The sequence below is a fragment of the Myxococcales bacterium genome (assembly GCA_016703425.1).
In the GTDB taxonomy this organism is placed as follows: domain Bacteria; phylum Myxococcota_A; class Polyangia; order Polyangiales; family Polyangiaceae; genus JADJCA01.
Genome location: JADJCA010000009.1, coordinates 1 through 56,719, shown reverse-complemented (window position 1 = coordinate 56,719; position 56,719 = coordinate 1). Strand labels below are relative to the sequence as shown.

Annotated in this window: 49 protein-coding genes and 1 pseudogene (1 of these 50 cut by a window edge); 22 read left to right on the top strand and 28 right to left on the bottom strand. The window is 68.3% G+C overall.

Features of this window, described 5'->3' with window-relative positions:
* Nucleotides 1-651, top strand: partial view of a glycoside hydrolase family 16 protein gene (locus tag IPG50_17920; GenBank protein MBK6694060.1) — the final stretch only. It extends 957 nt beyond the left edge of the window; the window shows 651 of its 1,608 coding nt (coding positions 958-1,608); its start codon lies off the left edge, out of view; its stop codon occupies nt 649-651.
* 123 nt (nt 652-774) lie between these two features.
* Here the strand turns inward: IPG50_17920 and IPG50_17915 are convergent.
* Nucleotides 775-1,317, bottom strand: a pseudogene (locus tag IPG50_17915) (DUF4291 domain-containing protein).
* Between the two features lie 71 nt (nt 1,318-1,388).
* On the opposite strand from IPG50_17915, the gene IPG50_17910 reads away from it, so the two are divergent.
* A complete protein-coding gene (locus IPG50_17910) occupies nt 1,389-1,943 on the top strand; it encodes an NADAR family protein (protein ID MBK6694059.1) in 555 nt (184 codons plus the stop codon).
* A 12-nt stretch (nt 1,944-1,955) separates the two neighbouring features.
* On the opposite strand, the gene IPG50_17905 is transcribed toward IPG50_17910, so the two are convergent.
* The 3 genes from IPG50_17905 to IPG50_17895 are packed head-to-tail and all read right to left on the bottom strand — an operon-like array spanning nt 1,956 to nt 4,883.
* Nucleotides 1,956-2,666: a hypothetical protein gene (locus tag IPG50_17905; protein MBK6694058.1), complete on the bottom strand. Its 711-nt coding sequence runs from the start codon at nt 2,664-2,666 to the stop codon at nt 1,956-1,958.
* Nucleotides 2,656-3,432, bottom strand: coding sequence for a hypothetical protein (locus IPG50_17900; GenBank protein MBK6694057.1), 777 nt, complete (start codon nt 3,430-3,432; stop codon nt 2,656-2,658). Before IPG50_17900 ends, IPG50_17905 begins: the two co-directional genes overlap by 11 nt.
* Complete coding sequence (locus IPG50_17895; protein ID MBK6694056.1) at nt 3,429-4,883, bottom strand: hypothetical protein; 1,455 nt, start codon at nt 4,881-4,883, stop codon at nt 3,429-3,431. The genes IPG50_17900 and IPG50_17895 overlap by 4 nt, the downstream gene beginning before the upstream one ends.
* A 97-nt stretch (nt 4,884-4,980) precedes the next feature.
* Between IPG50_17895 and IPG50_17890 the strand changes: the two genes are divergently transcribed.
* Together IPG50_17890 and IPG50_17885 are read left to right on the top strand one after the other, a co-directional pair.
* Nucleotides 4,981-5,343, top strand: coding sequence for a hypothetical protein (locus tag IPG50_17890; GenBank protein ID MBK6694055.1), 363 nt, complete (start codon nt 4,981-4,983; stop codon nt 5,341-5,343).
* Nucleotides 5,340-5,924 (top strand): hypothetical protein, encoded by a 585-nt coding sequence (locus IPG50_17885; GenBank protein MBK6694054.1) that lies wholly within the window; start codon nt 5,340-5,342, stop codon nt 5,922-5,924. The genes IPG50_17890 and IPG50_17885 overlap by 4 nt, the downstream gene beginning before the upstream one ends.
* 89 nt (nt 5,925-6,013) lie before the next feature.
* Here IPG50_17885 and IPG50_17880 read toward each other — a convergent pair whose 3' ends face one another.
* Nucleotides 6,014-7,633, bottom strand: a complete 1,620-nt coding sequence (locus IPG50_17880) for a thiol-activated cytolysin family protein (GenBank protein ID MBK6694053.1) — start codon at nt 7,631-7,633, stop codon at nt 6,014-6,016.
* Nucleotides 7,634-7,953: 320 nt separating this feature from the next.
* On the opposite strand from IPG50_17880, the gene IPG50_17875 reads away from it, so the two are divergent.
* A complete protein-coding gene (locus IPG50_17875; GenBank protein MBK6694052.1) occupies nt 7,954-8,886 on the top strand; it encodes a hypothetical protein in 933 nt (310 codons plus the stop codon).
* On the opposite strand, the gene IPG50_17870 is transcribed toward IPG50_17875, so the two are convergent.
* Genes IPG50_17870 through IPG50_17860 form a run of 3 tightly spaced genes read right to left on the bottom strand, consistent with a single transcriptional unit; the run spans nt 8,793 to nt 11,844 of the window.
* Nucleotides 8,793-10,142: a DUF1552 domain-containing protein gene (locus IPG50_17870; GenBank protein MBK6694051.1), complete on the bottom strand. Its 1,350-nt coding sequence runs from the start codon at nt 10,140-10,142 to the stop codon at nt 8,793-8,795. The genes IPG50_17875 and IPG50_17870 overlap by 94 nt on opposite strands.
* Nucleotides 10,143-10,171: 29 nt before the next feature.
* Nucleotides 10,172-10,411, bottom strand: a complete 240-nt coding sequence (locus tag IPG50_17865) for a DUF1585 domain-containing protein (GenBank protein MBK6694050.1) — start codon at nt 10,409-10,411, stop codon at nt 10,172-10,174.
* The gene (locus tag IPG50_17860) at nt 10,351-11,844 is read right to left on the bottom strand and encodes a DUF1592 domain-containing protein (GenBank protein ID MBK6694049.1); all 1,494 of its coding nucleotides are present in this window, start codon (nt 11,842-11,844) and stop codon (nt 10,351-10,353) included. The genes IPG50_17865 and IPG50_17860 overlap by 61 nt, the downstream gene beginning before the upstream one ends.
* A gap of 400 nt (nt 11,845-12,244) precedes the next feature.
* Between IPG50_17860 and IPG50_17855 the strand changes: the two genes are divergently transcribed.
* A complete protein-coding gene (locus IPG50_17855; protein MBK6694048.1) occupies nt 12,245-12,712 on the top strand; it encodes a hypothetical protein in 468 nt (155 codons plus the stop codon).
* 226 nt (nt 12,713-12,938) lie between these two features.
* Here IPG50_17855 and IPG50_17850 read toward each other — a convergent pair whose 3' ends face one another.
* Complete coding sequence (locus IPG50_17850) at nt 12,939-13,706, bottom strand: hypothetical protein (GenBank protein MBK6694047.1); 768 nt, start codon at nt 13,704-13,706, stop codon at nt 12,939-12,941.
* Nucleotides 13,707-13,894: 188 nt separating this feature from the next.
* On the bottom strand, nt 13,895-14,575 hold the full coding sequence (locus tag IPG50_17845; protein ID MBK6694046.1) for a DUF2461 domain-containing protein: 681 nt from the start codon (nt 14,573-14,575) through the stop codon (nt 13,895-13,897).
* A gap of 151 nt (nt 14,576-14,726) precedes the next feature.
* On the opposite strand from IPG50_17845, the gene IPG50_17840 reads away from it, so the two are divergent.
* The gene (locus IPG50_17840) at nt 14,727-15,311 is read left to right on the top strand and encodes a hypothetical protein (GenBank protein ID MBK6694045.1); all 585 of its coding nucleotides are present in this window, start codon (nt 14,727-14,729) and stop codon (nt 15,309-15,311) included.
* 184 nt (nt 15,312-15,495) lie between these two features.
* Nucleotides 15,496-15,789 (top strand): hypothetical protein, encoded by a 294-nt coding sequence (locus tag IPG50_17835; GenBank protein ID MBK6694044.1) that lies wholly within the window; start codon nt 15,496-15,498, stop codon nt 15,787-15,789.
* Between the two features lie 24 nt (nt 15,790-15,813).
* Here the strand turns inward: IPG50_17835 and IPG50_17830 are convergent, their stop codons facing one another.
* Nucleotides 15,814-16,314 (bottom strand): hypothetical protein, encoded by a 501-nt coding sequence (locus IPG50_17830; protein MBK6694043.1) that lies wholly within the window; start codon nt 16,312-16,314, stop codon nt 15,814-15,816.
* Nucleotides 16,315-16,397: 83 nt separating this feature from the next.
* Nucleotides 16,398-17,912, bottom strand: coding sequence for a DUF2330 domain-containing protein (locus IPG50_17825; GenBank protein ID MBK6694042.1), 1,515 nt, complete (start codon nt 17,910-17,912; stop codon nt 16,398-16,400).
* Between the two features lie 234 nt (nt 17,913-18,146).
* Between IPG50_17825 and IPG50_17820 the strand changes: the two genes are divergently transcribed.
* A complete protein-coding gene (locus IPG50_17820; GenBank protein ID MBK6694041.1) occupies nt 18,147-19,094 on the top strand; it encodes a trypsin-like serine protease in 948 nt (315 codons plus the stop codon).
* Nucleotides 19,095-19,130: 36 nt separating this feature from the next.
* On the opposite strand, the gene IPG50_17815 is transcribed toward IPG50_17820, so the two are convergent.
* The 3 genes from IPG50_17815 to IPG50_17805 form a co-directional block, all read right to left on the bottom strand.
* Nucleotides 19,131-20,159 carry a hypothetical protein gene (locus tag IPG50_17815; protein ID MBK6694040.1) on the bottom strand — a complete coding sequence of 343 codons (1,029 nt, stop codon included), beginning with the start codon at nt 20,157-20,159 and terminating at the stop codon, nt 19,131-19,133.
* A gap of 288 nt (nt 20,160-20,447) precedes the next feature.
* Nucleotides 20,448-21,071, bottom strand: a complete 624-nt coding sequence (locus tag IPG50_17810; protein ID MBK6694039.1) for a TetR/AcrR family transcriptional regulator — start codon at nt 21,069-21,071, stop codon at nt 20,448-20,450.
* A gap of 36 nt (nt 21,072-21,107) precedes the next feature.
* Nucleotides 21,108-21,713, bottom strand: a complete 606-nt coding sequence (locus tag IPG50_17805; protein MBK6694038.1) for a hypothetical protein — start codon at nt 21,711-21,713, stop codon at nt 21,108-21,110.
* A gap of 155 nt (nt 21,714-21,868) precedes the next feature.
* Here IPG50_17805 and IPG50_17800 point away from each other — a divergent pair, with 155 nt between their 5' ends.
* A complete protein-coding gene (locus IPG50_17800) occupies nt 21,869-24,484 on the top strand; it encodes an acyl--CoA ligase (GenBank protein MBK6694037.1) in 2,616 nt (871 codons plus the stop codon).
* A gap of 958 nt (nt 24,485-25,442) precedes the next feature.
* Here IPG50_17800 and IPG50_17795 read toward each other — a convergent pair.
* Nucleotides 25,443-26,621 carry a hypothetical protein gene (locus IPG50_17795; protein ID MBK6694036.1) on the bottom strand — a complete coding sequence of 393 codons (1,179 nt, stop codon included), beginning with the start codon at nt 26,619-26,621 and terminating at the stop codon, nt 25,443-25,445.
* Between the two features lie 72 nt (nt 26,622-26,693).
* Between IPG50_17795 and IPG50_17790 the strand changes: the two genes are divergently transcribed.
* The 7 genes from IPG50_17790 to IPG50_17760 all read left to right on the top strand — a co-directional run bounded on the left by IPG50_17790 (nt 26,694) and on the right by IPG50_17760 (nt 32,373).
* Complete coding sequence (locus IPG50_17790) at nt 26,694-27,686, top strand: hypothetical protein (GenBank protein ID MBK6694035.1); 993 nt, start codon at nt 26,694-26,696, stop codon at nt 27,684-27,686.
* Between the two features lie 107 nt (nt 27,687-27,793).
* Nucleotides 27,794-28,153 carry a hypothetical protein gene (locus tag IPG50_17785; protein ID MBK6694034.1) on the top strand — a complete coding sequence of 120 codons (360 nt, stop codon included), beginning with the start codon at nt 27,794-27,796 and terminating at the stop codon, nt 28,151-28,153.
* The gene (locus tag IPG50_17780) at nt 28,137-28,958 is read left to right on the top strand and encodes a GNAT family N-acetyltransferase (protein MBK6694033.1); all 822 of its coding nucleotides are present in this window, start codon (nt 28,137-28,139) and stop codon (nt 28,956-28,958) included. Before IPG50_17785 ends, IPG50_17780 begins: the two co-directional genes overlap by 17 nt.
* Before the next feature lie 197 nt (nt 28,959-29,155).
* The gene (locus IPG50_17775) at nt 29,156-30,559 is read left to right on the top strand and encodes a proteinase inhibitor (GenBank protein MBK6694032.1); all 1,404 of its coding nucleotides are present in this window, start codon (nt 29,156-29,158) and stop codon (nt 30,557-30,559) included.
* A gap of 74 nt (nt 30,560-30,633) precedes the next feature.
* Nucleotides 30,634-31,473 (top strand): sterol desaturase family protein, encoded by an 840-nt coding sequence (locus IPG50_17770; protein MBK6694031.1) that lies wholly within the window; start codon nt 30,634-30,636, stop codon nt 31,471-31,473.
* A gap of 57 nt (nt 31,474-31,530) precedes the next feature.
* The gene (locus IPG50_17765) at nt 31,531-32,094 is read left to right on the top strand and encodes an SRPBCC family protein (GenBank protein MBK6694030.1); all 564 of its coding nucleotides are present in this window, start codon (nt 31,531-31,533) and stop codon (nt 32,092-32,094) included.
* Between the two features lie 96 nt (nt 32,095-32,190).
* The gene (locus IPG50_17760) at nt 32,191-32,373 is read left to right on the top strand and encodes a hypothetical protein (protein MBK6694029.1); all 183 of its coding nucleotides are present in this window, start codon (nt 32,191-32,193) and stop codon (nt 32,371-32,373) included.
* A gap of 48 nt (nt 32,374-32,421) precedes the next feature.
* Here IPG50_17760 and IPG50_17755 read toward each other — a convergent pair whose 3' ends face one another.
* Entirely contained in the window at nt 32,422-33,423 is a 1,002-nt protein-coding gene (locus IPG50_17755) for a LysR family transcriptional regulator (GenBank protein ID MBK6694028.1), read from the bottom strand.
* Between the two features lie 78 nt (nt 33,424-33,501).
* Here IPG50_17755 and IPG50_17750 point away from each other — a divergent pair, with 78 nt between their 5' ends.
* Nucleotides 33,502-34,059, top strand: coding sequence for a hypothetical protein (locus IPG50_17750; GenBank protein MBK6694027.1), 558 nt, complete (start codon nt 33,502-33,504; stop codon nt 34,057-34,059).
* A gap of 21 nt (nt 34,060-34,080) precedes the next feature.
* On the opposite strand, the gene IPG50_17745 is transcribed toward IPG50_17750, so the two are convergent.
* Entirely contained in the window at nt 34,081-34,833 is a 753-nt protein-coding gene (locus tag IPG50_17745; protein MBK6694026.1) for a 2OG-Fe(II) oxygenase, read from the bottom strand.
* Between the two features lie 76 nt (nt 34,834-34,909).
* On the bottom strand, nt 34,910-37,627 hold the full coding sequence (locus IPG50_17740; GenBank protein ID MBK6694025.1) for an Hsp70 family protein: 2,718 nt from the start codon (nt 37,625-37,627) through the stop codon (nt 34,910-34,912).
* Between the two features lie 102 nt (nt 37,628-37,729).
* Here IPG50_17740 and IPG50_17735 point away from each other — a divergent pair, with 102 nt between their 5' ends.
* Nucleotides 37,730-38,668: a hypothetical protein gene (locus IPG50_17735; protein MBK6694024.1), complete on the top strand. Its 939-nt coding sequence runs from the start codon at nt 37,730-37,732 to the stop codon at nt 38,666-38,668.
* 357 nt (nt 38,669-39,025) lie between these two features.
* Nucleotides 39,026-40,096: a response regulator gene (locus tag IPG50_17730; GenBank protein MBK6694023.1), complete on the top strand. Its 1,071-nt coding sequence runs from the start codon at nt 39,026-39,028 to the stop codon at nt 40,094-40,096.
* 48 nt (nt 40,097-40,144) lie between these two features.
* Here the strand turns inward: IPG50_17730 and IPG50_17725 are convergent, their stop codons facing one another.
* From IPG50_17725 to IPG50_17710, 4 genes are all read right to left on the bottom strand, one after another.
* Nucleotides 40,145-41,326, bottom strand: coding sequence for a hypothetical protein (locus IPG50_17725; GenBank protein ID MBK6694022.1), 1,182 nt, complete (start codon nt 41,324-41,326; stop codon nt 40,145-40,147).
* A 94-nt stretch (nt 41,327-41,420) separates the two neighbouring features.
* Entirely contained in the window at nt 41,421-42,410 is a 990-nt protein-coding gene (locus IPG50_17720) for a hypothetical protein (GenBank protein MBK6694021.1), read from the bottom strand.
* A gap of 115 nt (nt 42,411-42,525) precedes the next feature.
* Nucleotides 42,526-44,994 (bottom strand): protein kinase, encoded by a 2,469-nt coding sequence (locus IPG50_17715; protein MBK6694020.1) that lies wholly within the window; start codon nt 44,992-44,994, stop codon nt 42,526-42,528.
* 35 nt (nt 44,995-45,029) lie between these two features.
* The gene (locus IPG50_17710; GenBank protein MBK6694019.1) at nt 45,030-46,367 is read right to left on the bottom strand and encodes a sigma 54-dependent Fis family transcriptional regulator; all 1,338 of its coding nucleotides are present in this window, start codon (nt 46,365-46,367) and stop codon (nt 45,030-45,032) included.
* A 389-nt stretch (nt 46,368-46,756) separates the two neighbouring features.
* On the opposite strand from IPG50_17710, the gene IPG50_17705 reads away from it, so the two are divergent.
* Complete coding sequence (locus IPG50_17705) at nt 46,757-47,338, top strand: prolipoprotein diacylglyceryl transferase (protein MBK6694018.1); 582 nt, start codon at nt 46,757-46,759, stop codon at nt 47,336-47,338.
* A gap of 51 nt (nt 47,339-47,389) precedes the next feature.
* Here IPG50_17705 and IPG50_17700 read toward each other — a convergent pair whose 3' ends face one another.
* Together IPG50_17700 and IPG50_17695 are read right to left on the bottom strand one after the other, a co-directional pair.
* Complete coding sequence (locus IPG50_17700; protein ID MBK6694017.1) at nt 47,390-48,169, bottom strand: CPBP family intramembrane metalloprotease; 780 nt, start codon at nt 48,167-48,169, stop codon at nt 47,390-47,392.
* 82 nt (nt 48,170-48,251) lie between these two features.
* On the bottom strand, nt 48,252-49,103 hold the full coding sequence (locus IPG50_17695; protein ID MBK6694016.1) for a hypothetical protein: 852 nt from the start codon (nt 49,101-49,103) through the stop codon (nt 48,252-48,254).
* A gap of 365 nt (nt 49,104-49,468) precedes the next feature.
* Between IPG50_17695 and IPG50_17690 the strand changes: the two genes are divergently transcribed.
* Nucleotides 49,469-49,981 carry a hypothetical protein gene (locus tag IPG50_17690; GenBank protein ID MBK6694015.1) on the top strand — a complete coding sequence of 171 codons (513 nt, stop codon included), beginning with the start codon at nt 49,469-49,471 and terminating at the stop codon, nt 49,979-49,981.
* Between the two features lie 871 nt (nt 49,982-50,852).
* On the opposite strand, the gene IPG50_17685 is transcribed toward IPG50_17690, so the two are convergent.
* From IPG50_17685 to IPG50_17675, 3 genes are all read right to left on the bottom strand, one after another.
* Nucleotides 50,853-52,094 carry a hypothetical protein gene (locus IPG50_17685; GenBank protein MBK6694014.1) on the bottom strand — a complete coding sequence of 414 codons (1,242 nt, stop codon included), beginning with the start codon at nt 52,092-52,094 and terminating at the stop codon, nt 50,853-50,855.
* Nucleotides 52,095-52,226: 132 nt separating this feature from the next.
* Nucleotides 52,227-52,868: a Uma2 family endonuclease gene (locus IPG50_17680; GenBank protein MBK6694013.1), complete on the bottom strand. Its 642-nt coding sequence runs from the start codon at nt 52,866-52,868 to the stop codon at nt 52,227-52,229.
* A gap of 255 nt (nt 52,869-53,123) precedes the next feature.
* Nucleotides 53,124-56,297, bottom strand: coding sequence for a hypothetical protein (locus IPG50_17675; GenBank protein MBK6694012.1), 3,174 nt, complete (start codon nt 56,295-56,297; stop codon nt 53,124-53,126).
* Nucleotides 56,298-56,719 lie beyond the last annotated feature (422 nt).

Genomic DNA, 56,719 nt, shown 5'->3' with positions numbered 1-56,719 from the left:
GGCGCGTCGTGGTTTTCGATCCCGGCCGGCCCGTTGTCACAAGTCTCGGGCGGCAATTTGACCCTCGCGGCCCGCGCCTGCGCGAATCCGAAGGGCTTCCCCATGTGCGGTGCCGAGGTCTCCACGCGCGGCAAATACCAATCGTTCGTTCATGGGCACGTGGAGGCGCGCGTGAAGGTCGACGACAACGCTCACGGCTTCCCCGGCGTGTGGCTCCTCGGCAACGGCACGGGCGACTTGGCCTGGCCCAAGACGGGCGAGATCGACATCTTCGAGTTCGTGAACAACGGCCGCGACGAAGGGATTCCGTTCTTCACAGTCCACTGGTCTTGCCCGCAAGACCCGTGGGGGCACTGCCAGAAGTCCTACGAGTGGCCCGCGCGCCTCACGAACTTCGCCGCCGGCTTCCACGTCTGGAGCTTCACGCGCACCGCCGATTGGCTCGAATCCAAGATCGACGGCGTCGTCTCGTCGCGCATCACCCGCGCCGACCTCGCCGCCATCGGCGGAAACTACGACGTGATCTTCAACGAGCCGATGCACCTGCGCGTGGACCTCGCGAGCGGCGGCCCGTGGGCTGGCGACGCGAACCGCGCACCGGCGCCGGGCGATCTCGTCGTCGACTACATCCGCGTGTGGAGCGCGCCCTGAGCGGGCGCGGCGAAGCCCTTGTGCGGGACCTTCCGCTAGCCGCTGGCGCCGAGGTGGGCGACCAGCGGAGCGGGCAGGGGATAGACGCTCGCGCGGCAACTCGAGCGCGTCGAGGGGAGCGCCGCGCTGGCTCGCCACGAAGTCGGAGACATCGGTGATCGAGACGATGAACTCGTCGGTCATGCGTGTGAGGGCCGCGTCGCGGATGCCGAGCTGAATGGCGCGGCGTTCGAGCGGCGCGCCGCCGGGGCTGTGATCGGGATCCCACTGGAGGCGCACGGAGGACCGGCGCACGGCGGCTTGCCAGTCGGCTTCCGTGGCGTAGGCGTCGGGCGCGTACGACGAAGCAATGGCCTCGGCGAGGAGCCACTCGAAGCCGGCGCGCGTCAGCCGGATGGCGAGCGTCACCTCCTGGTCGGGCTTCTGACCCCAACCGGAGCGATACATCATCCAGAGGAAGTTCGGCTTGATCCACGTCATGCGCGCAAACGAGAAGGCGCCACCGAAGCGGCCATTCTGGGCGGCAAAGTGACCGATCTCGGGCCGGTACGCTTGGTAGACGACGATCGTGTCGTCGTCGAACTGCGCGAGGATGTGGCGGCCGCTTCTTGGCCAGACGAGCGCTTGGGTCTCGTAGCGCTCGAAGAGGAGTGTGTTCTTGTTCATCGGGTCGATAGACGCTGCGCTAAAGCTTTTATTCTAGTTGCATATAAGCTTGCATGCGCTACGCATATTTGATGGAGCTTCCGAAAGACATCGAAGCGCTGCGGGCCCGGGTGCGGCAAGGGGAGTCGTTCAAATATTTCCCCTTCTACGGCCACACGCGAAGCGTAGGCCGAGTCACGGCCAGTTGCTTGAGCCAGTGGTACGAAGCGGAGTTCCGCGTCGGGGAAGATCGCTACGCCACGGCGGAGCACTACATGATGGCGGAGAAGGCGCGCCTCTTCGGCGACGAGCGCGCCCTTGGTGAGATCCTCGCGGCCGCGACGCCAGCCGAAGCGAAGCGGCTTGGGCGCACGGTGCGAGGTTTCGACGCCAGCCGCTGGGCCGAGCGTCGATCTGCCGTCGTCATCTTGGGCAACGTCCAGAAGTTCTCCCAGCACGCCGAGCTTCGCGCCTTCCTGCTCGGCTGTGGCTCCGTGGTCTTCGTCGAAGCGAGCCCCCGCGATCGCATTTGGGGCATCGGCCTCGGGCGAGCGAATCCCGCCGCGGCTGATCCCTTCTCGTGGCGCGGCTTGAACCTCTTGGGGTTCGCCCTCTCTGCCGTAGCCGAGCAGCTCGCCTCGCCGTAGCGCTGCGGCGTGCTACCGAATCTCCAGATCGCATTTTGCGCCTTGCGCGATCCGCACTTGCCGGAGCACCTGTCCGCTGGTCGGATCGACGAAGCGCAAGACGCCATTGTCGAGCAGATTGAGCGGCACCGGCACGCCGACGGAGCCCACGTTCACGAGCGGCGTGAAGCTGCAGGGCGGCGTCGGCGGCGACCACTGATCGCGAAAGACCTCGACGCCGCCCGGTCTACGGTTCACGACGCGCACGTTGACGAGGAGACCGCCGAAGGTGGCGCACGACGTGCCCGCGTCGGCGGAGGCGGTGAGGTCGGTGGCGGTGGCGCAGTCCTCCGCAAAGGTCGGGGCCGCGTCGACCGTTCCGTCGGGGGCCGACGCGTCGGGCGGCGGAGGACCTTTCACGCCCCGCGTGGCCACGGCTTCGAAGCGTTGACCTCCACCTCCGTACGCCACGGCGCGCGGCACCTCGGCGCTCTTCGCCACGAAGACGTAGAGGTCGTTGCGGTCGTCGCGGGGGTTGACCACGTCGGCGAGCTTCTCGCTGCCTTGGTAGAGCTCGACGAGCCCGATGTGCGAGGTGGAGAACGTCAATTGCATCGGCGCGCCGGCTACCGGCGGCAGCGGGGCCACCGTGAAGGCGAAGTGCGCGTCGGTGCCAGTCTCAGGCGTGCACGCAGCAAAGGTGATGACGGCCACGGCGAGCGCGGAAGCGAGTCTACTTCGCAAGAGGCACCTCCCCGTCGGGTGCGGGGCGGACTCGCCCCGGATCGGCGCCGAGCGGCTCGAAGGCGGTGCGCATCCGCGCGTCGATGCAACAGCGGAAGCCGAGGAGCGGATGCTTGAAGGCCGGCTCCGGCGCCGGCTGGGCGACCAGGTAACCGCCGATGGCACGGCCGCCCGCGATGGCGCCGAGGACGAAGGCCTGCGTCTCGTCGACGTAGCGGTCGTCCTTGAGCGGCGCGCTGGCGAAGTAGGCGACAGAGCGCGTCGACTCGGGGAAGGGTGGTTTTCCCGTGTTGCCGGCGATGACCATGTCGTAGGGATTGACCGCCGTGAGGCGATTCGCGACCACCGTCTCGCCGTTGTTCTTCGGTACGGCGTCGATGGCGGTCTCGTCGAAGAGAATTCGATTTTGCGATTCGCCGCCCGTCGGAGCAATGAGCTTGAGCACGTCGTAGTTGCAGACGAACTTTCCCGCGCGCCCGCAGGCTTCGTTGGCCTCCTTGAACGTGACGTTCGTCCAGGGGTACACGCCGGGGCGACTCACGGCGTAGGACTCGTCGACGCCGGCCGACGTGTCCGTGGCATCGACGCGCGCCGCCGCGTGGATGTCGACGCACCAACGGATCTCTTCGTCGACGCGACCGCGAAGCGCCACCATGGCCATTCCCGTCGATGCGTCGCCGCAGTCGGAGGGCGGATCCTCTGAGCACGCGGCGAGCGTCGCTGCGAACAAGAAGCTCATCGAAACGGCGGACGTGAAGGCCCTCATTGGAACCTCAAGCGATAGTCGAGGGAGATGCCTCGGTTGTCGACGCCCGTGCCGAAGTTGTTCTCGTAGCGAAGGAGCTGACCGCCGAGTAGGAGCCCGCCCCAGCGTGAGAAGTCGATGGGGAGCTCGAGCTCGGCCTTGAGCCGTTGCCATGTGTAGCTGTCGCCGGCGCGCAAGTCGTCGAAGCCCACGAGCGCGACGAAGGCCGAGTCGCGCGGGTTCAAGGTCGGGAACGTGATGCTCGGGTAAGTGCCGCGCTCGAACTTGAAATGGAAGCCGCCAAGAGACAGCGGGAACCTGAAGTCCACCTCGGCGGCGATCTCGTAGCCACCGGCGCTGACGAGCGCGATGGACTGGTTGAGCGGATTGGCGAGCATGTAGCGGACGTCGGTGTCGGAGCCGACGTCGCGCGAGACGATCCAATCGTGGAAGAAGCTCGGGCCCGCGCGCACGAAGGCGTTGTGTTGGGTCCAATAGCTGTCTTTGCGGCCGCCGCTCAGGAGGCGAATCAGGTCGAGCCCGACCTGCGCGTCGACCTTGAAGAACTGGTTCGAGACCGAGAGAAAGTCCGTTCGCGTGATCGACGTCTGCTGCAACGTGACGTGCCCGTAGGCCATGAGCCCGACGCGAGGGTGGATGTACGTGTAGCCAACGTCGTAGCCGAGGTTGTTGCCGACGATGCTGCCCTGAGGCTTTCGGTGCAACGTGCCGGTGAGCGCAGATTTTTTCTCGTAGTCGAGGGCGTAGGCTGACAGATCCAGGTGATGCACGCTCGGGCCCGTCATTTCCGGCGCCGGCTTTCCGAGGAACGGAGCGAGCGCCAGGCCGACGGCAGAGCCCGGCACGATGAGGTAGCTGCACAGCGGCCCGAAGTAGAGCGCGTGCGGCCCATTGAGGTTGCCGTGGTTCATGCTGAAACACATCGGCAGTCCAAGCATCGCGGCGCCGACGGCGGCGGTGTTCGGAGGGCCGCGCTTCAGGCCCGCGGCTTCCACGAGCGACTGCGCGTCCTTCACGGAGCCGATGAGCTTCTGGCCATCTTTGGGGGCCAGGAGGCCTCGCAACGTGTCGGAGGCGCGCCGGCCGCTGCCCGCGAGCTTCTCGATCTTCTCGGGCGTGAAATTCTCCGGCACCAGCGAGCCCGGACCCACCGCCGGTATGGGCTTGGGCTCGCGACCGTCGATGGTCTTGATCCGCGGCCAGTCGACGGCCTCGCGGACCCCGTCGGGGCGTTCGACGATGGCGTAGCGGCCCGGCACCTCAGAGACGACGCGGCCTGGGATCCGCGCGCCGTCGACGGTCTCGATGCCGCCGCCCGCGGGGGCCGGCGCGACGGGGCTACCGCCGACAGGAGGTGCCGCCGGCGCTTGCGCCGATGCGGCGGCGCCCCAGAGCAGGCACGCCATCATCGCCGCGAGACCTCGGCCCTTGAACCGAAAGGACGACCTCACCGGCGGTCCATGAGAGCCGGCGCCGACGGAGTCCTCAACTACCCAAACATGCGATCCGGCGTGCCGGCCAGGCCGGCGAAGATCGGCGAGGCGCAGCATGGTCCCCAAGCTTCCCATCCTCGGTCTGCTCATGGCTTCCCCGCTGCTCCTCGCGACAGCCGCTTGCGTTGGCCCCCCGGAGTCCGGCAAAGGTGGGCCCAGCAAGATGCCGGAGCGGACCACGCTCACATGTCCCGCGCTGAGCGGTGACCTTTCCGGCCTCCTCGGCGTCGATCCCGCGATCGCGGCGCGCGTGGCGCGGGTTGTGCGCCTCACCGACGAGATCAAGGCCACCGTCGACGCCCTCGATCGCGAGACGCGCGGCGCCTGCATGACGCTCGCTCGCGATCTCAGCCCCCAGCCGGTCAGCGCCGCGCGCATCCGTGTCAGGTCGCCGAGGAGCGGTTCGTCGCCTTCGTGAAATCGTTGCCACAGGGCGCGTCCTTCGAGCTCTCTGTTCGCGGCGTCCAGTGCGGCGCTCCGAAGGGTCTCCTCGAACAATGCGCCGGCGAGTGCCTCACGGGCACAAGCGGCGTCACGAGCGCTCTTGCCTGCGGCGCGACGTCGGGCGCGAGCTGCAGCGGCGCGCTGAGCTTTCCCAACGCGTCCGGCGCATGCGCCACGCAGTGTGCCACGCGAGCCTTGCGGCTCTCCACCTGCGCCGCCGACGTCGACATCGCACTCTCGCCGGGCGCCGAGCACCTGGCGCCGGTCGTCGCCGCGCTCCGCCGCGACTTGCCCAAGATCGTCGGTCTCGGCGTCGACCTTGCGCCGCGCGCCGCCGGGCTCGCCAAGGACACGCTGACGCTCGTCGACGAGCTCGCCAGCTCCATCGACGCGCTCTCCGCCGGGAGTGCGCCCACCGAGCGGCGCGTCGTCAGCGCAGCGGCGCTCGCGACGTGTGCCGCGCCCCAGCTCGCCGAGGTGGTTCGCGCCGGCGCGAGCCTCGAGACTTCGTTGGATCGAACCGTCTCGCTCCACCGCGTGCTCACGAAGCGGTGACGCGCGAGGCGCCAAAACAAAAGCGCCGAAGCGCCCGTCTCGCTCGAGAGGGGCGCTTCGCGTTCATGGTCTCCCTGGGTCTGCCGCGATCAGGGCTTCCAGCCGGCTGAGATGGAGTTCGTGTTGTCGCTCCAGCTCTGGTTCTTGTCGGCGGTGCACCAGCTGTCGGAGTTGAAGCCCTGGTTGCCGTCGTAGACCCAGTTGCCGTCGCTGCAAACGAGCGTGATGTTGCCCCACAGGATGCGGTTGCACTTGTAGTTGCCGTAGCCGTAGTAGTTGCCGTCGGGAAACGCGACGCGCGCGCCGTGGCTCGCCGCGCCCACGTTGAAGTTGACGTACGCGCCATTGCCGGCCGTCTTCTTCACGGTGCCCGCGGGGCACGCGTCGCAGCTCGTGCCGTTGCCGCCGCAGACGCCGCACTTGTCGGCGACCTTGCCGGACCCGAGCACGCCATCGCAGCCGGTCGTCATGGGCGTGCAGTTCTTGGCCGTGTATTCGGTGGTGAGGGCGAGGCGAACCTGCGACGCGTCGGTGAGGTGACGAATCGTGTACGAGATCGGGACGCCTGGGTTCTGCGTGCTGAAGTTGGCACCGCTCGTCAGGAACGTGGCGATCTTTTCGAACTGGCTGCCGCCGGTGACGGCGCCGATGGCCATCTCGGCGTTGCCGCCGAGCCCGTAGGCCTTGACCGTCGATTCGTTGATGAGCTTCTTCCAAGAGGCCGAGGCCGCCGCGTCGGCGCTGACTGACGGACCGCTGTACGAGCCCTTCACGGCAGCCTCGAGGGAGAGCTGCGACGCCGACGACTCGAACAAGATGTAGAAGATGCGCCCGTAGGTCACGCCCGAGACGTAGACCGGCGGGTTGCCGGCGGCCGCGTAAGGCTCGAGGTCCTTTGAGGTCACGTCTGGCGCGAAGACGCCGGCGGCGCCCTGCGGCGGGTCGAACGCCATGGTGAAGTACTCCTGCGAAAACTGGATGAGGAAGCGGCTCTTCTCGTCGCTCTTGTCGACGGAGAGCGCCGCGGACGCGCTCCAGTTGGTGCCCTTCACGTTGGCGTCGACGGCTACCGCGAGCTGCTCCGACGAATAGATGGACTGGAAGCTGTAGGAGAATTTGGCCGGTGTGGCGCCGGTGTAGCTTGCAAGTATTTCGTTCTGCGCCTGCATGGCCGCCGAGAGCGACGGCTCCTCCATCTTCTTGAAGAACGGTCCGCCGCCGCCGGAGGCGAGCGTGAGCGTGATGGTGCCGGGGGCGCGTTTCACTGGGATCGGGTCGAGGATGCCGCCGGCCATCGACTTGCCTTGCACCAGCGAGCCGGGCCAAAGCACGTCGGCGTTGGGGTTGAGCGCCACGAACTTCTCGGGGACCTTCGTCAGGCTGTAGTCGGTGTACGTGCAGCTGTAGGTCGTGCCGCCTTCGCCGGGCACCTGCAGCGTCTCCGACGGACCCTTCGCGATCGGGTCCGGATCGGCGGTCTTGTCGGTCGTCAGATGCCCGGCGCCGGCGACGAGCGAGTTGATGCCGTCACGGTTCGGCGCCTGTGAAGTCACGCCGGGACCTTGGGGTCCGAGACCTTCCGGCGTCGTGGACCCTCCGCTTGCCACGACGCCATCCGCCGGACCGGCGCTCGTCGGCGCGTCGAGCGACGGGCTCTCGCCTCCGCATGCGATCACCAGGGCCAGGGTCGACAGTGCCGCGAGCTTCATGCAGGTCCTCATCTCGATCTTCCTTCCGCCGCGCGGTGTTGCGCGTGGTGGGTTGATTGCGAGAGCGGTGCCAACGGACGCGTCGCTGATCTGTCGAGAAAATGCCCGTGTTTCGTCGCGCGCGCTCGCGATACACCCGCCCGAGGACGATACAGTCGAGCGAGACAGGGGTGATACACCGCGCCTGCGCTGCTCTCCCGCGAACAGTCATTTGCGAGTTGGCATCGACAAACGCCGCTCGCGGCGGGGAAGGGCGCTAGTCGGAACTCCGTAGGTCGATGGCACATACGCCTCCGCGGCGTGAAACAGGAGCCCCTCTCATGGAAAAGCGTCACGCCACCGTTGTAGCCACCTTCAGCGCCCTCACCGTCCTCGGGCTCGCCGCCATCGGCTGCGGCAAGAGTGAAGGCACCTCCACCGGCACCGCCACGGTAACGGGCGCTGCGACTGGCGGCAGCGCCTGCGCCGATCGGCTCACGAGCCTCAACAAGAAGGGCGACGCCGACAAAAAGGTCTACCAGACCGCCTGCGACGCGCTCTCGGAGAAGGCGCGCACGTGCATCGGCGACGCGAAGTCGGAGAAGGACCTTGATGCCTGCGTCACCGACAAGGCCGACAAGGAGAAGCTGTTCGCCGTCATTCTCGGCGCCGCGATGGAGCAGTCGGCCAAGAAGGCCGCGGGCCCCGCCGCCGCCACGAAGCTCGAGAAGATCGGCGTCGCGCTCGACGTTCCTGGCGAGATCAGCGTCAGCGACGGCATCGACAAGAACTCGCAGATGATCCTCGGCGCGTCGGTCGGCGGTCTGAACGTCGGCGAAGCCGGCCGCTCGGTCCCCAAGACGCTCGCCGCTGCCAAGAGCGAGGCGAAGATGTTCAAGCCGAAGAACGTCAAGGGCGAGACGGAAGCGAATGGCTACTGGCTCACCCTTCGAGAACACCGGCAGCCTCGGCACCAACTACTGGGTCCGGACGCGCCGCGAGTTCGGCAAGAAGGCCTACGAATGCTCCGCCAGCGTCGACACGCAAGAGAAGGCCGATGCGGCCCTCGCAGCCTGCAAGACGCTCCGTCTGCAGTAAGGCGCAGTCGGAAGAAAGTCGGGACGCAAGCCCGGGCGCCGCAAGGCGTTCGGGCTCCGTCGATCGATGCGTGGTCGGTCGCTCAGAGGCCCGGAATTGCGCCCGGTGCGTGCGGTCCGAACGACGAGGTCGGGACGCCGGCCATGTTGAGCATGCTGACGAAGGTGTTCCCGTAGGGAGCGCCGTTCGCGTTCACCGTGCGACCCGTTGTGAGCTTGCCGCCGGCGCGCCCCGCGAGGATCGCGAAGTTGTTGTTCTGCCACGCCTGCTCGGCCCCCACGTTGTCGTGGGCGCTCGTCTTGTGTTCGCTCGTGAAGAAGATGAGCGAGTTGTCGAGCACCGAGCCGGCGCCCTCCGGGGCCGCCTTGAGCAGCTTGAGGAAGAACGCGAACTGCTCGCACTGATCGACCACCATCTTGGTGATCTTGGCTTCGCCCGCCGCGCTCGTGTCGTGGGAAATTCCGTGGTGACCCACCTCGTTGTCCGGGGGCGGGCCGGCGCCGCCGACGCCGATCCAGGGGTATTCACGCTGATCGGTCCTCGTGGCCAACGCCATGGAGCCGTAGCGGGTGAGATCGCACTGAAGCGCCAGCGACAAGATCGACAGGAGGGCTTGGGCGCGCTCGTTCGACAGCTCTGGCAGCGCGGCCGACGGGGTACCCGGCTTTTGGCAGCCGGGCGTCTGGGCCGGCGAGGGTCCCTGAGCTAGCACGTTGATCTGCTGCTGAAGCTCGGCGATGGCCGTCAGGTGCTGGTCGAGTCGGGCACGGTCCGACTGGCCCAACCGAGCCTGCAGCCGCTTCGTGTCGGCGCGCACGTAGTCGAGGATGTTCTTCCGATAGTCGGGCAGCGCCGGCGCAGGCGTTGGCGAACCTCCGGCGGCGGACGGCGTGAACGAGCCGAAGATGCGCTGAAAGAGGCGAACGGGATCATTCTCGTAGGGCACCGGGGTCGAGCGTGCACTCCACGAGATGTTGTTGAAGCGAGCCCGTTTGTCCTTCTCACCACCGATGCGCAGTACCAGTGAGCGATACGCGGTTGTTCCGCCGAGCGCCTGCGCCGCAGCTTGATCAACGGTTGGACCGCCGGCGCCGACGGGGGCGCGACCGTAACCGGTGGCAAAGGTACAGTGTCCTTGTGCATGGGCGTCCCCCTCCTCGCCGCTGGTGTCGTCCTGGAGCTGCCCGAGACGACTGAGCCCCGTGAGCAAGCACATCTCGTTCTTGTAGGGAGCGAGGGGCCCGGTGTTCACGATGTTCATGAAGTTTCCGAGCGGGTTCAGGTTGCCCCATCCCATGGGAAAGAAGAACGTGAAGAGGCGCACGGGAGGCGGCGTCGGCGCGGCGAGCGCCGTTCCGTGCAAGAGGCCGCGGCTGTCGAGCATCGCGTCGAGCATGGGCAGCGCGATGCCCGCGCCGAGGCCACGCAACATGGCACGTCGATTCAGTCGGAACGTCGACATCACTGGCCTCCCGCGGGTGTGGTCTTGAAGGTTCGGAACGCCTCGCTCGAAACGAAAGCGACTAGCATCGAGCGAAAGTCGAGGTTGTTCTTCCGGAAGGCTTCGTCTTGGGCCGCGACGAGCGGCGCGTCGGTTGGGGCGATGCTCCGGCCCATGGCGAAGCGCACGACGTTCTGAATCACGCAGGCGGAGACCTTCGGTGACTCGCGAAGCCGCGTCGCGAGCTCCTCGGGCCCCACGAAGCCCGGGTTCGGGAAACCTTCGAGGCTTCCTGTCCGCTGAGGGGACGGCCCAGCCAATCGGCGGTCCGGTACGCGCCGACGGTGTCGTAGCGCTCAAAACCAAAACCGACCGGGTCCATCGCGTTGTGACAACCGGCACAGGCTGGGTTCGTACGGTGCTGCTCCAGCTTCTCGCGGACGCTCGTCGGCGTGGCCTCGTTGATGGGCGCAACCCCCGGTGGCGGCGGCGGCGGATGTTCGCACGTGAACACGTCACGAATGAACTTGCCGCGAAGGATCGGCGAGAGCGTCTCGCTCTGCGAGTACGCCGTCAGAAGGCTCGCGTGCGTCAGCACTCCGGCGCGGGGATCGGTGGCGCTGAAGTTGACCTTCGAGAAACCGTTGCCGCTGGGGGCGGGCAGGCCGTAGTGCGCCGCGAGCTCGCTGTTCACAAACGAGTACTTCGCCGTCAAGAGATCGAGGAACGCCGTGCCGTCTCGGAAGGTGAAGTCCTCCAACAAGAGCCGCGTCTCTTCGGCCATGGAGGTCTTCAGCGTCGCGGTCCACTTCGGAAAGTACGTCGCGCTTCGGGAGACGCTCCCCAGGCGGCCGAGCCCGAGCCACTGCTGTTGAAAGTTCGAAACGGCCTTCTTGGCGCGCGCGTCACCGAGCATGGCTCGCGCGGACTTCTCGACCCCGGCGGAAGTGTCGAGCTCGCTCTTGCCGGCCGCGTCGAGCAGCGCGTCATCGGGCGCGCTGCCCCAGAGGAAGTAGGAGAGTCGCGAGGCGACTTCGTAGCCGGTAAGCCGCGAGCGGCCGGGCTTGTCGGCGAGCGGTTCACCGACCTCGACGCGATAGAGAAAGTTGCTCGACTGAAGAAGCCCTTCGAGCAGAAGCTGCGCCGGCGCGTCTTGGTCTGGATCACTCGCGGCCGCGTTCGCGAGCGCGAGCAGGTCGGTCCGCTCTTCGGTGGTCAGCGGTCGTCGAAAGACGCGGCGACCAAGGGTCGTGAGAATGGAGTCGAGGCAGCTCGCCCGCGTCGCGCCGCGAGGCTCACACCCGAGGATCTTCGCGCGACGCGTTGGCGACGTGAGCACCCCCTTGGCGACTTGCGTCGCGAGGTTCGCGTAGGCCTCCACGAGTGGACCGCTCGCGGGGAGCGCGAGCACGTTGTTGTCGTAGCCGTCGAGCGCGCTCTCCGGCGGGAACTCCTTGGAGAGATCGGCGGTCTCGCCAAAGACATCGGCGACCGTCTGCTGGTACTCGCGCGCGTTGAGGCGACGAAGGTAGACCGACGTCGGGTCGATGTCGGTCGCGCTCGCGGCCGCCGCTGCGCCTGCGGCACCCCCGCCCCCGGCACCGGGCTGCTCGTCGTCGCCGCCGATGACGCCGGTGCAGGCGGCGCCGGCCGCGACGAGCAACGTGAGCGAGAGCAGTCCGTTCGGTCCCATGCGGAGCACCTCGACGGGGGCTCTCGCACGCCCTATGCCGTCCTCCACCCGCCGCGAAAGCCGGGGGACCACCCGTTCGGATACCAGCCTGACGAGAAACTTTCCGCTCCGGGTGGCCGTGTGAAGACGACGCGCCACAGGGTCATGCGGCCTCGCGTCGACGGCCGCCCGCCACGCACCGAAACGCCCAAGCGCGCCCAAGAGAATCACTTAGGACTCCCGTTCGGAGCGGTGGGCCGATCGGTCGGATATAGTCGCGACGTGAACGCAGACGATGCCACCACGAGCCATAGCCCCTGGACGTCCGTGACTTCGCTTCGCGCCGCGAACGGCGCCGAAGCCTGCGCCGCCTTCGACGAGACGGAGCCGACGCACGCAAGCACGCTGCTCGCGCTCTCTCATGACGAACGACTTCAGCTGCTCGCGTCGCTGGCGGGCGAGGTCCGTCAGCGTTTTGTTGAGCAGCTCGGACCCTGGCGAGCTTGGCCCAAGGCGGGGCGCAAAAGACGCCATCACGCTCCTCGATGCGCTGGTCGACGGCCCGCAAGAACCCGAGGTCCATGCGCTCGCCCTCTGGACGGTCATCGACGCCAACACGCACCTCGGCGTCGACGAAGCGCGCGCGCGCCGCTACCTGGCGAGAGCGGCGCCTCATCTGGCGGCGTCGCAAGAGGTTCGCCTCAACGCCATTGCCGCGCTGATCGAGCTGGGCGATCACGAGGCCGCGCTCGGGGTGGTGCGCTCGGCGGCGAAGGCTGAGGCGCCGGGTATCGGGGCGCTCGTGCACGCGTTCCAAACGCTCAAGGTGTTCGAGCCCATTCGCGGCGACGAGCGCTTCATCGCCGCAGCGTTTCTCGCCGAGCCCTAGCGGCGAAGGTTTCTGAACGTCGCGAACCCGGCGCCGGGCCTTGAGCGGCGCGCCGCGTCAGGGCTTGCCAAGCTCCTTGGTCCAATGATCAACGGCAGCCTCTATTGGTACGCGGTCGTTGTTGCCCCGTTGTGGCGGGCCCGCTACGCGATCGAGCCGCACGCGAATCTCGCGGTAGCCGGGCAGCTCGCGAATGTTGACGTCGTGGGAAATGATCCAGTGCGTGTCAGGGCTCTGGCCGTAGGGCGCGCCAAAGCCGTCGCGCAGCTTTGAAGCCGGCACGCGCACGCGAATGAGGACCAACTCGTCCGCTCCGGCTGCCGCCGCCCCTGGGATTGATGCCGTAGGCGATCGCGTCGCCGGGGCTCGTGCTGCCCATCTGACCGCCGTTTTCGTTTCGAAACGTTCCTTGCACCGGTTCACCGCGCCTCACCTGGATGCCTCGGTAGAGCGTCACGTGCGGCTCCGAGTTGACGGGCGGATGGCACGTCGAACATCCCTTGTCTCGTCGTCCTCGCGACGAACGGGGGCTCCGCGCCCATGGCACCATGCCACCAAGGCCCATCGCGAGGAGCTGACCGAATGCATCTCCGCCGCGGCCGTTTAGGGCCGCTTGGCCTGCGCGCTGCGCCAACGCCTCGCCGCGCTCCGTGAGGTACTTCGACGCGTTCGCGAGGATGGCCTCTCGCTGTTGGCTCGGCGTCAGATCGTCGAAGCTCGGTGCTCCCGCGCTCTGGCCGCCCAGCTCGCGAAGGTACTCGCGCACGTCGCCCGGCTCGAACTCTCCCGTGTCGCTCAGGTGCGGTGGCCACATCGCCTTCTTGTCGATCTCGAGCATCAAGAGCTCGTTCTCGAGGCGCTGCGCGCCAGCCTCATCACCGAAGCCCAGGAGTCGATCCATCTCACCGCGGAGACGCGCCGCCTCGGCTTCGAAGGCGCGGAGCACAGGCCCCCGCATCGCATCCCAACGCGGATCGCCGGGGAGGGGTGCCATCGCCGGATTCGCCATGTCGGAGGCGAATTGCACCGCGCGTGCCTTCCGCGGAGATGCCCCGAGGCCACGCAAGACCCGGAGTTCTCGGCCGTGCTCGCGGCCAGCATCGCTGCGACAAGTTGCCGGACTTGTTCGTCGCCGACCTACGATCGACGAGAGCATGGCGCCTGCCTCTGCGTCGCTGGCCGTCACGCTGTCGCGAACGCGAGCCACTCCACGAGCGGCGCCGCCGTCTTCGCGTGGCCCGCGAGCCAGGGCACGAGCTTGCGCGAGACCAAGAGCTCCTTGGGCAACGAGGGAAACGTCACCGTGAGTCCCTTTCGCTTCAGGTGCTCGGCGCGCGGGTGCTCGGGGTCGTAGCCCTTGGGCACGCGCTTGGTGAGCTCGCGGGAGTCGACCTTGAACTTCTTCTTCTCGAGCATCGCGAGGAGGCGGACGAGCTCTTTGCCGCGCTTGTCGTCGGCGACGGCCTCGCGAAACCGCGTGAGCGCCGGGCCATCCATCATGTAGTGACCGGCGGCGGCAAAACACTCGGGCAGGCCGGCGTGGAGGTACAGCGCGATGGGCACCTCGGTAGCCTTGGCCGTCCGTTGCAGCGGGAGGAACCCGCCGACGTGCGTCTTGTAGGGCGACTTGTCCTTCGAGAATCGAACGTCGCGGAAGATGCGAAAGACCTTGGGAGCGCCGAGGTCGGTGTGTGGAAAGGCGCCGTCCACGAGATCCCTAAGCTCGTCCAAGAGCGCCTTCATGGGGGCGTTCCATCCTTCTTCGAACTCGGTCTTGTGCGCCTGAAACCACGCGCGGTCTTGATGCTTGGCGAGGGCACGAAAGAACTTGGCGTTCGTGTCCGCAAACCCAGAGAACGTCATCGCGTGAGGGTACGCCGGGCGCCAGCACGCCGTCCGCGATTGGCGGCCATCCATTTGCGGCCCAAAGGGAGCCGCCGCCTTGCGCGGTGCCTACTGGATGCTACTTATCCGACCTCGCCGCACATCGCCTGGCCAGGAGCAGATAAATCTAATGATTTCATCACCTCGTTCGGTTCTCGTCCTCGCCGTCCTCGCCGCTCTCGCCACCGGCTGCGCCGCAAGCGCCGATCCCGTGGGCGGTGAAGACAGCTCCGCCGACGAGCTCCGCCGAGCCCGCTTCACGAGTCTCGCGGCACCGAGCGATCCCGACCTCGCGGCATTCTACGGCGCCGCCAACGGCCTCGAAAACGAGTACCTCGGCGTCTATCGATTCAACAAGCCGGGCGCCGAGGCCACCGACCCGGGTGCGCGCGAGAAGCGCATCAAGGAGGTCATGCACCGCTACATGTGCGGCTTCTTCGACGAGTCCATCGACATCGGTCGCAACACCGGCGCAGGCCGCGTGCAAGCGACGCTCCGCGACGTGGCCGTCGAAGACTACGGCGGCGATCCGTCGCCCGCCGCCATCGGGCGCCTCTCGTCGACGCTCTCGCGCGTGTTCGCGAACCCCAAGATGGATGTCCTGTCCGGCGGCGCCTCGGGCAACAACACGATGGGTGAGGTGATGGGCGTCTACGACACCGAGAACCACGAGGTCCTCTTCTTCGGCTTCACCAACTGCGGCAGCGACGACTGAATGCACCGCCTGCGCGTGACGCAGTCGCTGCGTACCGCGGCAGAGCGCGCAGCACAGTTTTGCCTACGGCGTACCGGTTGGTCGGTGGCATCTCGCATGCACACCGGCCGTCATGAACCCTCGTTTTGTCCGGGCCGAAAGCCTTCCCAGCACCGCCCCGCGACGGCTCTGCGGGCGGAATGAAGTGAACCCCGCGCTGTCCTTCGACCAAGCCATGGATAGCGGAGGGTTTATGGCGTTGCTCGCAGCCCGCTTCGGGCCGCCCGTCACGACGCCGCAGCTTGGCGAAGTCTTCGCCATCAAGGATGGCGCCACGGGCGTCACCTTTGAGGCCTTCGTGTCTGCGGAGGGCCCGAGCTACGGCGGCGCGCGCAAGGAGTGTTACGAGGACGTTGCCGCCGGTGACCTGCGACTCAAAGAGGACGTCATCCGGTCGCTCAGCGAGTTCGAGGCCTGGCTCACCGGCGAAGCCAACTGACGAGCTCGTCAACCGCGACTGCCCTCACGGACGCCTGATTCGGAAGGCGTGCGGCGTGCTTGGGACCCGCCGCAGCCGGACCGAATATTCACCGGGCGGCAGCGGCGGCGAGAACATGCCCGCGAGCTTCAGACGCACCTCGATGCGCTTGCCCGCATCGACGTTGCGGGCGCGCCCCGTGGGTGTGGGGGCCGGCGCGGGCAACACCTTGTTGCCAAGGTGGTCTCGCACCTCGAACAAGAGGGCCGGGGCGGCGAGTTCGTCTTCCGTGAAACGGAGCGGCTCTTGCCCATGATTTTCAATGGTCACGACGACCTCCATGTCAGCGTCGCGCGAGACCTCGGAGAGCGGTAGCGAAAGCTTCGCGACAATGGGGGTCCCCGTCGAGCTCGCCTTCTCTTCTTTGACCACGGGCCCCGCGCTGGCGGGCGATGGAGATGTCGCTCCGGCTCCGCCCGGGCCGCAGCCGAGGACGGCGCAAGCGAAGGAGGCGAACACGAGCCGTAGCGGAAGGTGGAGCGGCATCGCGCGATGCTCAACCAAACCGCGGCCGCTGGCAAACGCCTGGCGGTCGCCGAATTCGGCCACGGTCAATACGGTCGCTGGCGCTAGCGCGGTGCGCGAGCCTTGCGGCGGCTTCGCGCCACTCCGAAGAGGCTCATGAGTGCGAGGGTGGCGAGAGGCAGGCCGTCGCGGCCGTCGCGGCCTGCGGCCGCTGTGCACCCCGATGCGGACGTGCCCACGGGCCCGCTGGCCGCATTGCCGCTTTGTGGACAGAAGTGCTTTCCCGCGCCCGCGCCGCCACACGAATCGACGGCCTTCGCGCGGGCCTCCGAACGCGGCTTTTGTCCGGCGTAGCTGCAGTCGTCGTTGTAGACGGGGCACATCGGTTCGTCGGTCTCGCGGCTGATGACTCGGAAGTTGGGCAGCACGGACTGGTCGGTCGACGCCTGCAAGGCCAGATCGGTGGAGAGCGACGCGCGCGGCAGCTCCGACTTGAGGCGCGTCACGCGGGAGACCGCGCGGCCCTGGAACAGAGCCGCGAGATCGTCGGCAGCGAGCTGCGCTTCTGTCTTCTCAATAGTGCCGCCGGGTCCGACGACCGGGTCGTAGATGCGAAAGCGGCCGACGCCACCGTCTGGCAGCTGGACCTGCGCCGGCATTGGCGAGTTCACGAACTGGTCGATGCGACTCGAGACAATCGACGATGAAAAGTCGATGGAGCTCTCGAGCTCCCACGCGCTCGCGCCGAGCCGCCCGAAAGCGGCGGTGCGAAGCTCTTCGTAGTTGCTGCGGTAGGTGGCCCACGTCCAGGTGAGGTCCGACTGCGTCACCGTGAACGACGGAAACGTCTGGGGCTCCCAGCGCCCTTCGCCCACGACCCACAGCGTCAGGCCCACACCGACGCCGCTCCCAGCGGCCACCATGCGGAGCGGGAGGGCCGGGGACGCGCCCTTCGTCGTGATGCGCACCGGCTTCATCGATTGAACGCCGGAGCCCGGCACGAGCTTGAGCGCGAGGAAGCCGAAGCCTTCCTTCACGTAGCCCGCGAGCATGGGCTCGAGGTCGGCGGGGATGGCGTAGCCATGATCCGTGAGCCAGTCGTGGAGGGCCGCTGCGTTGGTGGCTGCAAGCTGGACCGTCTCGTACGGTCCGACGGTCTCTTCCTTCAGCACTTGCACGGCCGGCGGCCCGGCAGCCGCGTCGGCGGAAGAACGGGCGCTCGCGTCGTAGCCTCCGCCGGCCGAAGCGCTTGGGCTGTCATAGGCGGAGCGGCATACGGGCGGGGCGGGGCAGTTTTGCGGCGGCGGTTGAATCGAGGTCTGGGTTTGCTGATCGATCGTTTGAAAGACGAGGTCGGCGCTCACGCCGACGTCCGCTTCCCCGTGGATCGGAAGCACCCATGCGAACGACGACGGGTTCCCGGAGTAGCGAATCTGATCGTAGAGCGTCGTCTCCTTGGTGGAGATGCTGAGGACCATGCGGTGGTCCGTGACCAGCGTGTTGTCGCTCGGCGGAGCGAAACAACCGCCGCACGCCGATGCCGTGCGTGGTGCAAAGAACGGGAGGGCGAACGACGCGGCGACGAGGCTCGCGAAAGGAAGGACGGCGGTGACGCGCATGGGCGGCGCTACGCATGGACCGTTCCAGAGCGACAAGCGCGCGGAAACGCGTGGAGTCGGGGCCGGCCGCACGGACGGAGAAGTCCGTGTTGGCTCACCCTGGCACGCTAGGGCGCGCGAAAAACGCCGCGGGTCGGTGATCCGGCAAGGTGGAGCGTGGAGGCGCGCTACGGACCCGATTTGCCAACAAACCTCGGCCGTTTTGCCCGGCACGGCGTCTGCACGCGGTCTGTCGTGAAGCCCCGTGCCCTCGCGATGTCACGGCGCACCGCGCACCACGCCGGCGTCCTCGCGGCGGCTCTCTGCGTCGCCGCGTGCGGCGAAGGGCCTGCCGGCGAGGCGCAGACCGAAGATGCTCTCATCAACGGACGCATCGCGAACGCGAGCGAGCTTCGGAGCGTCGTGCGCATCGACGAGGCCTGCACGGCGACGTTGGTGGCTCCGCGCATTCTCCTCACGGCATCGCACTGCGTCCGCACGCCGCTTGGCCTCGTGAGTCCCAGCTACGCGCCCGGTCGGGAGCTGAGCGTCGAAACGAGGAAGGGCGACGGACAGCTCGTGCTGACCAAAGTGAAGATCGAGGTGACCAAGGTCCACCCGCGCCTCGCTGCGGTCTGCGCCGCTGAGAGCAACGGTCAGGGGTGCGCGAACTCGAGCGCCAAGGCGGCTCGCGACGCGCCGGACATCGCGATCATCAAGCTCGCCGCGGAGCTTCCCAACGCGACCGTCACGCCGATCTCCACGTCGCCGCCCAAGCTGGGTGAGCTCGTGACGGCGGCCGGCTTCGGGTGCTCTGACAAAGCCACGGGCGGCAAGTACGACGACAAGCTTCGCGCCGGCCCAACGCCCGTGGTCGAGGCGACCGAGGCGGGGCACCCCGGCTCGCCAGTGACCCCAGCCACGGCCGCCAATCTCGCCGGCGTCTACCTCTTCACAGAAGGGCCCTCGCTTCACGGCCGCTCCGATGTGGCGGCGCTTTGTCCCGGTGATTCAGGCGGCCCAGCCTTTCGCAACGGCGAGCTCGGTGGCCTCGTGCTCGTTGGCGTGAGCTCGTCGTACACTTTTCCCATGGGCGCCACCGCGACCGTGCCGGCGACCAACTGGTTCTCGCGCGTCGACGTCTTCGCGAAGCACGAGGTCTTCATGTGGCTCGAGAAGGAAGGCGCCAAGTTCAGCCGCTGAACGGCGCCGTTTCCTTCTCGTTCGCGTTCGCGAGTTTCAGCGCGGCGCGCAGCAAGCGTACTGGACTTGCCCGACGCCCGGGTACGCGCCGCCACACGTAGGCGCAGAGCCTCCGCCGGCGGTAAACGGCTTGTTGCCCGCTTCGACGGTCACCGCGACCTGGCTCGTGCTAGCGGGCCAGAACTTCTGACAATACGAGACCGTGTTGACGTTGGCGCCGGAGCTGCAGTCGGAGTCGACCTCCCACGCGCCGTTGACCGCGCGGTGCACGTTCACCTTGCCGGACCACGTCGAATAGGTGCCTACGGGCACGAATCCGTCGGCGCACGGGTTGGCGACGCAACACGCGGCCTGCGTCTGGCCCGGCTCGTTGTAGACGCCGCCGCAGGTGGGCGCCGTCCCACCACCGGCGGTGAACGGCTTGTTGCCGGACACGGCGACGGCGGCCTGAGATGAGGCCGCGGGCCAGAACTTCTGGCAGTACGCCACGGTGTTGTTGGTGTTGCCCGACGAACAGTCGGTGTCGACGGACCAGGTGCCGCCCCAGTTGCGGTGGACGTTCACCTTGCCGCCCCACGTTCCGTATTCGCCAATCTCGAACTTGCCCGTCCCGCAGGCGACGAGGAGGGGCCCGGCGGCGGCGGCGTCCACCGAAGACGCGTCGGAGGCGTCGGCCTTTGCGTCCGGAAGGCTGCTCGCGTCCGAGGCGTCGACGGTCGACGCGTCGAAGGCCGCATCCACGCCTGCATCAAGGGTCGCATCAACGCTGGCATCGCTGCTCGCGTCGCCTGGTGCAGCGTCGGTCGTCGTCGCGTCGCCCGGTGCAGCGTCAGCCGTTGTTGCGTCGCCTGGTGGAGCGTCAATTGTCGTTGCGTCGAGCGCCGTCGCACCGTCGGACGTGCTCGTTCCCCCGCCGTCGGACTCAACCGAGCTGTCACGGCCGGGAGCCACGGCGCCAGCGTCGTCGTCGCCGCCGGCGGGCGACTCGGTGCTCGAGCACGCGGCTGGCCAAACGGCCGACAAGACCATGAGAGATGCGAGACCAAGGCGGGAGCGTTTCGACATCGGGATCCTCCAGACAAAAGGGGGCCCGTCGCGCCGCACGACCGAAACACATGGGTCGACCGCGCGGTCACCGAGGGGCCAGCGAAGCACGAGCGACGAGTCACTCGCGTGGGTTTGTTACGGGTGACTTACTATCTGGTGCAATGCCCAATTAGTCAATGAAAGCATTGTGCAACGATGTAAGTCGATTGGTTGAATGTTCCTTCGTTTGAAACGCTCCGGGGGCCTGGCACATGCCCCGACTCGACGCGACGGCCGCCGCGCGAACACGCCCGCTGCGCAGGCCGCTCAGGCCCGTGATCGACCGCTCGGATCGAAGACGGACTTCATGGTCGTCACGAGGTCCTCGTAGAAGTCGGCGCGGGGGATGAACAGGCCCGCCGCGCACACGCGGTGGTAGGCCGCGATGGACCCAAAGAGCACCGCCACGGTCGTGATCATGCGGACCGGAATGAGCATCGGCGGCGCATCGCCGATGTGCGCGAAGAGCCGCTGCGTGAGCTCGGCGGCGCCGGGCCCGTTGGCGGCCTTGAGGCCCGTGAGCGGAAACGTGCGGCTGCTCACGAGCTCGGCGCAAATGAGCAAGTAGTTCACCCCGCCGTCGTCGTCGTCGAGCTTGTCGACGAGCGGCTTGACGAGCAAGCGCACGAGCGCGTCGAGCGACTCCTCGGGTCGGTCGCGCAGTCGCTCGATGCTCGGGGCGAAGGACGCATCAATGGGGCCCGAGTGCCGATGGAGCATCTCTTCGATGAGGTCGCGTTTGCTCCCGAAGTGATAAACGACGGCCGAGTGATTGTGCTGCCCGGCGGCTGCCGCGAGCTCGCGCAGAGACACGTTGTCGACGCCGCGTTCGGCGAACATTCGCTCCGCTGTGCGGAGCAACACGAGTCGCGTCGTTTCCGTCTTGCCCACGGGAGTCCCATGCTACTCGAAGGTGCGGGAGGGATGTCAGCGGCCTTCCGTCTCGACCGACGATGCGATGAGCTCGTCGAAGCGAGACTCCAGCTCGCGGACGAAGTCCTTGCCCATGGCCCTCCGGAGAGGGGCCACGAGCGCTCCATACTCGTCGTCGCGGCGTTCCGTCGCCGTCGCCGCCCGACGCGGGAGCGTTGCCAAGGGGTATCGCGCTTGTGCCATCTCCACGAGCTCGCGACCGCGGGGGCCCATCACGCGCAAGGCCTCCGCGATCATCTCTTCGACGGTCCCCAGCTCGGGCGTGCTGATGCGCTCTGGCACGTGCGCCGCGTCGACGAGTGGCGCCCAGAAGCCGCCGTCGTCGATCTCGACGACGAGCTCATCGTAGGTCGCTGCGAGGGGCTCGTAGACGTCCGGGAAAAATAGGATCCCGCGCGGATCGTCGTGGGCGTCGAGTCGCTTGCCCAGGAGCGTCCGTAGGGCGAGCCCGTGTTCGTCCGCGGGCAGGTCGTCGAAGCTGTCCTTCGTGTGAAGGAGCGAGCAGTCGCGTTTGTGAATGACGCGTAGTGGCGCAGCGTGCGCGCGCTTTGGCGGACGAAGGGACCGAATCTTGAGGATCGCCACCGCGCCGATGCCCATCGACGCATCGTCGCACGGCCGCATTGACCACGTGAGCGTTCGTGCGGTCAACGCCCCGCCGCGGCGGTGTAGGCCGGGGCGCTCGCGCAGATCCGCGAGACGTTTGCTGGGCGAACGTTGCCGTGAAGGCCGTACCATCGCGCGATGAGGTTCGGATGGTGAGCAAGCGATGGTCTCTTCGGCAGGCCGTGACCGACAAGGTCAAGACGGTGCTTGCAGCGGCCGTCCCAGCGCCCGCGCCGCGGCAGCCGAGGGAGCCGCCCGCCGCTTCCGACGTGGGCGCGGGGCCCTTGTGGTCGGCCTTCGAGAAGCACGCAGGGCAGCGTGGCGCGGCGCCCGCCCTCGTCACGCAAGATCGCACGGTGTCTTTTTCGGAGCTCTTCGCCGCGGCCGAATCGCTCGCCGGCGTGCTCGCGGAGAAGGGCGTCGCCTCAGGCGATCGCGTGGGCTTATCGCTTCCGAACGGCCCCGACTTCGCCATCACGCTCTTGGCCCTTTGCCGACTGTCGACGACCGTCCTCCTGGTCTCGACGCGCTACGGGAGCGCGGAAGGGCACGCCATCGTGCGCGGCCTCGCACCGCGCGTCTTCATCACGGTGGCCGGTGACGCCGGACTCTCCGATGGCGCCGTAGGGGCGTTGCGTCTCGACCTCGCCGAGGGGCCGGGGCTCGGCGCTTCGCTGCGGCTCCTCTTCCCGCTCGCCAACCCGGTCTCAAACGACGACGCCGCGAGCGCGCCGACGGTCCTTTCGCAAGCAGCGGTCGTCAAGCTCACGTCCGGCTCGACGGGGGAGCCGAAGGCCGTGGTCCTCTCGGCCGCGAACGTCCTGGCCGAAGCCGAGAACGTCGTCACCACGTTGTCGCTCTCGGCGCGCGATCGGATCGTCGTGCCGGTGCCGCTCTACCACTCCTACGGCTTCGACCTCGGGCTCCTGTCGATGTTGACGGCCGGTAGCACGCTCGTTCTTCGAGAGGTCTTCGTTCCGCGCCAAGCCTGGCGCGATTTGAACGACCCCTCCACGACGGTGTTCCTCGGCGTGCCGTCGATGTACCGGTTCCTCTGCGAGGTCGCCCCGACGAGTCCGCCGACGCTTCTTCTCCTCTGCTGCCTTCTCTCGTGCACGGCGCCCTTGCCAGGGGAGCTCATTGCCAAGTTCCGCGAGCGCTTTGGTGTCTCGATCTGCCAGCACTACGGCTCGTCGGAGACAGGCGCCGTCGCGAACCACGTGCCGGGCCGCGTCGCCGAGCGCCTCGGGTCCGTGGGTCGAGCGCTCCATGGCGTCACGGTTCGCGTCGTGGGCGACGACGGCGTCGACGTTCCGGTGGGCCAGGAGGGCGAGTTCGTCGTGGAGAGCCGCGCCGTGGCCATCGGCTACGCCATGGGCGCCCCGGCAGAGCCGTCGCCGCTGCGGACGCCAACGTTCCGAACGGGCGATCTGGGCGTCGTCGACGGCGAGGGGTTTCTCTTCGTGCGAGGCCGCAAGGACGACGTCATCAACGTCGGAGGCATGAAGGTGTACCCTCTCGAGGTTGTGCGCGTGCTCGAAGCTCACCCTTCCGTGCGAGAGGCCGCGGTGGCCGCCATGCGCGACGCGTCGGGCGAGCAGTCGGTCTACGCGGCCGTCACGTTGCGCGCGCGATGGGGAGCGCGAACGGGTGAGCGCCTCCGAGCTGGTGGCCCACTGCAAAGGGCAGCTCGCCGACTACCGTGTGCCAAGGCGCATCGACATCATGGACGAACTGCCGCGCGGGCCCACCGGCAAGGTGCGCCTCAAGGCGGTCGAGGAGACTCCCGCAAGATGAGCGCCGCTTCTTCTGTTGAAAACGCGGTCTCGGGCCGAGAGGTCGAGCGCGAGGTGCTGGAGCTGCTCCGCACTTTCGTTGTCGACGGAGAAACGGCGCGCATCGATGCCGAGCGTCCCCTGTCGGAGCTGGGCCTCGACTCGATGGCGCTGCTCAAGTTGCTCGCGGAGCTTGAGAAGCGCTTTGAGACGACGTTCGGCGACGACGTTTGGGGCACCAAGAGTCAGCTCACGGCGCGCGCGCTTGTCGGTTGGCTCGAGCAAGCAGGCGAGAAGGCCGCCGAGAAGGAGCGTGCTTCGAAGAGAGCCGCCGCGCTGCCGCCGCTCGCGCCTGTGACCAACGAGGCGCGCAGGTTGCTCGGTCGCGCGCTCCACGCAGCCATGTGGCGTGCCGACGCGCGGAACCTGTTTCGCGCAGAGCGATCGATCCTCCTGTCACGCGATCTTGAGCGCGCGTTGCCAGCGCGCCGCGAGGTCGCAGGGCTGCGCTTCGAAGAGACCGCGACCGCGGCCTTCGTGACGGAGGCCCCGCCCTGGGCCGGGACCAAAGAGAACCTCGCGCGCTGGGCAAGAGATGGCTTCACGCTCGTGACGGCGTGGCTCGGCGACGAGCTGGCGGCGACCGATTGGCTCTCCCCGACGGGCGACGACGAAGCGAGCAGCGGGCTTTCGCTCCGCAACGCCGAGGGCGCGTGTTTCGGTCTCGGTCTCTTCGAGAACCCTCGGCTCAAGGGGCGCGGCATCGGCCTCGCGCTCGCGATTCACTCGCTCTACTTCACCAAGGAGCGCGGCTACCGAACACAGACGACGATGGTCGACTCGAAGAACGCGCCCATGCTGACCGCCTCGGCGCACGTCTTGGGCTTCGAAAAGGTGGGCCACGTCGACACGGTGGCGGTGCTCGGCAGGCCCGTGTCGCGCTGGACGGTGCGTGGCGTGTCGGGCGTGGGTGGCGTGCTCCGGCTGTGACGCTGCGTCCCGCCGCGACGACATCGTTCGCGGCCTTCGCCTCGTGAACGTCGGGCTCCAGCGGCGACGCGCCACAGTGCTTGTTCGGTTACAGGGAACGAAATCGGGGCTTGCGTGAACGCTCGACGCTCGCGCCAAGTCCCGCGTCTCGAAGTCACATGCGATGCGGGGCACGGGCGTTGCTCTCGCGCTCCTCATGCGCATCGACCCTCGTGCACTGGCTCTCGCGTTCGCAGTTCTCGTCGCCCCACGCTTCGCCTTCGCACAGCCGCGCCCGGCGCCGTCTCCTCCCGAGGTACACGTGCGGATCACGGCGCCAAAGCCGATGCTCGTGGAGGAGCAGCTCGCCGACGGAACCTACCAAGCACTCTGCCGAACGCCCTGCGAGCGCGCGTTGCGAAGGGACGGCACCTATCGCGTGGCGGGTTCTCGTGAGCTGCGCGGCACGGAGCCGTTCACGTTGACCGAGGTGCAGGGTGACGCGGCGCATCCGCTGCACCTCGACGTGGAGCCGCGGGGCCAGAGCGGCTTTGTCCTCGGCGTCGCCGGCACGGCCTTGGGAGGTGTCTTGTCCGGGGGCTCGCTGCTCTACTGGCTCGGGGCGTCCGCTCTAAACAACGTCTCGTTAGGCGAGTCGAGCGCGTCTGAAAAGGCGGCACGGGCGAGGTCGCAGCGGGAAGTCAACGTTGAGGCGGGTGTCGCCTTCACCGTGGGTATCGCGCTGCTCGTCGCCGGCATCGTCGCCGTCAAACGCGGCGCATGGTCTCCGTTGCGTGGGCTCGAACGAGCCGAGCCGGCTGAAGGTCCAACGAGCGACAGCAGCGACCCCAGCGAGGCCTCGCTCCACCGGCAGCCCTTTGTTCCGGACACCGGAGCCGGTCCAGCCCTCGTCGCTTCAGACGGTGGCCTTGCCCGCGGCGCCGCAGCAGCTCGCGTGGAGCGTGAGCTTTTGAGCCGCTTACTGAATCGTCGAGTTGGTGACCGCTGGCGGCGACTTCGCGAGCACGTAGAGTCCGGGGAATCCGGCTGTCTCGAAGGTGCCTTTCGGGTTACGCCGGAGCGTCGACTGATCGATCGTGAGCGAGCCGGTTCGATCGTTGCTCACGAAGAAGATCGCGCTGCCGCCTTCGTTGGCCTTGTTGTCTTCGAGGAGATCGCCGCAGAGCTTGAGGCTGAAGGTGTTGCCGTCGTTGTAGATGGCGCCGCCGTTGCCACCTTGGCCCGAGTTGGCCCCGTGGCCGATGGCGCGGTTGTCTGAGAAGACGCTGTTGTAGAGCGAATACGAGGTGCCGATGCTGCTGAGCGCGCCGCCGTTGGCGCAGGTGTTCCCGTAGCCGGCCTTTCCGCCGAAGGTGCTCCCGACGACATACACAGGGCGCGACTCGCTTCCGCCCTTCGGGTGATCGAGGACGCGCACGGCGCCGCCGCCCACGTCAGAGCCGAGATCGTCGCAGACGTTGTTGAAGAAGCGACAGTTGACGATCTTGAGGCGACCGCCGCGCACGTAGACGGCGCCTCCGCCGCCCGTGTTGTCGCCGGCCTCGAGGCCCTTGGCGTTGCCGTCTTTGAGGGTGAGGTTCTGAAGCGTGAGTTGGGGGTCGGGCTGGTTGTTGCAGTCCGGCGAGGTCCACACCTGCGCCTTGTCGCAGGCGTTCTGGTAGAGGATTCGCACCTTGCCGCCGCCGCTCAGCGTGATCTTCCCGCCGCCGTCGATCACGATCTTCGGACCCGTGTTGTTGAAGATCTTCGCCGTCGCCGTGAGCGTGATGGTCGTGGGTGCCGCGCCGCAGTTGAAGGTGATGGCCCCGCCCTTCGCGACGGCGGCGACGAAGGCGTCACCGGTGCAGCTCTCGGGCGTGCCCGTGCCCACCACCGTGCGCGGCTTCGAGCTGTCTTCGGCCTGCGCCTCCACGGGGACGACGCACTTGCCGTCGGCGTTGCCCGCCGGCGGACCGTCGTCGGGGGCGATGGGCGTGACGCCACCGCCGTCGCTCAGCGCGCCGTTGGTCGACGTGCCGGGCGTGCCGGCGTTGGCGCCGCCGCCGGTCCCCTTGTCCGTCGACTCCTCGGCGCTACAAGCGAGGAGAGATGTCGCGAGGAAGAAGGGCAACATCGGCGCGATGAGGCGTGCACGCATGAACGTCATCTTCTCACGTCGGCTGGCGAATCGCAGGGGTGAGACTGAGCCGCGTCGGTGGAGGCCTACGGGATGAAACGTGCGACGCCGGTTGTCGTCGCGAGGGCGGGCGAGCGCTTTCGTTCGTTTGCGCCTTACGTTCCGACCCTCGATGCGCGCCGCTGCGTGACCTTTCAGGCGTCGCTCGTGGGCGGTGGTGCCGGCGTATTCTTGGCAAACGGTGGTCCCGTGCGCGAACTCCTGCGAACGGGAGAGCGCGTCATCGACGTCGTGAGCCACCCGGCCCGCGCCGCCAACGGAGCATTTTCTGCCTACGCGAAGACGACCTCGGGGGACGCCTTGGCGCTGGGCGTCGACGGTCGACTCGTCGTGGCCACGGCCTCTGCGATGGGCCTCGCGTCCATCGGGCCGCTTGGTCCGACGACAAACGAGGCGGGCGTCGTGGCGTTCCGCGCCACGACCCTCTCGGGCGAAGCGGGCATCTTCACGTGGGCCGCCGGCAACGTGTCCGTCATCGCCGTTGCGACGGGCCCCGTTCGAGGCTTCGAGGGCCTGCCCGTCATCAACGAGCGCGGCGACGTCGCCTTCCGCGCCGAGCTCGTTGGCGGCGCGCAGGTCATCGGCGTTGCCGACGCGCAAGGCGTCGTGAGGCTCGCCGAGACCGGCGATGACTTCGTCGAGCTGTCGCGCTTTCCAAGCATCAACGCGTCGGGGCAGGTCGCGTTCTCTGCGATCACGCGCGACGGAGAGCGCGGCGTCTATTTCGCCCGGCGGGGCGCACGCGAGCGGATCTTCGAAGGTACGTCGTCCTTCGAGAGCCTCCGCGGCGTGCTCGTCGACGACGCGGAGCGCGTTCTGTTGATCGCCACGCCGCGCGGCGGCGCGCTGGGGCTCTACGAAGTCGACGGCGAGAAGCGACTGGCCGTGGGCGATCCCATCGAAGGGTCCAGGGTGACGGAGTTCGCGGCGAACCCGGTATCGATGAACGGCGCCGGCGATGTGGCCGCGCGCGTACGCCTGGGTGACGGCCGCGAGTGCATCGTATTGTGCGAACGAGGTCGGTAAGATCGTCGGCTTTCGCTGTCACGCCGTCCCAATCGACCCACGCGGCCGCGAGCGTTACGGTGGCGTCCTTGGGCGTGGTTCCAGGAAACACTGCGAGGAGGTCTGCGTTGGCTGTTGTCTCTTGTTGGCAGTTGCCCGTCTTTCGTGAGCTGCGGGTCGAGGACAGCACGGTCCTCGCGATCCGCGAGTCGCCCACGGAGCTGCGCTTCGACATGGAGTTCGTGCTCGGCATGAGGCATCCGATGTACCGAGCGCCGGCCGACGACGGAAATTGCTACCGCAAAGGCCGCATGATCTTTCGCGGGGTTCATGAGCTCCGCTGGCTCAAGCCTCTTTCGCCTAACGCTGCCGACGGCGAGCTTGGCTCCATCGAGCGCTTTGTCTTAGACGGCACTGCCTACAAGTTGGCCGGGCCTTGGGGCACTCTCGAACTTTGCGCGAGCACCGTCGATGTCGACGTCTTCTGACGTGCATGTGCGGCCCGCGCGGCTCAGCGACTACGCCGCCTTCGTGAGGCTCTTCCCGGAGCTTGCCGTCCCCGACCCGATTCCCACGGAGCAGCGGTTCGCCAAGGAGCTCGTGCCGACGGCGGTCGTCGCGGAGCTTGGCGCGCGTGGCCCGGAGCCGATCGTCGGGTACGCGTATTTCCAGCTCATGGGGCGCACGCTTTACGTGCGGCACGTCATCACAGACCCGACCGCGCGGCGCCGCGGCGTGGGGCTGGCCCTCATGGAGGCCCTTCGCGCTCATGGTCTCGCGAACGCGTGCGTCGACTGGTGCCTCAACGTGAAGCCTGACAACGACGCGGCCCTCGCGCTCTACCGTGTGGGGATGAGCGAGGCGTTCGCGTCGGTCTCGTTGGCGGTGCCATGGGCCGTCGTGCCTGAGTCGGCTCCTGCGCACGCGCACGCCGTGCGCCCCATCGACGCTGGCGACGACGCGCGGGTGGAGTTGGCCATGCGCATGATCGACGGGCAGCTCGCCACGCTTCGGGCCGTAGGTCCGGACCGCGTGCTCTTGATGCTCGAGGAAGGGCAAGGCGAGGTCACGGGCGCCGCGGTCTTTCATCCACACTTCCCCGGTGCGTATCCCTTCCGTGTGGCCCGCCCAGAGCTGACGTGGCCCATGCTCGCGGCGCTGCGTCCTTACGCGCGCGAAGCGGACCTCGTCATCAACGTCGTCGTCGAAGGGCAAGCCGACGTGGCCGATGCGCTCGTGTCGAAGGGCGCCATCGTCACGTTGTCGAGCGTGCACATGAAGGGGCGCCTTTAGCGGCGCGCGGCACCACGAGGTCGCGGCACCGCAAGCGGCGAAAACGCTCAATCGTCGCGCCAGGCGAGCCATGGTGCACGATTGAAGCCGTCATGTTGGCCTAATAACGCTCAAAACGATCATGGATTTGCGTACAAAGTGTGCAAAACGCTCATTTGGGTTTGCGTCGCCCATCGCCGAGACTAGGGTCTGCCGCGATGAAAGCCGTCGCGATCCTGGTCCCTCTCGCCGCTGCCGCGCTCCTCGCAGCCTGTTCGTCTGACCCCTCGAGCTCCGCCACTTCTCCCGGGTCGGCGAAGTCGAATGGCGTCCGGTACCGCGCCGACGTGAAGCCCGTCACGCGGGTAGAGGATGCGAAGCCGGGCGTCTTCATCCCGCCGTTCCTCGACTGTCGTGCGCCGCTCGCCGGAGAATCGGGGACGGGCCCCGGTGGGCAGGTCTGCACGCAGGTGTCGATCGCGGGCGCGACCGAGCCCGGCAAAGACTTCGCCAAGTACGCGTCGTGCGACGTCGTCCGAACCCAGCGTCCCTACTACGCGCGGGCACGCGCCAAGCCGATCGCCAACAAGGCTGCGCTTCCGCCGTCCTTTGCGAGCGAGGTGGAGTGGGCCCGCTCGGAGGTAGCCTCGACGGGCTGCGCTTGCTGCCACGATAGCCGCGTCACCCCGAGTGGGCCATCGCAATGGGACATCGCGGCGCCCGGCAACTGGCTCGAGACCGCCTCGAGCACCGGCCTCGCGCTCTTCGTCGGTCTCGCCGACTCCTCTGTGCTCGGGGCTTTCCCGCCGGACCAAAATCACGGGTTCGAGCGCACAACCGTCGGCGTGCCATCCACCGACCCAAAGCGAATGCGAAAGGTCGTCGAAGCCGAGCTGGCTCGACGTGGCGTCTCGGAAGCCGAGTCGCGCGCCGTTCCGCCTTTCGGCGGACCCATCTACGAGAACAGCGTTCGCCCGCCCGCTCAGTGCGGAGCGGGCGAGGGCATCGACGCTGCAGGCCGCATCACGTTCCCTTCGGGCAAGGCACGTTATGTCTTTGTCTCGGAAGCGGGCTCCAAGAACCCCGGTGTCCCGCCGAACCTCGATCACCCCGCGGGCCTCTTGTGGCGCCTCGACGTGCTCGCGAGCGGAGACCCCGTCGAGAGCGGACTCCGCTATGGCACGACACCCGGCGAGGCGTCGTTCCAGGACACGCCGGCGACGGGCGACGCGCCGCCGCTGGTGAAGGGGCGAACTTACCAACTGGTGACGCTCCTCGACATGGGACTGCCGACGACGAATTGCCTCTTCGTCTTCGGCGAAGCGACCGAGCCGCCGCCGCCGCCGCCGCCGCCCCCGCCGGCGACGGCGACGGTTGAGGACGCGGGCAAGCCTGGCTCAGACGCGTCCACCAAGCCACCGAGCACCTTCGGTGTGGCCTGCACCACTGACGCGACCTGTTCGGGGCTTGCCAACTACTGCGCCAAGATGCCGGGCCAGGCGCAGGGCTACTGCACCGCGACGGGGTGCAAGAGCAACGCGAGCGTCTGTCCGTCGGGCTGGGGATGCCTCGACATCTCGCTGTTTCAACCGGGCGCGCCGTCGATTTGTACAAAGCCCTGAGTTGGCTGCGGCAACTTGTCGAGACGGCTCTCGGTACGACCTGAAGTCGGGGCTTGCGCGGCGTACAATGCGGCGTGGCCCCGTATCCGGATCCCACGCTCTACGCGACGCCGGTCTTTCTCGCAGCGCTCGCCCTTGAGTTCTTCGTCTTGCGCCGCTGGCGGCGCGAAGGACGTGACGTGGTCGGCTACGAGGTGAAGGACACCTGGGCGAGCCTCGGCATGGGCATCGGCTCGCTCGTTACGGTCACCGCCATCAACCTTGGCGTCTTCGCCATGGCCACGTGGCTCTGGGCGCATCGTTTGACGGATCTCGGGCAGGGCGTCCTCGGCTGGACCGTCGCGCTCGTAGGCTGGGACTTCGCCTACTACTGGCGCCATCGCCTCGAGCACGAGTGCCGGCTCTTCTGGGCCAGCCACGTGAACCATCACTCGAGCCAGCACTTCAACTTGTCGACGGCGCTGCGCCAGCCGTGGACGCCGGTCATGGAGCTTGCCTTCTTTCCGCCGCTCGCGCTGGTCGGTGTCGCGCCCTGGATGATCATGGTCTCGGCGGGCATCAACCTCATCTACCAATTTTGGGTCCACACCGAGGTCGTCGGCCGCTTGCCCCGCCCCATCGAAGCCGTCTTCAACACGCCCTCACACCACCGCGTGCACCACGGCTCGAACCCCGAGTACCTCGACAAGAACTACGCCGGCATCCTCATCGTCTGGGACCGGCTCTTTGGGACCTTCCAAGTGGAGAAGGCTCGCGTCGTCTACGGCCTCACCAAGAACATCGGGAGCTTCAACCCGTTCGTGATCGCGTTCCACGAATACGCGGCGCTCTACCGCGACGCGTCGCGCGCCAAGGGGCTACGAAACGCGCTCGGGGTTCTGTGGCACGGCCCGGCGTGGCGCCCCGATCCGTGACGCCCTGCGCGAGCGGCCAGCGTTTTCACCCGGCCCGTTTGATGCTACGCGGGCGCCATGCGGAAGAAGATCGGCATCGGCTTTGCGGTGGTTATCGCTCTCCTCGTGGTCGTCATCGCGACGCGGCCCGCTGAGTTTCGCATCGAGCGGAGCGTCGAGGTGGCGGCGGCGCCGGCGGCTGTCTACCCGCACCTGGTCGACTTTCACGCGTGGGCCAACTGGTCGCCTTGGGACAAGCTCGACCTGGGAATGAAGAGAACGTTCTCGGGCGCGCCCGTGGGCAAGGGCGCCGTCTACGAGTGGTCCGGCAACGACAAGGTCGGCTCGGGCCGCATGGAGATCACCGACGTTCGCGAGAACGCCCAAGTGAACATCAAGCTCGACTTCATCACGCCCTTCAAGGCGAGCAACCTCACCGAGTTCACCGTGACGCCGAGCGGCGCGGGGTCGAAGATCACCTGGGCCATGACGGGCCAGAACAACTTCATGAGCAAGGCGTTCTCGCTCGTCATGAACATGGACAAGATGGTCGGCGGCGACTTCGAAAAGGGGCTCGCCGAGCTCAAGAAGCTCGCTGAAGCCAAGGCGCCTCCCGCAGGCACCGCGGCCAAGGCGCCCTGAGCCCAGCCGCCATCGTGCGGGGGGGCTCGAGCCGACGCTCTTTCTTGGATCAGCCCACCTCGAAGTCGGTCTAACCTCCCGCTTCGGAGGCTCCACATGGACAAGGCCGTTACGTTCGCCATCGCCACGATGTTGTCGTTTGCTCTCGCTTGCGGCGAGGCCCCGACGCCGCCCGCCGCCGCACCGACCGGCGCTCCCGCCGCACCGGGCGCGGCCCCGGCTGCCCCCGCCGCTCCGGCAGCAGCGCCTGCTGCACCGAAGCCCGGCGGCGGTTGGTGATTGGGCGAGGCGCTCACCCATGAGCGCCGCGTTACCCCGGACCTGCTCTCACGCGCGATGCGAGCGGGCCGGGGTTTCGTTTTCTGAGGCGCCCACGTAGCCGGGCATGAGCTCGGCGCTCGCGGCGATGGCGTCAATGAAGGCTTGCGCCGAAGGCGAAGGCGACGCGCGGCGTCGCACGAGCGTCAGCGGAAATCGGAAGTCGACGCCCGGCAGTCGCACGAAGCGCCCGCTCGCGAGCTCGCGGTGCACGAGAAACTCAGGGAGGATCGCGACGCCGGCGCCGCTCTCCACGAGCTCGCGTTGGGCCGTGAGGCTGTTGGTCGAGCCACGGATGCGCGCCTTCGGCCACCGGCTTCGCCACGCGAGCAGCGCCGGAAAGTGGCGCTCGCGTTCGTCTTCGACCTCGCGGCTGCCGAAGAAGGTCTCGGTGGTGCGCGGGTCGTTCTGGTGCGTCGCCGAACACACGAGGTGAAAGCGAAACGCACCGAGGGTCTTTCGCACGAGGTCGCTGCCGCGCAGCGGATTGAAGGTGAACACGCCCTCCAAGTCCGATGCTTGGGCGCGAAGGACGAGATCCCTCGTGGGCGCGACCACGACGTAGGGGTGGAGCGTTCGGTGGCGCGAAGCGAGCATCGCCATGGCGCGGGGCACGATGGCGGAGGCGACCGCCTCGCTCGCCCCGAAGCGAACGGCGCCGCGCAAGTCGGGGCCGGCCGGTGTGGCGAGCCCGCGAAGCTCTTCGAGCCGTTCGAAGAGGCCGTCCGACTCGGCGAGCAACCGGGCACCAAGCTCGGTGAGCGCGAAGCGGCGCGTCGTCCGTTCGATGAGGCGCGCGCCGAGCTCCTCTTCGAGCGCGCGGACAGACCGGCTCACGGCCGGCTGCGCGAGGCGGAGCGAGCGGGCGCCAGCCAAGAAGCCTCCGGCCTGGGCTACCGCGGCGAAGCGGCGGAGCTGCTCGACGTCGAGGGGACGCCGACGCCTCGCCCGTCCAACGAGAGCGGGGGCAACAAGAGGAGACGCGTCGGAAGAAGGCGTGCGGCGGGCCATTCAGTTATGCAAAAGTAGCATGAATAGGTCGCCCACTACTTCATGGCGCGCATGATGGTCGCGCGCCATAATCCGGCCATGACGAACGCCATTCCTTGGTTGGTCTCGGGCCTACTGCTCTCCGTCGGGTGCGCGTCAGCGCCGGAAGACGACGACGTGTCGGCCGCCGCGGAGCTGCGCAAGAAGCCCTCCACGCCAACGCTCTCGCCGACGACGTCGTCGGACGACGTGGAGGTAAAGGTGTCCGCCGCGACGCTGGGCCGAAGCGGAGCGAGCGTTTGGCTTGACTGGCCGGAGCTTTGGCGTCGCACCAAGCTTTCGCACGCCCCGCGTCTATGGTTCGAGGTGCCGGAGCGCGACGGCGATCTCTGCGACGACGCGTGCGTGGCCGCGGTTCAAAGCCGCGCGGCGGCGCGTGGCGGAGCCCTCAAGGGCAAGCTCACCGTGGATCGGCGCTTCGGTGACTTGCACCGCCCCAACGGCACATGCGTGCGCGTCTTGCAGGAGACGGTCACCCTTGATCTTCGTCACGCGACGCACGGGATCGCCCCGCAGCTCGAGAGCACCTACGGCTTCCTCACGTTCACCGACGCGCTCGTGCCCTCTGTGGAGCTCTTCGACATTCCTTGTCCGTAGCGCTGCGCGTGGCGATGAACGCTACGTGCCCTCGGGCGTAGCCCAGATGGCGCCGTGCGCCTCGTCGTCTTCAGCGGTCGGCGCCGCGCGGTAGAAATACGCGGCGACCGACGCGCGAAAGCGATCGTCGGGGCAGGCGAGGGGGCTCGGGTGCCCATGCCAGAACGTGTCGCCGTGAGCCATCACGACGAGCCGGTCGCGCGTTGGCGCGATGGAGACCGCGCAGCGCGTGCGGTCGCTGTCCCATAACTCAAGCTCGCCCCCCCACGACGAGTCCCAGTCCAAGGGCAGGTAGTAGAGGACGGTCAACGCGCGCGCGAGGTGCCTCGTGCGATCGCGGTTGAAGTCCGCGTGAAGCGCAAGGTGCCCGCCACGCAACGTCGCCGATGGCCCGGCGCCGCGGAAGTGTGGATCGGCGATGAGTCCCGTCAGGCCCGTGAGCGAAGAGAGGAAGTCCAAGAACGCCATGCCCGAGAGCTCCGCGAGGAGCTGACGGAGGAGCGGCTCTACGCCCTCGAAGCCGGTCCGCTGGAGCTGCCCGAGGCGCGCGCTCTGCTCGTGGTAGTCGCGGCGCATCCACCCGGGGTGGTCGGGCCGAGGAAAGGCCCGCGCGAGGCGGAGCGAGAGCGCCTCGCCGAGGAAGTCGTCGAAGACGGCATGGGCGAAAGGCGTCGCGGCCTGGAAGCGCGCGCGGCTCTCCGCGCCGAGCCGAGCGAGCGGCGCGCGCGCGAAGTGGAAGGAGGTGCCTTCGAACACCGTTGCCGTGATGGCCATCGCACGCACGGTAGCAAAGGCGCCGCACGCGCGCGCGGCGTGAGTGGCGCAAGCGTTGATGCGCTTGGAGTCGCCGTCAGCTCGTCGCCTCCTCGGCAGGTAGCAGAAGTCCCGGCGGCAGCGCCTCGCCGAAGCGCTGCCCTTGTTCGCCTTGCGAGAGCGGTACGTGAGCCTTGAGCGGCACGACGCTCTCTTTGGCGACGCCGGCAGCCAAGAGCTGCTTTGCAAGGCGGCGTCGCGTCTTCTCGGGCAGATCGCGTGAAGCGACGCCAGTCATGCGGCCGAGCTTCACGAGCGACGAAGCCGCGGCGGGATGCGCGGCATCGAGCGTCGGCAAGCGCGCGAGCCAGCCGTCGACGATGGCCGGAGGTACGACGAGGGTCGTGGGACCGTACGCCGGAACGCGCGCGGCGAGACGCGCGAGGTCCGCGAGGACGCGCGGACTGGGCGGTGTGCGGGTGGTCTCCGCGCTCGTCACGAGCACCTCGCCGAGCGCGGCCTTCGAGGAAGCGTCGATGCGCTCGAGGCCCGTCAAGAGCTCGCGCAGCTCACTCTCGGAAGCGGCGTGCGACTTGTTGCCGAGGAGCGGCCGGAGCTCCCGGAAGAGGCCGTTCTGTTCGGTAGCGCCGAGGCCCGGCGCGACCCGCCGGCACGCGACGAAGAACGCCTGCCCCACGGGGCCGCGCTCGCCGAACTTCGCGCCCTGGAGGAGCAGCGGGTAGAGCTCGCGCTGGCGGACATCGTCGCCGGGCGCGCCGAAGCCAGGACGAAGGCACAGGCCGGCGAGCGCCCAGAACGCGCGCTCGTGTTCGGCGGACCAGCGCCTCGCGCCGCGGCGTTCGAGGAGAACATCGAAGAGACCTCGTGCGTCTTGGACGCCCCACGCGAGTCGGTCGCCGAGGGCCCCTTCGAGGTCCCGCACGAGGCGTTGAACGAGAGGCCCCTCCTTGCTCGCGAAGGAAAACGCCGCGTCGATGAGCGCCTCGGCCTGCTTCAGCCGCGGCGACGTGGTCCGCGGCGGCGTGGCCTCGATGCGCGCGTCGCCTCTCGCTTCGCCGCGCTTCATCGCGTCGCTTGCTTCGCGCGCCGCGCGCACCTGAAAGGCGAGCGCGAAGGAACGCTCGCGGCCGCCGCGCTCGCGCAGCGACAGGTCGAGGGTCCCCACCGGCGTGAGCTCGCCGGAGAGCGTCACCTCCACGAGGCCCGACGCTCCCGCCGTCGACATCAAGAGCGGACGAAGCTGCGCGTAGGCCTTGTCGGCGGGGTCAACCACGTGCCCAACGGGGTGCACCACACCGGTCTTGGCGCGGTACAGCTCGAAGCGAGCAAGCTCGCCGGTGCGAAGCCTGAGCACCGGCGTCGCGACCTCGGTGCGGACGCCTTCGGCGGTGCCGCGCGGCACGACGCAGACGGCACGTCGCGCCCCCGCGCTGTCGCTGACCCCGACGTAGTAGCTGCGGGTTGCACCGGCCTCGATGCGGGCGCTGTCGCCAGGCCGAGCTCCGTGCTGAAGTCGGACGACGCCGTAGCGTGCGGCGCCGCGGGCCACGGCCAGGTCGGGGCTCGACTCTTCGAGGCGAACGAGCCTTTGGCCCGTCCAGGCTCGGATCGCGGAGGTGAGCGTCTGCCTCATGAGCTCGGAGCGGAAGACGCCGCCATTCAGAAGCAAGAAGTCCGGCGCGCGCCCTCCGCCGTAGCGATCGAGAAAACGGGCGACGTGACGCGTGACGGCGGCGTCGCGCGCGTAGGGCAAACCCGCGGCGACCAGCGCCGGTCGTCGCGCCGCTGGCGGACGGCCGGCCTCGACCGACGGGAAGAAGCCATCGAGGAGCGTCTTGCGCACCTCGGCGCGTGTGAGCCTCGCCGTCGCCGCGCCGCCCACGAGTCGCGCGCCCTTCTTCGCGATGGCGACGGGATACGAAGTCGGCGCGCCCTCCGAGAGCAAGGCCTCCTTGGCCGCACGGCACTGCTGGAGCAACTGGCCCGTACGAAACGCGTCGAGCTCGTCGCCGTCGTCGATGCGCGTGCGCGCGAGCGCCACGAGCGCGAGGTCCATGTTGTCGCCGCCGAGCAGCAGGTGCTCGCCCGTGGCCACGCGTTTGCAACGGACGTCCGCGCCGTCGCGCTCCACGGAAATGAGCGAGAGGTCCGTCGTGCCGCCGCCCACGTCGACGACGAGCACGAGGGCGTCGCGCTTCCTTCCAAGCATCGCTTGAAGGGCTCCCTCCTTCGCCATGAAGTCGTAGAACGCGGCCTGCGGCTCCTCGAGCAGCGAGGCTTGAAGCCCGGCTCGCGTCGCGGCCTCCAGCGTGGCGGCGCGGGCGCTCTCGTCAAAGGACGCCGGCAAGGTCAACACCACCGACGCGTCGCGCAAGCGGAGGCGCGTCGTGTGCTCGAAGGCGCGCGCGAGGTGCGAGAGAACGCGCGCGCTCGCCTCGATGGGCGAGAGGCGCGGCGCCCCAGCGGCTGCACCCAAGGGCAACGTCGGGAGGTCGGGCTCGTTTCCTGGATGAGAGAGCCAGCTCTTGGCGCTCGTCACTGTGCGACCAAGCACTTCGGCGCCGCGGTCGCGGGCGAGCTCGCCGGTCAACCACGGTCGATCGCAGAAGGGCTCGTCGAAGGTCTCCTCGGCGAGCGGCGCGTAGAGCACCGACGGCAACGTGGAGCGCTCGGCCCGCCCGTCGCGCGTCGCCTGGAGGATGGGCAGAACGGCGATGTCTCGCCCCTCGGCCGTCCAGGCGAGGCACGAGTTGGTGGTTCCGAGGTCGATGCCGACGACAAGCCGCGCTGCCATGTTCGCGTCATCGCTTGTCGCACAATGGCGGACCGAAACGAAGGGAGCCGGCAGGTTTCTGTAACCTTCCGGTCTGGCGGTGACACTGGCTGGCTTATGGCGATGGCTCGTGTTTCGGCGCTCACGTTTGCTTTGGGTACGCTCCTTGTCTCCGCACACTGTGGTTCGAACGGCGAGACTCCGCCGATCGTCGAGACCGACGCCGGCGATGGAGGTGCGGCTGGCGAAGACGCGACCGTCGCCGTCACCAGCGACGCCGGCTCCACCGCCACCTGCGGCTCCATCGGCGCCGCTTGCACCGGACCCACCGAGTGCTGCGTCAACGCGTGCAACAACTCCGCGTGCGGAGGCCCCGCGACCGGCGACGCCGGAACCGTGAAGATCTGCAACGGCGCCGGCGGCATCTGCGCCCGCGGCTTCGACTGCTGCTCGGGCACGTGCAACGGCGGCAAGTGCGTCGGCAACACACTGGGGGGAGCCGCCGACGGAGGGCTCGGCGGCACCGACGGCGGGACGCTCGTCTGCAACGACGTGGCGGCGACCTGCAAGGTCTCCGGCGACTGCTGCTCGGGCCGCTGCGAGCCAGTGACGGGACAAGCCGGCGTCATCAAGTGCCGCGACGCGTGCAGGGCCAACGGGCAAGCGTGCGTGACGGCGCAGGATTGTTGCTCGCTCGGCTGCTTCAACAACCAGTGCGGCGCGAACCTTTGCACGAAGATCGGCGACGCGTGCGCGAACAACCAACAGTGTTGCTCGGGCGTGTGCGATCAAGACACCGACAAGTGCGTCGTCGACGTCGCCAACTCAACCTGTCGCCCGACCGGTGAGAGCTGCGGCTCAGGCCCGCAATCAGGCTGCTGCGGCCGCACCGACAGCAACGACCTCTGCGTGGACGGCCGTTGCGCCAGCCTCCGGCGGCGTGCAAGGGTCTCAAGGCCACGTGCACCACCGACGCCGAGTGTTGCGGCAAGCACTGCGATCCCTCGTCGAAGACGTGCGCGACGGCGTGCAAGCCAGCCGGCGGTGCTGGCTCGTGCGTGACGGGCGCGGACTGCTGCGCCGCGAGTTGCACGAACGGATCCTGCGACGCGCCGGTTCCGCCGCCGCCGGGTGGTGGGGGGACACCGAGCGGCGACGGAGCGACCGGCTCGCCGCCGGGCACTCCGCTCTGCAAGACCACCGGCACGGGGTGCGCGGCCAGCGCCGAGTGCTGTTCGTCGCTGTGTCTCGCGGGGTTCTGCGACACGCCGGTCAAGTGACCTGCGCTCCCGTGCCGGTGGCGAGTGTGGAAGCACGCAAGCGCTTCCATGACGCGCAGCGTTTGCGGCCGCTGGTTTGGAGCCTCAACGGCATTTGCCCCTGCATGGCGGTGGCGGGGTTCTTGCAGCCGCCGGCCCCATGTCGCAGGGCGCCGAGGCAGCGGGCTTCACGAACGATGCGCTTCGCCCCGTCGTGCTGCTCGTTGAAGACGAACCGACGCTCCGCCGTGCCTTGCGCAAGACGCTGGAGCCCGGCTACCGCTGCGTCGAGGCGGGCTCTGTCGCTGAGGCGACGGTGGCAGTCGCACGCGAGAGCGTCGCTGTCATCGTCCTGGACGTAAACCTGCCCGACGGCAGCGGCATCGATTGGCTCGCCAGCCGCTCAGGCGCGTCCGAGGAGGTCGTCGTCGTATCAGGAGACGATTCGTCACACCTCGTCGAGTTGGCGCTTGCGTATGGTGCGTTCAGTCAGCTCACCAAGCCGTGCCGCCCGGCGGATCTACGCTCCCAGATTCGCGCCGCCCTCGCGTCGCATGATCGCAAGGTCGAATCCAAGCGCGCCCTCACGCTGGCGCAGGACCACCTCACGGCCATGACGAGCGCGATGTGCGAGCGACTCGTCACGGCCACCTGGATGCGAGACGGCGAGACCGGGGCCCACGTCGATCGCATCGGCGACTACTCGCGCTTGCTCGCCGAGACGCTCGACCTCGGAGCGGCGCGCGCCGCGCAGATCGGCGAGGCGGCGCGGCTCCACGATCTGGGAAAGATCGGCGTGCCCGACCAAATCCTACGCAAGGCGGGGCCCTTGACCGATGAAGAGCGCCTCATCATCCAAAGGCACTCCATCATCGGCGCCACAATTTTGGGCGATTCACCGGTCCCCGAGGTGCACCTGGCGCACGTCATCGCGCGGTCCCACCACGAGCGTTGGGATGGTCGGGGGTACCCGGACCGGCTGCTCGGCCAGGAGTGCGCCCTCGAGGCGCGCATCGTCGCCATCGTCGACGTCTACGATGCGCTCAGCCACGCGCGCGTCTACAAGGAAGCCTGGGACGAGGCGCGCATCGTTGCCTATCTCGCAGACGAGCGCGGTCGCGCCTTCGAGCCGTCACTCGTCGAGGCCTTCCTGTCAGTCCTGCCCCACATGACCCGCATTCGCACCGAACACCGTGATCCGCCGGTGTCCGCACCAGGCTCTTCGCCTTAGGCTTGGCCTACCAACCTACCAACCGCGGCGTCCGGGGGGCGCGCGCGCTCACCGAATGCCGCCGTCGGTCGCGGCGCAGCGCCGCGTCTCGGGCCACGCGCAGTCGTCGCACCACTCGGTTCCCGCGTCGTCGGGGCACGCCGGTTTCGCACCGACAAACGTCTGGCCAAGCTTGAGCTCCGAGCTCTCCGTCAAGGCCAGCCGCGCCTCGGTGGCGAGGAAGGCCAGCGAAAAGGACAACGTGTCGCAATCGACGTTCGGGTTGACGGGCCCTGTTGGGAGGTCGAGGTAGCCGCAGACGACGTCGCGGAGGATCGCGTAGGGACCTGCGTTCGGCTTGTCGCAGAGCTGCGCGGCGCCGGAGACGAAGCGGCCGATGCTGTTCAAGAACACTCGACTCGGCAGCCGCATGCCCATGCGCCCGTGGGTTAGCCGATAGCGGCCGCCATCGCGCTCGATCCGAGCCAGAAAGACCCCGTCGTCGAAGGTCGTCGGCTCGCCGAAGAGAGAGGGCGTGACGCCGCTCCCCGTCGACGGAATCGCGAGGAGTCCCTGGCGCACGTAGCCGGTCGCCGTTTGACGCGGAAACACAAAGCGTCCTTCCGAGCGCACCGACCGTTCGTCGACGACCCACGCGGTGTCCGGTTGGGTGCCGTCCCAAACGAGGGGCAGCGCCACGACCTCCTTCAGGCCGTTCGGCTTCGCGGTGATGCCGTCCATGCCCGACGACAGGTAGAAGTTCGCCGTGACCTGATCGTCTTCCTCCTGGCCGTTGTAGTCGGTCAACTCGACCAACAGATTGAGCAGGCCGCGCCGTACGTAGTCGTTGATCGTGACGGCCTTTAGCTGGGGCGCGGCGCCAGGAACTTGTGCGACCTTGTTGAAGAGGGTGAGGCCCGCGTTGTCGACGCCGCCGGGCGCGTCGCACTTTGCGCTGTTGTGCACGCCGGTCGATGGCAACGCGCGGCACGCGGGGTTGTCGCAGACGCCGGGTGGCCCCGTGTCGATACCGTCGATGTCGAAACCCGGCTCGTCGCAGAGCAACGGATCGCCGTCGGCTTTGAGCGCGAAGGTGTAAGCCGCAAACAGGATCGGCGGCACATTCGCCGTCGCGGCGAGGGCGCCGCCGTCGCGACGCGCCGGGAGCGCCGCGCAAGGATCGGGCGGCGCAGTGCTCGGCCCGACGGCAGCGTCGGCGGCGGCGACGGGATTTATGGTTTTGAAGTTCACGAGGCACGCCGCGACGCCGAGAGCACCTGTGGCCAGCGCCGCCGTCGTGACGACGACAGCTCGCGCAGCGCGCCACCGGCCGACCGCGCGATCGCTAGAACGCTCCAAAAGCGGCGACCCCCACGCCTTGGGCGGCCAATCGCACGCCGACGTTCCGCTCCTTCTTGTTGCCCACGAGGATCACCGCCGCGGCCGTCGTGGCGATGACGCCGACGCCAATGGCGACCGTCGAGATGACGCCCTGTGTCTTCAAGTCCTCGAGCTTCGCGCTCCGCCGATCGTCGGGCAGGCCGTTGGCCGCGCTGCAGGTGTCTTGCGCCAGGCCTCCGCAGCGAACGGCGAGCGAGACGCCGAGGCCGACACCGCCAGCGAGGGCCAGGGCACCCACGGCGCCGAGGACGAGCGGGAAGGGGGACGTCCGGGGCGGGTCGGGCGCCGTGACCTGGATGGCCGCGCGCCCGCGAACGCGTTCAACGTCGAAGACAAAACGTGAGAGCGCTTGCCCGGGCACCTGCACGATGAGCGTGTGCGAGCCGCCGTCGATGGGCGTCTCCGTGGCGAAGGCTCCCGGCGCGAGCGGCGCTCCGTCGAGCTCGAGGCGCGCGCCTTGAATGCGGCCATCGACGACGATGCGAAGCGTCGGGATGCGCGGCTCGATGGCGCGGAGGTGCGCTTCGGCGAGCTCCACGCGATCGGGGCGACTCCCGGCGGAGCGTGCGACCACGTCGCGAAAGAGCTCGGCGGCGGTGGCGTACTCCGCGAGGTTTTCCTTGCATAGTGCAAGGTTGAGGGTCGGGCCCACGGCCCGCGGCTCGAGCTTTCGGCTGGCGGCGAAGCGCAGGCACGCGCTCACGCTGTCGCCGCGAGCGGCGAGGTCTCGGCCTTCCGCGAAGAGTCTTTCTGCGAGCTCGGCGTTCTCGTCGCGCGGCGGCGCTGCGGAAGAAGGTGCGGCAGTTGCGGCCGGTGCAGCGGCCGGCTCGGTGGGCTCCTGCGCGGCGGCGCGGGTGGCGTCGGCGATGGTGAACGCGAGCGCGAAGCCGAAGCCGAACCCTCGCAGGGCCACCGTTCGAGCTCGCGCTGCCATCGGGGGCCGATGCTAGCAGGCCAAGGCGCCGCGCTTCACGTTTGGCGGACGAGAAAGGACCGCGTATCGGCAGGGCGACAGTCGGCCTCGGCGGCGGCGGCGGCGGGCGAATCGGTCAGCGAAAGTCGGCCGCCGGATCGCTGCGCGGCGTCGGCGCGCTGGGCACGCTCGGCGGTGGCGTTGCGGGCCGGGGCGGCTCTTTGGGCTCCGTCTCCGTCGAACCGGCCGCGGGCGGCGTGACGCCAGCCTTCGGCGGCCGCGGCTTCTGGCCTTGCGGGAGCGCTTGCGGTGAAGCGACCGGCGCCGAGTGCGCGGCCGCGGGCCCCGCCCCGGTGGAGCCCGCGACTCCGATCGAGCCGGCTTGTCCCGGCGGTGCGCTTGGTCGTGGGCCCGGCGTTTCGCCTCCCGATGGAGCCAATGCCTCCGCGTCACGCGCGGCTTCGCGCGCGACCGGCGTTTCGGTCGCCGCGTCGCCGAACATCAGGCGCTTCGGCGGGTCGTTGCTCGTCGCGGCGCCGCTCTTGGGTCCGAGCGTCATCGCCGTCACCACACCGGCCGCGGCGACGAGGGCGAGGGCCACCAAGGCCATCGCGCGCCGGCTGCGCGCTCGATCGGACTTCGCTGAAGGCCCGTCGCGAAAGATCGTCGGCGCGGCGTTCGCGGCGGGCGCCAGCGACATGCGCTTGATGCGGCCCGTCGACACCTGGCCCGCGGGAGCGAACGGCTCGAGCGCCGCCGCAAGCTCGGCCACGTTGGCAAAGCGCGCGTCGACGTCCTTCTTGAGGCACCGCGCGACGACGGCCACGAGTCCGCTCGGGACGTCGGGCCGCAAGTCGCGGATCGGCGTCGGATCCTCGGCGTAGATGCGCGCGAGGACGGCCATGGAGTTTTCGTCGAAGAACGGATGCTTCCCCGTCAATAGCTCGTACAGCACGACGCCGAGCGCCCAGATGTCGGCGCGCGCGTCGACGTCTTTGGGCCTTCGGATCTGCTCCGGGGACATGTACGCCGGCGAGCCGAGCACGTCGCGTGTGGCCGTCAGCGAGATGTGATCTTCGCCGCCCTCGGGCTGCGTCTTGGCGATGCCGAAGTCGAGTACCTTGACGAGCGGCGAGCCGTCGGGGTGGCGGCCGAGGAAGAGGTTCGCGGGCTTCAAGTCGCGGTGCACGATGCCGAGCGAGTGGGCCTCGGCGAGCGCTTCGCATGCGTGCAGCACATAGAGCACCGCTTCGTCGATGGCGAGCGGGCCCCACGCCGCGAGCACCGAGCGGAGGTCGCCGCCTTCAAGGCGCTCCATGACGAGGTACGGCACGCCGCGCTCGCGGCCGACGTCGATGACACGGACGACGTGTTCGCCCTTCACCCGTGAGGCGGCGCGCGCTTCGCGCACGAAGCGCTCCGCCGTCGTGTCGTCGATGCCGCCTTTGATGACCTTGATGGCCACGAGCTCGCCGAGCTCGATGTGCTTCGCGCCGAGCACGACGCCCATGCCGCCGCGGCCGAGTACGCGCTCGACGCGGTACTTGCCTGCGACGAGGGCGCCTTCGAAGACGGGCCACGCCTCGACGTCGTTCTCCGCCGGCCCCGGATCTTGGCGCGCGGTTTCGCGGTCGCCGTCGGTGGCGTCGTGGACGTAGGCCTCGCAGGCCGTGACCTGCTCGCGGAGGCGATCGAGATCGTCGAAGGCGAGCTCTTCAAGGACCTTGATGACGTCGTCGGTCGCCGCCGGCGGGAGGGCCGCTTCGAGCGCCGCGGCCATGGCGTTCGCCGACGGGAACCGCTGCGAGGGCTCGTTCTTGAGCGCGCGGAGGAGGACCTCGTCGAGGGTCGCCGACAGGCCCTCGCGGAGTTGGCTCGGGGGCGTCACCGCGCCTTCGCTCGAAAGGAGCGCCGCCGTCGCGTTCGCGTCTTCGCGGAGCCGTTTGCCTGTGAGCGCCTCCCAACAAAGCGCGCCCGCCGAATAGATGTCCGTCAGCCGCGTCACCGGCGCTCCGCGCAGCTGCTCCGGGGACATGTACGCCAGCGTGCCGCGGACCTCTCCCGTGGCCGTCGCGCGCGCGTCGCCGAGCGCCTTCGCGATGCCGAAGTCGAGGACGCGCGCGAGGCCGTCGGCGCCGACCAAGACGTTGCCTGGCGCGACGTCGCGATGAACCAGCCCGAGCGGCTGCCGGTCTTCCCCCACGGCCTCGTGCGCCGTGTGGAGGCCCCGGAGGACGTTGCCGAAGATGGCGACGACGACAGAAGGCTCGAGGAGCTTGCTGCGCTCGATGGCCAGCTCCATGAGCCGCCCTAGCGTGACACCCTGCACGAGCTCCATGACCAGGCAGAGGGCGCCCGGCGTCGTGACGACGTCGAGGATGGGGACCACGTAAGGGCTGCGGACGCGCGATGCGAGGCGCGCCTCCGAGAGCAGCCGCGCCGCGGCCTCCTTGTCGTGGACGAGCGTCTTGTGGAGGCGCTTGAGCACCACGAGGCGCTGAAAGCCCGTGGTGCGGACGAGACGAGCCAGGTGCACCGAAGCGCTGCTGCCCTTGGCAAAGGCAGGGAAGGCGAGGAAGTCGCCGATGCGCTCCGCGACGAGCATGGAGCGTCATCATAGCGCCAGCGCGGCGCGAGCGGTTACGCGTCCTTGGCCTGGAGCCGATAGAAGTACCGTCGCGAGATGCCCGACGCCGCGGCGGCGCGCGAGACGTTGCCTTTGTGGAGCGCCAGCATGTGTTTGAGGTAGCGGCGCTCGAACTCGGCGTTCATGAGCTGCCGAGCCGGCGCGAAGGCGAGGCCCTTTTGGACGATGGCGTCGAGGATGTCCTTCGCGGACTCGGAGTCCGCGTCGGCGCCGTCGGACGCGTCGGGCGCAGCCGTGGCGCCGTCGGCGCGGCCGCCGGCCAGCTCCTCAGCGACGAGCGCTGCGAGCTGCCGCACGTTCCCGCGGAGCGAGTGTTGGTCGAGGCGCTGAAGAAAGTCTGGCGAGAGGGTGGACGCGCTGCCGCCGAAGCGAAGCCAAAAGAACTTCGCGAGCAAAGGAAGATCGCCTCGCCGCTTGCGGAGCGGGGGCACCTCGATGCGCCCCGCCGAGAGCGCCAAGAGCAGCTCTTCGCGAAAGGCGCGCTCTTGCACGGCACGGTCGAGGTCGCGGCGCGTGGTCGCGATCAAGCGGGCGTCGATGGGCTGGCTGGTGGTGCCGCCGATGCGCCGCACCGACTTCGTCTCGAGGGCGCGAAGGAGGCGGAGCTGCGTGGGCAGATCGAGGGCGGAAATCTCCGTGATGACGAGGGTGCCGCCGCGTGCGCGCTCCAAGAGGCCGGGCTCGGGGCCGCGATCGTCCGAGCCGAAGAGCTCACGCTCCAGGGCTGTGGCGGGCATCTCGCCGCGGTCGAAGACCAAGAGCGGCCCGCCGCGGCGGGCGCTGGCCTCGTGAATCGCCTCTGCCAAGAGCGCCTTGCCGGTCCCCGCTTCGCCCTCGAGCAGGAGCGGAACGTCGAGGGGCGCGAGGCGCTCGGCTTCGCTGTACATGCGGCGCATCGGCGGGCTTCCGCCGATGACGGCGCCGAAGTTCGCGGACGTCGACGCCGAGACGGGGCCCGCGGCGCCTTCGAGGGCGATCTGCATCAGCGTCGCGCCGAGGCGCACCGTCTCGGTCCCCGTGAGCGTCGCCTCGCGGACGCGGAGGTTGCCGACGAAGGTCCCGTTGCTCGAGCCCAGATCGGTGAGCACGACGCCGCCGCTCTCGTCGAGCTCGAGCGCCAAGTGACGGCGCGAGACCGTCGGGTCGGTGAGGCGAAGCTCGGCGAGCTCGCCCTTGCCGACGAGAACCCGTCGATGCGCGAGATCGGTGATGAGGCGGTCTTGGCCCTTGTCGGGGCCGCCGGTGATCACGATGCGGACGGATGGCGACAGCACGGCCGCGCTCGCGTCGGCTGAGCGCAACAGCGCGGTGGTTCCTTCGTCGAAGCCCATAAGCGCCAGTATCGCCCTTTTTGCCCTCGCTCGGGGGCGCGGCGTAACGCTCGAACGATGGCCCCGGTGGCGGGCCGCGCGGCCCGGCGCATGGCCGGCTGCGCGCGTGGATTTCGCTCGGCGTGTCGGGCTCTTGCGTCGGTGCTAGAAGCGGACGGCGCCCCGAGGCGCCAAACGCCGATGCACCCGATCCTCTGGACCTTCACCTTCGGTGAGCGCGCCTGGCCTCTCGGCTCCTACGGGGTCGCGTTGGTCTTGGCCGTCGCCTCCGCTGCGCTCTTGTTCATGAGGCTCGGTCGTGGCCTCGGCGTGGGCCCGGCGTCCAGCTTTGAAGGCGCTGTGGTGCAGATCGGTGGGGGCTCGTCGGCGCCAAGGCGCTTGGGGTCTTCGTGGCGCTCTTCGCCGGGCAGTCTCTCGGTTCGTGGCGCGCCGCCGGGGTCGTGCACGGCGGAATCTTTGGGGGCATCGCCGCGAGCGTCTGGCTCAGTCGCCGCATGGGCCTGGGCAACCTTCGCGTGCTCGATTGGTGCGGCGCGCCGGTCGCGCTCGGTCAGGGCGTGGGGCGCCTTGGCTGCTTTCTCGCGGGCTGTTGTTACGGGCGCCCCGACGACGGCCCTTGGTCGATCGTCTTCACGAGCGAGCGAGCCCACGCCATCGCGCACACGCCGCTCCACGTTCCGCTCTTTCCCGTGCAGCTCGTGGACGGAGCGGCGCACCTCCTGCTCGCGCTCGTCCTTGCGAGTCCGCCGCTCCGCGTAGGCCAGAAGCGGCCCGGCATCACGCTCTTCGCGTGGCTCTTCGCCGAGGGCGTGCTTCGCTTCGTCATCGAGTCGTTTCGTGGCGATCTCGAGCGCGGCACCTGGGGAGTCGGGAGCACGGGGCGCATCACAGCGACGCTCCTGATGGCCGTCGGCCTGCTAGGCCTCGCCGCTCTTGCGCGCGCCGCGCCGCGCGGTTCGTCGGGCGCGTGAGACGAATGGCTCGCAAGGAGGGGTCCTAGCGAGAAAGGCTGGCGAGGAAGGCTACCGAGGAAGCTGGCCCTTCTGGAGCAGCGCGAAGGCATCCATGCTCCAGGCGACGGCGCAGTGCACCATGACGCCGCCGTAAATGGAGCGCGTGCGAAGGGCGATGGTGCCCAGTACGAGGCCCGCGAAGACGGAGCCGACGCACTCGGCCGCGGGCTTGCCGAAGTGAATCATCGCGTACGGGACGACCATGATGGCGATGGCGAGCGAGCCCACGTACCGCGCGAGCGCGAAGAGCATGAAGCCGCGGAAGAAGAACTCGAGGAGAAAGAACTGGAGGCCGTAGGCCAGCTCCCACGTGAAAAAGAGCGTCCACGAGTGACCGGCGCCGGGGAACTTCGGGTAGGTGCGAAGGAACGCCGCGCTGTGCGAGGCTAGGTACGCCAGCGGCAAGGCGAGCATGACCATCGCAGCGTACAAGGCCCACACGCGGCGACTGTGTTTGAGCGAGAAACCGAAGTCGGCGACGCGCTCCTTGAGCACCAGCTTGATGCAGAGCACGGGCACCAGGAAGTAGTTCACGAGCTTGAAGAGCGCCCAATAGACGTGCGGGATGAGCTCACGCATCGGGCCCGCCTCGAGGGTGTCGATGGCGAGGCGCGCGCGCTCCCATTGGAGGACGCTCGTGGGCTTGCCCAGGTAGGTCGGCAAGATGAGGCCCACGGCGACGGTGAGGAGCACTGCCGCGGCCTTGCCGCTGGGCAGGCGCTCGGTGCGGTATTCGGTGTCGATCGACTCCCACTGGCGCCACACAAACGAGCGGAGCGCGGAGAGCATCGAGGCGTGATGCCAAAGATGGCGGGCGAAGACAATCGGAACCGCGGTGCGCCGCCGGAGCGAAGACGGGCGGCGGCGTCGCTCAGAAGGCCGCGACGAGGCCCTTCAGCGCCGTCGCGATCTCGTCGGTCGAGCGGAGCGCACCGGGGGACGCGAGCACCGAGACCTTCATGCTGTAGTTGCTGTGCCACCGAACATCGGCGCCCGCGTTGCGCCCTTGCACGTGCACCGAATACACGAGCGTCTCGAAGTCCGTGTACGTCGTCACGCGCTCGACCGTGTAGTCGACGCCCTTTTCGCGATCTTTCGCCGTGGCGCCAAGCGGCCCGCGCATGCCGTCGTGGACCGCCGACGCGAGCGCGATGGGATCGGAGAACGGATCGGTGGCGCGGGTCTTCGTCCGGAGCGTGAGCTTGTCGGCCTCCTCGCGGTGGCTGACGTAACGCTGGCCCGGGGGCTCGGGCGGCAGCGACTCGACGTCCTTGCCGGCGAAGAGTTGGTAGAGCTCGCGCTGGTGCTGCGTGAGCTTGGTCGGGTGGCTCGCGATCACGTCGTAGGTGAAGCGCTTGGACGAAGGACGAAAGCGAAAGTAGACGCTGACGTATTCGTAGCCCGGCTGGATCTGCTCCTCGCACGTGGTGACGACCTCGTCTTCCGAGGGCGTGGTGTGGATGTTGGTGAGCTGGGTGCACGCGAGATCGGCGGTCGCCGCGCCGCGGCTCGCGCTGACGCGGGCGACGCGCTTTTCGCCCGTCGCCTCGATGCGAAACTTGAACTCCGCGCTGACGCCGTTCTTGTCTGCGGGGCTTTGGAGCACGGTGTTCGAGCCCTGTTGCAGCGCTTGCTCGGTGTCGCTGGGCGCGCCCTCTTCGGGCGAGCTGCCGCCGCAAGCGACGAGGAGGATGAACGGGGCGAGGGCAGGGATGCGCGTCATGGTGGTGAACTACGCAACCGTCGTGCCGGCGGGACTGGCATGCCTGCAAGCCTTGGCGCCGCGGATTTCAGCGTACGTCGCGGCCGTTGCTGGATCTGACCAGACTCAAAGCCCCGGGAGTCGCGGTGTGCTTTGGGGAACACAGGGGGGCGGAGTGCCCGCGGAGTCCCCGCGCCCCGATCGGTCGAAGCCGCAAGGCTCCCGGCAGCCTCCGTCACCACGGGCGGTCAGAGGCGGTGCCCGTAGGCCAAAGGCCCGTCCTGGGTTCCTTTATCGTCCGGCCAAAGGCCTGCAAAAGCCCGTCCTGGGTTCCTTTATCGTCCCGACGACGCAACTTCTTTCGCATCGCTGCCGATGTGACGTTCATGACGCTTCCCCGTCAGGTCGTCGCCGGTCGCACGTACCTCACCAGTCGCCGCTGCACGCAGCGGCAGCACCTGCTTCGTCCCGATGCGCGCGTCGAGCAGATCTACCTCTACTGCCTCGCGGAGGCGTGCGAGCGCTACAAGATCACGCTGCATGGCTTCATCGCGATGAGCAACCACCAGCACCTGCTCGTTCGGGACAACCTCGGGAACTACCCCGAGTTCTTCGCCCACTTCCATAAGATGATCGCCAAGGCCCTCAACGCGCATTGGGGTCGCTGGGAAAACCTCTGGGCCACCGAGCAGCCCAACGCCGTTTACCTTGTCGAGGCCCAAGACCGCTTCGACAAGCTCATCTACGTTCTCTGCAACCCCGTCGCTGACAACCTCGTCGAGCGAGTCGCCGAGTGGCCCGGTGCGTCGTCGTTCGGCCAACATCTTCGCGGCACGACGAGGACCATCAAGCGCCCACGCGGCTTCTTCCGGAAGACGGCCCGATGCCGAAAGAGGTGACCCTTCGCATCGAGCCCATTGACGGCTTCGAGCACCTCGCGGCCAAGGAATGGGCCGACAAGATCGCCGCTGCGGTCCGTGCGGAAGAGGACGCGGCGAAAGCGCGGCGCGCGAAGACGGGGCGACGCGTGCTTGGACGCAAGGCCGTGCTCGGCACGGCGCCGACGAGCAGGCCGCGTACCGTCGAGCCTCGCCGCAAGCTCCGGCCCCATGTGGCCTGTCGCAACAAAAGAGCGGCGGCGCCAAGAGCTCTCGGCGCTCCGCGGCTTCCGGAAAGGCCTACCGCGACGCACGACTCCGATGGATCGCGGGTGAGAGCACCGTGTTCCCAGAGGGCACCTATCGCTTCGCTGCCTTGGGCGTGCGCTGCCAACCCGCCGCGCAAACGTAGACCTGCCTAACCGCGCCCCGCACGGCTCACGCCGATGTCCGAAAGCGCAGTGCGCCTCTCGCGAGCGCGCGCGATGGAACCACAATGGCTCGCCGTGACCGGCAGGGCACGCGCCCCGTGCCCACAGCGGTTGCGCGAGCGTCGACCAGCGTGTCCACGGGTTCTGCGGGGCTACTTGCGACGGGACCGCGGCTTGCGTCACCCCGCTTGTGCCGGTGGCGCCGCCGCCCACGGCAGTCAACCCGGGTCCGGTCAGTCGCGCGGAAATCAACCCAGGTGCGGTCAGTCAGTCGCAGTGCAGTGCCCGACGCCGGCGACACCGCCGATCGCTCAGTGCCCGCTCCCCTCTCGCCGGGAGCACCCCGTTCGTTCTCCTAGCCGACGGCCGACTCTTGAACGCCAACAGCAGCGCGTTCGTGCCGGGGCTTGAGTAGGGAAAGTAGGCGCCTTCACGCCGGCGCTGAGAGTCTCTCGCTCCCCTCACGGCACCGTGACGAGCTGCTCTTTGCTCTTCGCGCCTTCGGCCGTCGTGTAGCTCACAACGACGCGATACGTGCCCGCGGGGACATCGAGGCCGGTGCCCGTCGAGTACGTGGTGAGGAGGTTCGCAACGTTGCCGCAGTTCATGCTCCGATCCCAAAGCGTGACCGCTCGGAACGACCCGTTCTTCTCCTGACGGAAGACTTGGTAGGTGCCCTTGACGGTGCGCGTCGCGCCGGTCTCGGTCTCGACCTCGACGTCGTCGATGTCGAGCCGCTCGACGGGGACGGTGATCTTCTGGCCCGGCTGCGCGTCGACGGAAACGATGAGGTTGTTGACGACGACCTCGTAGTGGCGCGGCGCCTCGGCGCTTACGAACGGAAACACCTTGAACGTGGCGTCGGCCTGCGGGCCGCTCGCTTGGATGGGGAGCTTTCGCGCCGCTTCGACACCCTCGCCGCCGCCAGAACCTGGCGAGCCGTTGCCTTCGAAGGCCAGCGACCGCTGCACGAGGTACGCGTGGTTCATGGCGCAGTGCGGATAGTTCGCGTGGCTCGCGTCGGGGTTCTCGCGCGTGGGCCACTTGATCTCGAGGGTTGCGCGCGGATCGGTGGCGGGCGTCAGATCAAGGTCGGTGGTCGAGTTCGGCGCCAGCTTGACGACGCGCTCGCCGAGCACCTTCGGGCCGAGCGCGAACGTGTATTCGCCGTCGAGGAGCGAGACGAGGGCCGCGCCGGGGTGCCGGAGCAGCGCGCGCTCGCCCGTGCTGACCACCTGAAGGCCGCTCTGTTGCTTCTGCGACACAACGAGCTGGGCCTTGGGGCCGAAGTCGACGCGGAGCTTTCCGGAGTCTGACTGAACGTCGTAGCGAGCCTGCAGCGCCGCGAGCTTGAGCTCCGTCGTGGTGGCCTTCTTCACGTCCACGTTGCAGCGCTCCGACTCGGCCGTGAGGCCGCTCGTCGCGAAGCGAACGCAGCCGGTGGCGGGGTTCATGCGCGAAGGAACGCCCACGGCGAGTGACGTTCCAGCGAAGCTGCCGCGCTCGCCGCTGATCACGTTCGTCACGCCCGACGCGCGGCTCAGGAGCAAGACACCGAGCTTCTCGCCGTCCTTCGTCTTAACCTTCTTCGCGCCCTCGTCGACCCCGAGGTCGTCCGCGGTCGACTCGGAATCGGCGGCACACGCGCCGAGGAGCAAGGACGACACAACAAGGAGCGACGTGGAGATGAACGCATGACGCATCGTGGGGAACCTCTTGGCGAGGTGTTACGGACGCACCGACAATGTCTCCCTCGGCCCCACGTGGTTAGGCCGAATTTGTCCCGTGAGGGCGCGCGATAGCCGCGCCGGAGCGGCGTCGGCCGTCGCGTGCCCTCAGCCCCCGCGCCGGGAAAGCTCGGCCTCGAGCTCCCGCACGCGCGCGAGCGCGGCCTCCGTTCGCCGCTGCTCTTCAACACGTCGCTGCCGCTCTTCTGCAAGCTCCTCCGAGTCGAAGAGGACGAGCTCGCCTTCTCGCGCGAGCCGTAGCGCCGCGGGGCACGCCTCGGCCGGGGCAACGAGCCACTCGTAGGCGGCGCCGTCGAGGGCTCCGAGCGTCAAGCACGGCGTGCGCTCCGCGCCGACGACGCGCTCGACCAAGTCGCCTTCCATCAGATCCCAAACGCGGAGGCGTTCGCCTGGCTCTGCGTCGACGTTGAAGCACACGAGCTCACGCACGCCGAGCTCGTGGTAGCGCTCGAGCTTCTCCTCGAAGGCCCACCGCTCCGGCGTGTCCGATGGGCTCAAGATCTCCACGGCAAGCTCGGGGATCCCTTTCTCCCAAGTCTTCCACGAGTCGAATGTCTCGTGCGGGACACCAAGCTTCACAAAACCGTCGGGCGCAAGCTGCCTCCGATTCGTCCGGGCGTTCCAGTAAACGAACTGATCGGAGCCGCATGAGTGCTCGGGCGCGACCAGACGCTTCAAGAGCGCGAAAAGGAGAAAGCATAGTTCCAGGTGGCGTTGCGACTGGCCCAAGTGCTCCTCACACGGCTCGCTCGACGGAAAATCGAGCGGCCGCACGGGACGAACGTGCGCGAGCTTTTGCAGAGGGCCTTCGGCCATGCGTTTCACTATAGAGCCCTTGTGCCGTCCTTGCCCGTGCGGCCGCATCAAGCTCCGTGCAGCACACCCCGGGCCAAGACGTGCCCCACGAAACTGCACGAAGAGTGGCTCCGCGTGCCTGTCCGCGGACGATTTCCCCCGTCCATCGACGGGGATGCCAGCTCGCGCCTACTTCGCCTTCAACCACTCGCGCGCGGCCTGCGCTTGCCAGGCCCAGTTCTCGCCCAAGACGTGCTTCATTCCCGGCGTGAGCGCACGGTCGCGCGGTGCGTACCGGAGCACCGGATCTTTCGCGTTGCGATTGGGGTGCGTCAGCAGGTCATTGAAGAGGGCCCGCGACGCGTCGTCGAGGCCCAGTGCGATGAGGGCTTTGACGGCCCAAAAGAGCGCGTACTCGACCTCCGTCGATAGATCGCGTTGCTCTTTGGGAATCACCTCGAGCAGCGAGCGAACGCGGTCGACGATGGCGGGCCGGAGCGCGACGCGCTTCTTCGCAGCCGCGTAGTCGACGACGCGCGAGCGAAAGAGGCAGCGCTCGTCACCGAGCACGCGCGCGAGCGCCTCGTCGGAGGTGCCCTCGAGCGTGAAGAGGTCGATGGCGACCATGTTGGGCACCGGTTGATTGCGCGACGCGAGGATCGCACGCGCTTGACGACGGAACGCGAGATCCTCGCCCTTCGCGAAGGGCGCGGCATCGGTGATGGGAAGCTCGGGGACGAGCAGGACTGCGCGAAGCGCGAGCTCGGTGCGTTTGCGATCCCAGCTCGATGCGTTCGGGCTCGACTTGAGAATCTGCGTCACCGCCGGCTCCAGCGACGACGGCGTCTTGGACGTGAACGCGCGTACGGCGATGTCTCGCGCGATGTTGCTGTTGTCCCGGTATTCGTTCGCCTCTGGCAGGCGGGCGGCCCAGGCCTTCTTCTGCTTGGCCGGCGCTTCGGCGCCCAGGATGGCCGCCGTCCAGAGCATCTCGGTCACGCCCTCGTCGTGGTTCGTCTCCTTGTGGAGCCGCTTCGCAAGGTCGAGCAGCGTCTCGATCGCGCCCACCGTCCCAACGGTCCGAAGCGCTCGCGCCATGAACCGATTCATCTCGTGGGCCGTGGCGCCCCACTTCTTGAGCTTCCCGAGGACCGCGTCGCCCGCGCTCGGGTCGCCGATCTCGCCGAGCGCCCACAAGGCCGCCTTCGTCAAACCACCGGCGTCGCCGAAGTCGAGGTAGTAGGGGCCCTTCGTCGGCTTGGCGACGTCGAGGAGCTTCACGATCGTGTCGACGGAGCCCCGATCTTTCATCGCGCCAAGCGCCCACAAGACGGCTTGGCGCTTGCCCTCGTAGCGCTCCGCCTTGGCGAGCAGCGGCCGAAGCGCCACCGCGGCGCGCGGATCGACGGGCCGGAGCCGCGCGAGATCGCGCAGTAGGCGGAGCGAGCGGGGCCACGCGACGCGCTTGGCGTTGCCCATGACGCCATCGGTGAGCGCGTGCCCGACCCACAAGGGAACGAGCAGCGTGAGGGCCTTGTCAGTGACGCGCTCGAGGAACACCTCGATGACCTCTTCTTGCTCGTGGTCCAGGCTGAGGTTCTCGCGGTCGTTCCACGGCTCGGCGGCGAGCCAATCGAGGCGGCGCATGGCGTCTTCCATCCAAGGGAGCTGGCGCGCGAGCTTCCACAACGCTTCCTGTGCGCCGAGATCGCCAACGTGGGCCCACGCGAGCTCGATGAGGTCCTCGTTCCGCTTGGCCGCTTCCTCGATCTCCGAGGCGGCCGCCTTCTTCGCTTTGCTGTCCTTCTTCGCGTCCTTCCGCTTCTCCTTCGTGCGCTCCTCTTCGCGCGCAGGGTTCAGGTCGAGCGCGAGGAACTCTTTTCGAAGCTTGTGAACGTCCTTGATGGTGCCGAGCTTCTTTCGACCCGCGAGGAGCTCCTCGATGAGCCGGGCCGCATCACGAGTCAGCCGCGCGTCCTCTTTTTTGGCGAGCGGGAGCAGCCGGTCGAGCCAGCTTTGGTTGTCGAAGAAGAACGCAGCCCAGAGGCCCCATAGCGCTACCGGCGGAAGCGCGAACTTGGCCGCGACCTTCTTGTACGTCTCCTCCTTCAGCACGGGGTTGAAGCGCGCGTCGAAGTATTCGGGGATGTCCTCCATCGCGACCACGCCGTCTTGCCGGAGGAGGTAGATGATCCACCGGCTTCGCCAGATGCGCGCGGCAGACGTCGAGTCGCCCTTGTAGCCGAACTTCGCGCCGTCGAGCGACGACCGAAAGTGCCACGTCGGCGAGACGCGCTTGGCCAGGTACGCGGCCACGCGCTTCCACGCCGCGGCCGAGAGCTGTCGGTCGCGCTGCGACGTGCACGCGCTCGTGAAGAGCGCGAAGGAGTTCGCCGAGTCGGCGAAGGGCGAGAACTCAAACGTCTCGTGATCGAAGTGAACGATCTGATGCGCGCCCTTGGCCTTCGGGGTCGTCTCGATGAGGTAGTAGTCGCCGTTGCCCTGGTAGCCGATGAAGTGGAGCCCGCCGAAGGCCTCGAAGAGCCCCGTGCCGAGGTAGTTCTTCTGGTCGCGTGTGACGAGGAGCTCGAAGAGGTTCGTCTCCTTCGGCGGGTCGGGTAGCCCGCCGTCGTCGTACCGCCACTCGTGCAGCTCTCGCTTCGGCTTGTTGAACGCGTTCGTGAGCGTCACGAGCCCTTGCGGCGGCTTTGCGCCCCACACGGGCTTGAAGTCGTTCAGCTCGGTCGCCTTGCGCGGCTTCGCGCCGATGTAGTCGGCGAATCGCGTGGGCAGAAACTTCGAGAGGTCGGACGCGAAGTGGCGATCGTCGGGCCTCGGCCGCTTGGCGAGGGCGTCTTTGCGTTTGCCCCACAGCGGCTTCTTCGGATCTTCGACGCGGAGGAGCAGCCCGCCGTCGCCGCCGACGAAGGCGCCGCCATCAACAGCGCAGATCGACCAGAGGTGTTCATCGGTCCCGGTCTTCAGTACGCGGAAGTCGGAGCCTCCCTTGGTCATCACCGCGCTCCCGCCCGAGCCGACGATGAGGAGCTCGTCGCCGACGCGCGCGATGGCTTCCCAGCTCGCCTTCGCAGGCAGCGTCACCTTCTTCCATGTGCGCCCGCGGTCGAGCGACTTCGCGCACGCCCCAGCGTCGCCCACGAGCCAAAGCGTCCCATCGCGCTCCACGAGCCCGGTGAGGGCCTTGCTGAAGCCGGTCGCGACGGTGAGCGCGCGCTTGCCGTTCCAAATCGTGAGCTTTCCGTCTGCGCGCAGGAGGAAGTCTTCGCCGTCGCGGTCGCCGTCGCCGACGAGAGACACGACTCGAAAGACCTCGCAGGTGATCTTGAGGGCAGCGGCTTCCACCGTTTGCCGTCGCGCGAGGTTGCCACGAAGCCGTCATCGCCGCAGACGACGAGCTCTCCGCGCGCGTTGTGCGCGATCGCGTAGAGGCATCCGCGTGTCCCGGCGGTCGTTTGCTTCCAGGTCATCCCGTCGTCGTCCGAGACCGCGACGAGGCCGTATTCGCCGGCGATCCAGAGTCGACCGGCTCTATCGATGACGCCGCCACGCAGACCCGACGCTGTGGGCGTCGCGCACGGGTGAACGTTGCGCCCGTCTGCCGTCGCGAGGATCGTCGTCTCGCGGTTGGTCCCGCCGATGGCGAAGAGCAGCTCACCCGAGCGCGCGGTCGTCTGGCAAGTCAGGCACGCGAGGAATCCACGGTCGTCGTTGCGCTCCTGGGCGACGGTCACCTTGATCATCGCGCGATGCTACGCGCTCGGCGG

Excerpts from the sequence above, each read along its gene's own strand:
- IPG50_17910 (MBK6694059.1), top strand. The coding sequence starts at position 1,389 with ATGGAGCTTCCGAAAGACATCGAAGCGCTGCGGGCCCGGGTGCGGCAA.
- IPG50_17900 (MBK6694057.1), bottom strand. The coding sequence starts at position 3,432 with ATGAGGGCCTTCACGTCCGCCGTTTCGATGAGCTTCTTGTTCGCAGCG.
- IPG50_17890 (MBK6694055.1), top strand. The coding sequence starts at position 4,981 with ATGGTCCCCAAGCTTCCCATCCTCGGTCTGCTCATGGCTTCCCCGCTG.
- IPG50_17880 (MBK6694053.1), bottom strand. The coding sequence starts at position 7,633 with ATGAAGCTCGCGGCACTGTCGACCCTGGCCCTGGTGATCGCATGCGGA.
- IPG50_17875 (MBK6694052.1), top strand. The coding sequence starts at position 7,954 with ATGGAAAAGCGTCACGCCACCGTTGTAGCCACCTTCAGCGCCCTCACC.
- IPG50_17870 (MBK6694051.1), bottom strand. The coding sequence starts at position 10,142 with ATGTTGCGTGGCCTCGGCGCGGGCATCGCGCTGCCCATGCTCGACGCG.
- IPG50_17860 (MBK6694049.1), bottom strand. The coding sequence starts at position 11,844 with ATGGGACCGAACGGACTGCTCTCGCTCACGTTGCTCGTCGCGGCCGGC.
- IPG50_17855 (MBK6694048.1), top strand. The coding sequence starts at position 12,245 with ATGACGAACGACTTCAGCTGCTCGCGTCGCTGGCGGGCGAGGTCCGTC.
- IPG50_17850 (MBK6694047.1), bottom strand. The coding sequence starts at position 13,706 with ATGGCACCCCTCCCCGGCGATCCGCGTTGGGATGCGATGCGGGGGCCT.
- IPG50_17845 (MBK6694046.1), bottom strand. The coding sequence starts at position 14,575 with ATGACGTTCTCTGGGTTTGCGGACACGAACGCCAAGTTCTTTCGTGCC.
- IPG50_17840 (MBK6694045.1), top strand. The coding sequence starts at position 14,727 with ATGATTTCATCACCTCGTTCGGTTCTCGTCCTCGCCGTCCTCGCCGCT.
- IPG50_17830 (MBK6694043.1), bottom strand. The coding sequence starts at position 16,314 with ATGCCGCTCCACCTTCCGCTACGGCTCGTGTTCGCCTCCTTCGCTTGC.
- IPG50_17825 (MBK6694042.1), bottom strand. The coding sequence starts at position 17,912 with ATGCGCGTCACCGCCGTCCTTCCTTTCGCGAGCCTCGTCGCCGCGTCG.
- IPG50_17815 (MBK6694040.1), bottom strand. The coding sequence starts at position 20,159 with ATGTCGAAACGCTCCCGCCTTGGTCTCGCATCTCTCATGGTCTTGTCG.
- IPG50_17805 (MBK6694038.1), bottom strand. The coding sequence starts at position 21,713 with ATGGGCATCGGCGCGGTGGCGATCCTCAAGATTCGGTCCCTTCGTCCG.
- IPG50_17800 (MBK6694037.1), top strand. The coding sequence starts at position 21,869 with ATGGTGAGCAAGCGATGGTCTCTTCGGCAGGCCGTGACCGACAAGGTC.
- IPG50_17795 (MBK6694036.1), bottom strand. The coding sequence starts at position 26,621 with ATGCGTGCACGCCTCATCGCGCCGATGTTGCCCTTCTTCCTCGCGACA.
- IPG50_17790 (MBK6694035.1), top strand. The coding sequence starts at position 26,694 with ATGAAACGTGCGACGCCGGTTGTCGTCGCGAGGGCGGGCGAGCGCTTT.
- IPG50_17780 (MBK6694033.1), top strand. The coding sequence starts at position 28,137 with ATGTCGACGTCTTCTGACGTGCATGTGCGGCCCGCGCGGCTCAGCGAC.
- IPG50_17775 (MBK6694032.1), top strand. The coding sequence starts at position 29,156 with ATGAAAGCCGTCGCGATCCTGGTCCCTCTCGCCGCTGCCGCGCTCCTC.
- IPG50_17765 (MBK6694030.1), top strand. The coding sequence starts at position 31,531 with ATGCGGAAGAAGATCGGCATCGGCTTTGCGGTGGTTATCGCTCTCCTC.
- IPG50_17760 (MBK6694029.1), top strand. The coding sequence starts at position 32,191 with ATGGACAAGGCCGTTACGTTCGCCATCGCCACGATGTTGTCGTTTGCT.
- IPG50_17755 (MBK6694028.1), bottom strand. The coding sequence starts at position 33,423 with ATGGCCCGCCGCACGCCTTCTTCCGACGCGTCTCCTCTTGTTGCCCCC.
- IPG50_17750 (MBK6694027.1), top strand. The coding sequence starts at position 33,502 with ATGACGAACGCCATTCCTTGGTTGGTCTCGGGCCTACTGCTCTCCGTC.
- IPG50_17745 (MBK6694026.1), bottom strand. The coding sequence starts at position 34,833 with ATGGCCATCACGGCAACGGTGTTCGAAGGCACCTCCTTCCACTTCGCG.
- IPG50_17740 (MBK6694025.1), bottom strand. The coding sequence starts at position 37,627 with ATGGCAGCGCGGCTTGTCGTCGGCATCGACCTCGGAACCACCAACTCG.
- IPG50_17735 (MBK6694024.1), top strand. The coding sequence starts at position 37,730 with ATGGCTCGTGTTTCGGCGCTCACGTTTGCTTTGGGTACGCTCCTTGTC.
- IPG50_17730 (MBK6694023.1), top strand. The coding sequence starts at position 39,026 with ATGTCGCAGGGCGCCGAGGCAGCGGGCTTCACGAACGATGCGCTTCGC.
- IPG50_17720 (MBK6694021.1), bottom strand. The coding sequence starts at position 42,410 with ATGGCAGCGCGAGCTCGAACGGTGGCCCTGCGAGGGTTCGGCTTCGGC.
- IPG50_17715 (MBK6694020.1), bottom strand. The coding sequence starts at position 44,994 with ATGCTCGTCGCGGAGCGCATCGGCGACTTCCTCGCCTTCCCTGCCTTT.
- IPG50_17710 (MBK6694019.1), bottom strand. The coding sequence starts at position 46,367 with ATGGGCTTCGACGAAGGAACCACCGCGCTGTTGCGCTCAGCCGACGCG.
- IPG50_17700 (MBK6694017.1), bottom strand. The coding sequence starts at position 48,169 with ATGCTCTCCGCGCTCCGCTCGTTTGTGTGGCGCCAGTGGGAGTCGATC.
- IPG50_17695 (MBK6694016.1), bottom strand. The coding sequence starts at position 49,103 with ATGACGCGCATCCCTGCCCTCGCCCCGTTCATCCTCCTCGTCGCTTGC.
- IPG50_17690 (MBK6694015.1), top strand. The coding sequence starts at position 49,469 with ATGACGCTTCCCCGTCAGGTCGTCGCCGGTCGCACGTACCTCACCAGT.
- IPG50_17685 (MBK6694014.1), bottom strand. The coding sequence starts at position 52,094 with ATGCGTCATGCGTTCATCTCCACGTCGCTCCTTGTTGTGTCGTCCTTG.